At 71.0% G+C, this 47,275-nt stretch carries 45 protein-coding genes, 1 tRNA gene and 1 pseudogene; 24 read left to right on the forward strand and 23 right to left on the reverse strand.

Going from position 1 to position 47,275, the window contains the following annotated elements; genetic code table 11:
• Positions 1–144: 144 nt before the first annotated feature.
• Both MR1_RS08445 and MR1_RS08450 read left to right on the forward strand, forming a co-directional pair.
• On the forward strand, positions 145–1,407 hold the full coding sequence (locus MR1_RS08445; RefSeq protein ID WP_255218117.1) for a hypothetical protein: 1,263 nt from the start codon (positions 145–147) through the stop codon (positions 1,405–1,407).
• A 34-nt stretch (positions 1,408–1,441) separates the two neighbouring features.
• Positions 1,442–1,768: a thiamine-binding protein gene (locus MR1_RS08450; protein ID WP_067245003.1), complete on the forward strand. Its 327-nt coding sequence runs from the start codon at positions 1,442–1,444 to the stop codon at positions 1,766–1,768.
• Positions 1,769–1,794: 26 nt separating this feature from the next.
• On the opposite strand, the gene MR1_RS08455 is transcribed toward MR1_RS08450, so the two are convergent.
• On the reverse strand, positions 1,795–3,360 hold the full coding sequence (locus MR1_RS08455) for a nucleobase:cation symporter-2 family protein (protein WP_067245005.1): 1,566 nt from the start codon (positions 3,358–3,360) through the stop codon (positions 1,795–1,797).
• 188 nt (positions 3,361–3,548) lie between these two features.
• Here MR1_RS08455 and MR1_RS08460 point away from each other — a divergent pair, with 188 nt between their 5' ends.
• Together MR1_RS08460 and MR1_RS08465 are read left to right on the forward strand one after the other, a co-directional pair.
• On the forward strand, positions 3,549–4,190 hold the full coding sequence (locus MR1_RS08460; protein WP_067245007.1) for an NUDIX domain-containing protein: 642 nt from the start codon (positions 3,549–3,551) through the stop codon (positions 4,188–4,190).
• Between the two features lie 40 nt (positions 4,191–4,230).
• Positions 4,231–5,448 (forward strand): MFS transporter, encoded by a 1,218-nt coding sequence (locus MR1_RS08465; RefSeq protein ID WP_067245009.1) that lies wholly within the window; start codon positions 4,231–4,233, stop codon positions 5,446–5,448.
• A 37-nt stretch (positions 5,449–5,485) separates the two neighbouring features.
• On the opposite strand, the gene metX is transcribed toward MR1_RS08465, so the two are convergent.
• The 3 genes from metX to MR1_RS08480 all read right to left on the reverse strand — a co-directional run bounded on the left by metX (position 5,486) and on the right by MR1_RS08480 (position 9,540).
• Positions 5,486–6,694 (reverse strand): homoserine O-acetyltransferase MetX, encoded by a 1,209-nt coding sequence (gene metX / locus MR1_RS08470; RefSeq protein WP_067245011.1) that lies wholly within the window; start codon positions 6,692–6,694, stop codon positions 5,486–5,488.
• A gap of 244 nt (positions 6,695–6,938) precedes the next feature.
• A complete protein-coding gene (locus MR1_RS08475) occupies positions 6,939–7,916 on the reverse strand; it encodes a hypothetical protein (protein WP_067245013.1) in 978 nt (325 codons plus the stop codon).
• 301 nt (positions 7,917–8,217) lie between these two features.
• Complete coding sequence (locus MR1_RS08480) at positions 8,218–9,540, reverse strand: bifunctional o-acetylhomoserine/o-acetylserine sulfhydrylase (RefSeq protein ID WP_067245015.1); 1,323 nt, start codon at positions 9,538–9,540, stop codon at positions 8,218–8,220.
• Between the two features lie 216 nt (positions 9,541–9,756).
• Here MR1_RS08480 and MR1_RS08485 point away from each other — a divergent pair, with 216 nt between their 5' ends.
• From MR1_RS08485 to MR1_RS08495, 3 genes are read left to right on the forward strand one after another with little or no spacing between them, the layout of a single operon-like run.
• Complete coding sequence (locus MR1_RS08485) at positions 9,757–10,539, forward strand: SDR family oxidoreductase (RefSeq protein WP_067245017.1); 783 nt, start codon at positions 9,757–9,759, stop codon at positions 10,537–10,539.
• A gap of 4 nt (positions 10,540–10,543) precedes the next feature.
• Positions 10,544–11,233: a uracil-DNA glycosylase gene (locus tag MR1_RS08490; RefSeq protein WP_067245019.1), complete on the forward strand. Its 690-nt coding sequence runs from the start codon at positions 10,544–10,546 to the stop codon at positions 11,231–11,233.
• Positions 11,230–11,775: a GNAT family N-acetyltransferase gene (locus tag MR1_RS08495; protein ID WP_157517974.1), complete on the forward strand. Its 546-nt coding sequence runs from the start codon at positions 11,230–11,232 to the stop codon at positions 11,773–11,775. Before MR1_RS08490 ends, MR1_RS08495 begins: the two co-directional genes overlap by 4 nt.
• 31 nt (positions 11,776–11,806) lie before the next feature.
• Here MR1_RS08495 and MR1_RS08500 read toward each other — a convergent pair whose 3' ends face one another.
• The 6 genes from MR1_RS08500 to MR1_RS08525 all read right to left on the reverse strand — a co-directional run bounded on the left by MR1_RS08500 (position 11,807) and on the right by MR1_RS08525 (position 17,819).
• Positions 11,807–12,625 carry an ATP-binding cassette domain-containing protein gene (locus tag MR1_RS08500; protein WP_067245021.1) on the reverse strand — a complete coding sequence of 273 codons (819 nt, stop codon included), beginning with the start codon at positions 12,623–12,625 and terminating at the stop codon, positions 11,807–11,809.
• The gene (locus tag MR1_RS08505) at positions 12,622–13,431 is read right to left on the reverse strand and encodes an ATP-binding cassette domain-containing protein (RefSeq protein WP_067245023.1); all 810 of its coding nucleotides are present in this window, start codon (positions 13,429–13,431) and stop codon (positions 12,622–12,624) included. Before MR1_RS08505 ends, MR1_RS08500 begins: the two co-directional genes overlap by 4 nt.
• Entirely contained in the window at positions 13,428–14,333 is a 906-nt protein-coding gene (locus MR1_RS08510) for an ABC transporter permease (protein ID WP_067245025.1), read from the reverse strand. The genes MR1_RS08505 and MR1_RS08510 overlap by 4 nt, the downstream gene beginning before the upstream one ends.
• Entirely contained in the window at positions 14,330–15,280 is a 951-nt protein-coding gene (locus MR1_RS08515) for an ABC transporter permease (protein ID WP_067245029.1), read from the reverse strand. Before MR1_RS08515 ends, MR1_RS08510 begins: the two co-directional genes overlap by 4 nt.
• 18 nt (positions 15,281–15,298) lie before the next feature.
• A complete protein-coding gene (locus MR1_RS08520) occupies positions 15,299–16,801 on the reverse strand; it encodes an ABC transporter substrate-binding protein (RefSeq protein ID WP_067245031.1) in 1,503 nt (500 codons plus the stop codon).
• 88 nt (positions 16,802–16,889) lie between these two features.
• On the reverse strand, positions 16,890–17,819 hold the full coding sequence (locus MR1_RS08525) for an alpha/beta fold hydrolase (protein WP_067245034.1): 930 nt from the start codon (positions 17,817–17,819) through the stop codon (positions 16,890–16,892).
• Positions 17,820–18,005: 186 nt separating this feature from the next.
• On the opposite strand from MR1_RS08525, the gene MR1_RS08530 reads away from it, so the two are divergent.
• The 3 genes from MR1_RS08530 (at position 18,006) to MR1_RS08540 (ending at position 19,721) form a co-directional block, all read left to right on the forward strand.
• On the forward strand, positions 18,006–18,473 hold the full coding sequence (locus MR1_RS08530) for a carboxymuconolactone decarboxylase family protein (RefSeq protein WP_067245092.1): 468 nt from the start codon (positions 18,006–18,008) through the stop codon (positions 18,471–18,473).
• Positions 18,470–19,174, forward strand: coding sequence for a tyrosine-protein phosphatase (locus MR1_RS08535; RefSeq protein ID WP_067245036.1), 705 nt, complete (start codon positions 18,470–18,472; stop codon positions 19,172–19,174). The genes MR1_RS08530 and MR1_RS08535 overlap by 4 nt, the downstream gene beginning before the upstream one ends.
• A 61-nt stretch (positions 19,175–19,235) precedes the next feature.
• On the forward strand, positions 19,236–19,721 hold the full coding sequence (locus MR1_RS08540) for an SIP domain-containing protein (protein WP_067245038.1): 486 nt from the start codon (positions 19,236–19,238) through the stop codon (positions 19,719–19,721).
• Between the two features lie 11 nt (positions 19,722–19,732).
• Here the strand turns inward: MR1_RS08540 and MR1_RS08545 are convergent, their stop codons facing one another.
• The 4 genes from MR1_RS08545 to MR1_RS08560 form a co-directional block, all read right to left on the reverse strand.
• Positions 19,733–20,191 carry a Fe-S oxidoreductase gene (locus MR1_RS08545; RefSeq protein WP_157517976.1) on the reverse strand — a complete coding sequence of 153 codons (459 nt, stop codon included), beginning with the start codon at positions 20,189–20,191 and terminating at the stop codon, positions 19,733–19,735.
• Positions 20,188–21,015, reverse strand: coding sequence for an arginase family protein (locus MR1_RS08550; RefSeq protein WP_067245040.1), 828 nt, complete (start codon positions 21,013–21,015; stop codon positions 20,188–20,190). The genes MR1_RS08545 and MR1_RS08550 overlap by 4 nt, the downstream gene beginning before the upstream one ends.
• Positions 21,016–21,089: 74 nt before the next feature.
• Positions 21,090–21,833, reverse strand: a complete 744-nt coding sequence (locus MR1_RS08555; RefSeq protein ID WP_067245043.1) for a PspA/IM30 family protein — start codon at positions 21,831–21,833, stop codon at positions 21,090–21,092.
• A 54-nt stretch (positions 21,834–21,887) separates the two neighbouring features.
• Positions 21,888–23,915 (reverse strand): TPM domain-containing protein, encoded by a 2,028-nt coding sequence (locus tag MR1_RS08560; RefSeq protein ID WP_067245045.1) that lies wholly within the window; start codon positions 23,913–23,915, stop codon positions 21,888–21,890.
• Positions 23,916–24,091: 176 nt separating this feature from the next.
• On the opposite strand from MR1_RS08560, the gene MR1_RS08565 reads away from it, so the two are divergent.
• The 7 genes from MR1_RS08565 to MR1_RS08595 all read left to right on the forward strand — a co-directional run bounded on the left by MR1_RS08565 (position 24,092) and on the right by MR1_RS08595 (position 28,897).
• Positions 24,092–24,931 (forward strand): DUF3097 domain-containing protein, encoded by an 840-nt coding sequence (locus MR1_RS08565; protein ID WP_067245047.1) that lies wholly within the window; start codon positions 24,092–24,094, stop codon positions 24,929–24,931.
• Positions 24,932–24,962: 31 nt separating this feature from the next.
• The gene (trmB, locus tag MR1_RS08570; RefSeq protein WP_067245049.1) at positions 24,963–25,688 is read left to right on the forward strand and encodes a tRNA (guanosine(46)-N7)-methyltransferase TrmB; all 726 of its coding nucleotides are present in this window, start codon (positions 24,963–24,965) and stop codon (positions 25,686–25,688) included.
• A 44-nt stretch (positions 25,689–25,732) separates the two neighbouring features.
• Positions 25,733–26,554: a CPBP family intramembrane glutamic endopeptidase gene (locus MR1_RS08575; RefSeq protein WP_067245097.1), complete on the forward strand. Its 822-nt coding sequence runs from the start codon at positions 25,733–25,735 to the stop codon at positions 26,552–26,554.
• Between the two features lie 75 nt (positions 26,555–26,629).
• Complete coding sequence (locus MR1_RS08580) at positions 26,630–27,613, forward strand: DUF4436 family protein (RefSeq protein ID WP_067245051.1); 984 nt, start codon at positions 26,630–26,632, stop codon at positions 27,611–27,613.
• A gap of 43 nt (positions 27,614–27,656) precedes the next feature.
• A complete protein-coding gene (locus MR1_RS08585; protein WP_067245054.1) occupies positions 27,657–28,046 on the forward strand; it encodes a DUF1304 domain-containing protein in 390 nt (129 codons plus the stop codon).
• Positions 28,047–28,103: 57 nt separating this feature from the next.
• Entirely contained in the window at positions 28,104–28,808 is a 705-nt protein-coding gene (locus MR1_RS08590; protein WP_067245057.1) for a DUF998 domain-containing protein, read from the forward strand.
• Positions 28,809–28,824: 16 nt separating this feature from the next.
• Positions 28,825–28,897, forward strand: a tRNA-Arg gene (locus tag MR1_RS08595).
• A 447-nt stretch (positions 28,898–29,344) separates the two neighbouring features.
• Here MR1_RS08595 and MR1_RS08600 read toward each other — a convergent pair.
• Complete coding sequence (locus tag MR1_RS08600) at positions 29,345–30,859, reverse strand: DUF4041 domain-containing protein (RefSeq protein ID WP_067245059.1); 1,515 nt, start codon at positions 30,857–30,859, stop codon at positions 29,345–29,347.
• Between the two features lie 35 nt (positions 30,860–30,894).
• Here MR1_RS08600 and MR1_RS08605 point away from each other — a divergent pair.
• Positions 30,895–31,354: pseudogene (locus MR1_RS08605) on the forward strand (ABC transporter ATP-binding protein); the annotation flags it as partial.
• A 13-nt stretch (positions 31,355–31,367) separates the two neighbouring features.
• Here the strand turns inward: MR1_RS08605 and MR1_RS08610 are convergent.
• The 7 genes from MR1_RS08610 to MR1_RS08640 all read right to left on the reverse strand — a co-directional run bounded on the left by MR1_RS08610 (position 31,368) and on the right by MR1_RS08640 (position 38,271).
• Entirely contained in the window at positions 31,368–32,150 is a 783-nt protein-coding gene (locus tag MR1_RS08610; protein ID WP_067245061.1) for a glucose 1-dehydrogenase, read from the reverse strand.
• Between the two features lie 128 nt (positions 32,151–32,278).
• A complete protein-coding gene (locus MR1_RS08615) occupies positions 32,279–33,070 on the reverse strand; it encodes an SGNH/GDSL hydrolase family protein (protein WP_084344472.1) in 792 nt (263 codons plus the stop codon).
• 117 nt (positions 33,071–33,187) lie between these two features.
• Entirely contained in the window at positions 33,188–34,093 is a 906-nt protein-coding gene (locus MR1_RS08620) for a carbohydrate ABC transporter permease (protein WP_067245063.1), read from the reverse strand.
• Positions 34,090–35,115, reverse strand: a complete 1,026-nt coding sequence (locus tag MR1_RS08625) for a carbohydrate ABC transporter permease (protein ID WP_067245065.1) — start codon at positions 35,113–35,115, stop codon at positions 34,090–34,092. The genes MR1_RS08620 and MR1_RS08625 overlap by 4 nt, the downstream gene beginning before the upstream one ends.
• Complete coding sequence (gene ngcE / locus MR1_RS08630; RefSeq protein ID WP_067245068.1) at positions 35,112–36,524, reverse strand: N-acetylglucosamine/diacetylchitobiose ABC transporter substrate-binding protein; 1,413 nt, start codon at positions 36,522–36,524, stop codon at positions 35,112–35,114. The genes MR1_RS08625 and ngcE overlap by 4 nt, the downstream gene beginning before the upstream one ends.
• A 53-nt stretch (positions 36,525–36,577) precedes the next feature.
• On the reverse strand, positions 36,578–37,330 hold the full coding sequence (locus MR1_RS08635) for a sugar isomerase domain-containing protein (protein ID WP_067245070.1): 753 nt from the start codon (positions 37,328–37,330) through the stop codon (positions 36,578–36,580).
• Positions 37,327–38,271 (reverse strand): MurR/RpiR family transcriptional regulator, encoded by a 945-nt coding sequence (locus MR1_RS08640; protein WP_067245072.1) that lies wholly within the window; start codon positions 38,269–38,271, stop codon positions 37,327–37,329. Before MR1_RS08640 ends, MR1_RS08635 begins: the two co-directional genes overlap by 4 nt.
• A gap of 87 nt (positions 38,272–38,358) precedes the next feature.
• On the opposite strand from MR1_RS08640, the gene MR1_RS08645 reads away from it, so the two are divergent.
• The 3 genes from MR1_RS08645 to MR1_RS08655 are packed head-to-tail and all read left to right on the forward strand — an operon-like array spanning position 38,359 to position 41,911.
• Entirely contained in the window at positions 38,359–39,345 is a 987-nt protein-coding gene (locus tag MR1_RS08645) for an N-acetylglucosamine kinase (protein ID WP_084344470.1), read from the forward strand.
• A gap of 52 nt (positions 39,346–39,397) precedes the next feature.
• A complete protein-coding gene (gene argS / locus MR1_RS08650; protein WP_067245076.1) occupies positions 39,398–41,065 on the forward strand; it encodes an arginine--tRNA ligase in 1,668 nt (555 codons plus the stop codon).
• Between the two features lie 9 nt (positions 41,066–41,074).
• Positions 41,075–41,911: an LmeA family phospholipid-binding protein gene (locus MR1_RS08655; protein ID WP_067245078.1), complete on the forward strand. Its 837-nt coding sequence runs from the start codon at positions 41,075–41,077 to the stop codon at positions 41,909–41,911.
• On the opposite strand, the gene MR1_RS08660 is transcribed toward MR1_RS08655, so the two are convergent.
• Positions 41,862–42,947 carry a YihY/virulence factor BrkB family protein gene (locus tag MR1_RS08660; RefSeq protein WP_067245080.1) on the reverse strand — a complete coding sequence of 362 codons (1,086 nt, stop codon included), beginning with the start codon at positions 42,945–42,947 and terminating at the stop codon, positions 41,862–41,864. The two genes, MR1_RS08655 and MR1_RS08660, sit on opposite strands and share 50 nt — an antisense overlap.
• Positions 42,948–43,260: 313 nt before the next feature.
• On the opposite strand from MR1_RS08660, the gene lysA reads away from it, so the two are divergent.
• From lysA to thrB, 3 genes are read left to right on the forward strand one after another with little or no spacing between them, the layout of a single operon-like run.
• Entirely contained in the window at positions 43,261–44,736 is a 1,476-nt protein-coding gene (gene lysA / locus MR1_RS08665; protein ID WP_067245082.1) for a diaminopimelate decarboxylase, read from the forward strand.
• Positions 44,733–46,034, forward strand: a complete 1,302-nt coding sequence (locus MR1_RS08670) for a homoserine dehydrogenase (protein WP_067245086.1) — start codon at positions 44,733–44,735, stop codon at positions 46,032–46,034. The genes lysA and MR1_RS08670 overlap by 4 nt, the downstream gene beginning before the upstream one ends.
• Positions 46,034–47,008, forward strand: coding sequence for a homoserine kinase (gene thrB / locus MR1_RS08675; RefSeq protein WP_067245087.1), 975 nt, complete (start codon positions 46,034–46,036; stop codon positions 47,006–47,008). Before MR1_RS08670 ends, thrB begins: the two co-directional genes overlap by 1 nt.
• The last annotated feature ends 267 nt before the right edge of the window (positions 47,009–47,275 follow it).

Below are 47,275 nucleotides of genomic sequence, written 5' to 3' on the forward strand. Positions count from 1 at the left end.
GGCCGACGTCGCCGCGGCGGGCGCCTGGATCCACGGCCGCGCCGGGCGATCCGCCTCGGGGACCGGTCCCGGCGCCGTCGGCCACCCGATCGTCGCGCTGGACGTGGCGGAGGCGATCCCCGCCGTGGTCGAGGACCTGCTCACATGACCGGCGGGACGGGGCGGACGATGGCGGGCCGGCGACCGCGGACGGTGCTGTGGAGCGCCTTCCTCGCCGCGCACGCGCTTGTCGCGGTGCTGGGATGGATCCTGCCCAGCATGCCGATGGGCGACGTGGTGCTCGTCTACGAGCCCTGGTCCCGCAGCGCGCTGACCGGCGGATCCATCGTCGGGGTGACCGAGCCCTGGGTCTATCCGCAACTCGCCCTCCTGCCGATGCTCGCCGCCCAGGGGATCGCGACGCTGCTGGCCCCGGTGGCGGGCGCGGCGAGCTACCTCGTCGCATGGGCGGTGCTCGTCACGATCCTGGACGCCGTCGCGTTCGGCGTGCTGCTGGGCACCGGGAGGTCGAGTGCGCGGCGTCGTGCGGCCTGGTTCTGGATCCTCGCGATGACGCTGCTCGGCCCCATCGCCGTGTACCGGATCGACGCGATCACGGTGCCGGTGACCGTGCTGGCGGTGTTGCTCCTGAGCGCCCGCCCTGCCGTGGCCTCGGCCCTGCTCACGATCGGCGCGTGGATCAAGATCTGGCCCGGAGCGGTGCTCGTGGCCGCCGTCGCGCTCCTGCGCTCGCGAGCACGGATGATCGCTTCCGCCGCCGGTGTCACCGCCCTCGTCGTCGGGACGCTCGTGCTGCTGGGCGGATCGCCGTACCTCTTCGGCTTCCTCACCGAGCAGACGGGGCGCGGGCTCCAGATCGAGGCCGTCGCAGCGACGCCGTTCCTGTGGCTCGCCGTGACGGGTGCCGCCCGGATCGAGTACAGCCGAGAGATCCTCACCTTCCAGATCGTCGCGCCCGGCGCGGACGCGGTCTCCTCGGTGCTCACCCCGCTCATGGCCGTCGTCGCCCTGGCCGTCGCCGGGCTGGTCGTCCTGAGGCTGCGTGCGGGCGCCGGCGTCCGCCGACTCCTCGGTCCGGCCGCCCTGGCTCTCACGGTCGTGCTGATCGTCTGCAACAAAGTCGGATCGCCGCAGTTCCAGACCTGGCTGATCGCCCCGGTCGTCCTCTGGCTGCTGCTCGACCGGCGGCGGGCTCTGCTGCCGGCGCTGCTGGTGCTGGCGGCGAGCCTCCTGACCCAGGCCGTCTACCCGATCACCTACGACGGCCTCCTGAGGGCTCAGGCCCTTCCGGTCCTTCTCCTCACCGTGCGGAACCTCGTGGTCGTGGTCGCCGGCGTCGTCTCCGTCCGCCGCCTGCTGGCGGTTCCCGTTCCCGCGGCGAAGCCCGTCCCCGCCCGCTCCGCCTGAGTCCTCGCCCACCCATCGATCCCTGGAGGTCACCATGCTCATCGCCTTCTCCGTCGCCCCGTCCGGCTCGCCTGCGAGCGGGGTCGACCGCCCCGACGGGTCGGTGCACGACGCCGTCGCGGCGGCCGTGTCCGTCGTCCGCGCCTCCGGGCTGCCGCACCGGACGACCTCGATGTTCACGGAGGTCGAGGGGGAGTGGGACGAGGTGATGGACGTCGTCAAGCGCGCCACCGACGCGGTCATGCCGTTCGGGTCCCGCGTCTCCCTCGTCCTCAAAGCGGACATCCGCCCCGGCTACACGGGCGAGCTGGACGCGAAGATCGAGCGCCTGGAGCAGGCGATCGACGAGATCGAGGGCTAAGGGCTCGACCGTCGTCTCCATGACGGTCAGCGGGCGTTCTTGGCCGCCGCCTCTGCGCCCCCGACGACGGGCACCGAGCCGGTCGGGATGATCCGGACCTCGGCGCCGCCCGCGTCGATCAGCTTCCCGCCGACGTAGTAGTCGCCGTCCTCCAACGCGGCCAGCTCCTCCTCCCTGACCATCCGCACCGGAGCGGCGTTGAACACCGACCCGTTCTTGGAATTGCCCCACGTCAGGTGGTTGAACAGGAGGTTGAGGAGGATCGCGGTGACCGCCGCCGAGCTGATCCCGGAGTGGAAGATCGTGCTGAACCAGGTCGGGAACTGGTCGTAGAAGGTCGGCGCCGCGATCGGCAGCACCCCCATGCCGAGCGAGGCGGCCACGATCACGAGGTTCATGTTGCCGCGGTAGTCCACCTTCGAGAGCGTCCGGATGCCGCTTGCCGCGACGGTTCCGAACAGCACGATGCCCGCGCCGCCCAGCACCGCGGTCGGGACGGCGGCCACGACACGGCCCAGCACCGGAAGCAGCCCCAGGACGATCAGGATCACCCCGCCCGCCGTCACGACGAAGCGGCTCTTGATCCCGGTGATCGCCACGAGTCCGACGTTCTGCGCGAACGCGCTCTGCGGGAACGAGTTGAGGACCGGGGAGACGATGGTCGAGAGCATGTCGGCGCGCAGGCCGTTGCCGATGCGCTTGGCGTCGACCTTGGTGCCGACGATCTCGCCCACGGCGAGGATGTCCGCGGTCGTCTCGGTGAGGATGACCAGGATCACGATCAGCATGGACACGATCGCGGCGATGTCGAAGGTCGGCATCCCGAAGGCGAAGAAGGTCGGGAAGGCGAAGATCGGTCCCTCGCCCACCCGGGAGAAGTCGGCCATCCCGAGCGGGACCGACACGAGCGTGCCGATGACGATCGCGAGCAGCACCGACAGGCGGGAGATCGCGGCGTTGCCGAGCTTGGACAGCAGCAGCACGATCGCCAGCGTCAGGCCGGCGAGCCCGATGTGGCCGAGGCTGCCGTAGTCGGGCGCGGCACGGTTTCCTCCCATCGCCCAGTTCGCTGCGACGGGGAGCAGCGAGATGCCGATCGCGGTGATCACGACGCCCGTGACCACCGGCGGGAAGAACCGGATGACCTTCGAGAAGACCGGGGTGATGAGGAAGCCGATGGCGCCCGCCACGATGACGGCTCCGAAGACCGCCTGGATCCCGCCGCCGTTGACGATCGCGGTCATGGTCGCCACGCTCGCGAACGAGACGCCCTGCACGAGGGGCAGCTGCGCGCCGAAGAAGGGGACGCCGACGGTCTGCAGAACGGTGGCGAGGCCGCCGACGAACAGGCAGCACGCGACGAGCAGACCGATGTCGGCAGGGGAGAGGCCGGCGGCGGATCCGACGATCAGGGGCGGGGCGATGATCCCGCCGTACATCGTCAGCACGTGCTGGAAGCCATAGGCGAAGGAGGTGGCGAGCGGCAGGCGCTCGTCCTCCGGCCGAGGGGCGTGGACGGCGCCCTGCGCGTCGCGTCTGCTCGTCCTCTTCCGGGCGCGAGCCTTGCCGGTGGCACGGTCCTGGGCGCTCATGCCGTTCGTCCCTGGCATCGGGCGGTGTCGATCTCAAGCGTCATTGCTTGCTCCTCGTCTCATTACTTCCATAGAATGGAAAAGAACTTCCGCTGAGTGAACTCCAGTGAAGCGCGTGGTATACCGTTTGTCAACCCCGGCATCCCGTCTTGCCGCTGTCCGAGGCGGGACAGGCCTAGAGTGAGGCCATGCGCGCCGATGCCCCGTCGGAGATCCTGCCCATCGCGGGCACGGCGGTGATCCTCCGGAAGACGGATCGCGGACCCGCCGTACTGCTGCTTCGTCGTCCCGATCGCGGATCCTTCGCGGGCGGATGGGTGTTCCCGGGCGGACGCGTCGAGGAGTCGGATCGGCGCGGCGGCGGAACCGAGCGCGACCATGCGGCGCGGGCGGCGGTGCGCGAGACCGCCGAGGAGGTCGGCCTGCGACTGGGCGCGGTGTCGCCGATCTCCTGCTGGACGCCGCCGATCCAGGCGCAGCCCCGAATCCGCACCTGGTTCTTCCAGGCGGAGGATCCCGGCGGAGCGATCGTCGCCTCTCCGGACGAGGTCGCCGAGACGGCCTGGCTCACGCCGCACGACGCCCTCGCCGCGCATGCGGACGGATCCCTCCGGCTCTTCCCGCCGACGTGGGTCACCCTGCACCGGTTGCGCGGCGCGGAAACGGTCGACGGGCGTGACTCGGCGCCGCCCCTCCGCTTCTCGACGCGCGTGCTCGACGGATCCGTGTTGGTGTGGGAGGGCGACGACGCCCACGACCTGGCGCCGGCGCCCGGCGGCCGGCACCGGCTGGAGATGGCGACGCTGCCCTGGCGCTACACCGGCCCCTGAGCCGGCCGATCCTCCGTCCGGGCGCCGGTACACTGAACCGGTGAAACCCTCGACTCTCTCGAGGGGTGCGGCGACGAGGGCGCTCCTCTCCCTCGCCGTCGGCAGCTTCGGCATCGGCATGACCGAGTTCGTCGCGATGGGCCTCCTGCCCGACATCGCGCAGGACCTCCTTCCCTCCCTCTGGGCGCAGAGCCCCGAGGAGGCGATCGGTCGCGCCGGGATCCTCGTATCCCTCTACGCCCTCGGCGTCGTGCTCGGCGCGCCCACGATCGCCGGCGTCGTCGCCCGGTATCCGAGACACCGGGTGATGATCGGGCTCGCCGTCGCGCTGATGATCGGCAACGGCCTCGCCGTGGTTCTGCCGACCTTCGAGACCGTCGGGATCGCCCGCTTCCTCGCGGGACTGCCGCACGGCGCCTACTTCGGCATCGGCGCGCTCGTCGCCGCCGACGTGCTCGGCCCCGGGAAACGCGCGCAGGGCGTCGCGTTCATCCTCACCGGTCTCACCGTGGCGAACGTCGTCGGGGTCCCTGCCGGGACGTTCCTGGGGCAGCACCTGGGGTGGCGCAGCGCGTTCCTGGTCGTCACGGTCGTCTTCGCGCTCGCGGTCCTCTGCATCGCGCTCTTCGTCCCGGACCATGCCGGCGACCCCGGCCGCACCTTCCGTTCGGAGCTGCGGGTCTTCGGCCGCCCGCAGGTGTGGTTCGCTCTCGCCACCGGGGCCATCGGCTTCGGCGGCTTCTTCGCCGTGTACAGCTACATCGCGCCGCTGGTGACGGAGCACGCCGGCGCGCCGCCCTGGATGGTGCCCGTCACCCTGGTGGTGTTCGGCGTGGGGATGACCGTCGGCAACCTGCTGGGCGGGCATCTCGCGGACCGGGCGCTCGCCCGGACCCTGCTCGGCGGACTCGTGCTGATGGGCGGTGCGCTGGTGCTCCTGGCGCTGCTGTCCTTCACGATCTGGCTCCTCGTGCCGCTCGCGTTCGCGGTGGGTCTCCTGTCGTCCGTTCTCGGACCCGCCATCCAGACCCGTCTGATGGACGTGGCGGGGGACAACCAGTCGATCGCCGCAGCCCTGAACCACTCCGCCCTGAACATCGGCAACAGCCTCGGCGCCTTCCTCGGCGGCCTCGTGATCGCGGCCGGCTGGGGCTACGCCGCTCCGGCCTGGGTGGGCGCCGCGCTCGCAGCGGGCGGGCTGCTCGTCGCGCTCGCCGCGTACCGGGCGGAACGGCGGGAACTCGTAGCCGTCGCCTGATCGATCGCCCCGATCCGGGCCCGACCGTGAGGCGCCGTCAGGCGTCCAGGAGCCGTCGGAGGTGGATCCCGACCTCGTCGGTCTCGATGAGGAAGCCGTCGTGACCGAAGTCGCTCGCGAGCACCACCGCCTGGTTCCCGTCGAGGGTGTTCCGGATCCCGCGCGCGATCCGATGCTGTCCGTCGACGGGGAAGAGCCGGTCCGTGTCGATGCCGAGGACGAGCGTCGTCGCCGTGACGCGGGCGAGCGCGTCCTCCACGCCGCCGCGGCCGCGGCCGACGTCGTGCGAGTTCATCGCCTCGACCAGGGTCAGGTAGCTGTTCGCGTCGAAGCGCCGGGTGAACTTGTTTCCGTGGAAGTCGAGGTAGCTCTCCACCGCGAAGCGCCCGCCCCGTCCGAGCGGTGAGACGTCCGACTGCCAGGAGCGCTGGAAACGCTGGTTCAGCTCGACCGGGCTCCGGTAGTTCAGCAGTGCCATCCGGCGGGCCAGCGCGAGACCGCGGTGCGGGCCCTCGCCGACCGGTGCGTCGTAGTACTCGCCCCCGGCGAAGCGCGGATCCATCCGCACCGTCTCCAACTGGACGAAGTTCGAGGCGAGCTGGTCGGCCGTCGTCACCGGGGGAGAGGAGAGGATCGCGAGACGCTCGACGCGATCGGGGAAGCCCGCGGCCCACTCGAGCGCGTGCATCCCGCCCATCGACCCGCCGATCACGGCGCCCCATCGCTCGATCCCGAGGGCATCGGCGAGGCGGACCTGCGCGGCGACCTGGTCGCGGATCGTGAGGTACGGGAACCGCGACGCCCACTCGTACCCGTCGGGCGCGATGCTCGCGGGGCCGGTGGACCCCTGGCACCCGCCGAGCATGTTCGGCGCGACGACGAACCAGCGATCGGTGTCGATCGGTGCGCCCGGACCGACGACGTCTCCCCACCAGCCGCTCGTGGGGTGCCCCGGGCCCGCGTCGCCGACGACGTGGCTGTCTCCGGTGAGGGCATGCAGGACCAGGACGGCGTTGTCGCGTGCGGCGTTCAGCTCGCCCCAGGTCTCGTACGCGAGGCGGATCGCCGGCAGCTCCTCGCCGCCCTCGGTGCGGAAGGCGCCGAACGCCGCGAACCGCCGGTCGCCGGGGGTGTCTCCGTCCCGCCAGGCTCCGGTCGCCGGGGGGCGTGCCCGCAGCAGACGCGCGTCCGCATCCGACACCCGCGCCGAGGGCACGGTGTCTTCCGAGGTGGTCTGCCAGTCCATGCCCTCCATTCTCCCGTGCCCCGCCCCGCTCCGCCCGCACGTTACGCCCTCCCTCCCTCCCTCCCTCCTCCCTGTCCTTTTTCGTGCCGAGACCCCCTCGGAGCGCCGAGACCCCCTCGCAGATACGCGTTTTCAAGGGGGTCTGGACGACGCGAGGGGGTCTCGACGACCTGACGGGGAGGAAGGAGAGGAAGGAAGGGGAGGAGGGGAGAGGGAAGCGGGGAGAGGAAAGAGGGGAGAGGGGTCAGGCGGGCGGGCGGACGCCGAAGGCGCGGAGACGCGCGCCGAGCAGCTCCGGCGTGCGGATGTGCTCGAACCCCCACCGGACGACGCGCCACCCGGTCACCCCGCGGACGTCATCCTCCCGCTGCTTCTCGGCGAGAAGGGCTTGGGCCGTGGTCCGCTCGCCCCGAAGGGCCGGGTCGTGGTACTTGCCGAGCCCATCGAACTCTCCGAAGGCGGCGGATCTGGGAAAGCCGAAGTCCATCCAGTAGTCCTTCCCCGTCTCCCCGCGAACGTGCACCTGGAGAGGGACGGCGCCGTATCCCAGGTCGTGGAGCAGGAGTCGGCTCACGCTCTCCCCGGGCAGCTGCGCGCGTCCGTCGGCGAAGGCGAGGACCCAGCGGGCGCGACGGATCCCGCGACCGTGCTCGGCGGCGGCCCGGGCCAGCAGGCGGCCGCGCCAGGCGTCTGCGCGCTCCTGGTCCTGGACGTGGTGATCGACCGCCTCACGGCGAAGGGCCGCGTCTGCGGCCGCGACCGCGGCGTCGGGGCGGAGCGAGCGGGCGAGGTCGAGCACCGTGCGGTCGAGGGAGGTGCAGCGGATCCCGTCGACACGCACGATCTCCGCCGGAGCGATGGCGACGTCGTGCATCATCACGCCGGCTCGGGACCGCGAGTGCCGGGCGTCGGCGATGACGGTGTGCACGTGGCCGGGCGCCGTGCGATACAGCGGGAGGCCGTGCAGCACCGCGGCGGACGGCCCCCAGAACACCGGATCCTCGGCGTTGCGGTGGGCGGCCAGGACTTCGAGCAGATGGCGCCCCTCGTTCCACAGGCCGTCCCACGTGGACGCCGCCACGTACTGGCCTCGTCGGACGCGGAGGAGCTCCCCGGACTCGACGAGCGCACCGAGTTCGCGCTCGGTGCGGCCCGCATCCAGGAGGCGGACGCGGGGGATGAGCAGGCTCTTGGCATGGGCGAGGTCGATCTCCGACGGCATGCGAGCACACTCCACCGCGCGGCGGCCCCGGCGGTGCCGGTCCCCAGGATCGGTGGAGAACCTCCGGCCGCCGGCCGCCGAAGAGGACGAGGCGGATCCTTCTCCCGAAACCCCCTCGTGCCGTCGAAACCCCCTCGTGCACACCGATGTGAGAGGGGGTTTCGGCGACGAGAGGGGGTCTCGGCGCAAAGGGAAGGGGAGGGAAGGGGGAGACGGAAGGGGAAGGGAGAGGCGGAGGGGGGGAGACGGAAGGGCCCCGGATCGTGGATCCGGGGCCCTTCCGTCTCTGAGGAGGAGCGTGTCAGGCGCGGGCGGCCTCGGAGACCGTGCGTGCGGCGGCGAGGGCCTGCTCGAGGTCCGCCTTCAGGTCCTCGATGTTCTCCAGACCGACCGACAGGCGCACCAGGCCCGGCGTGACCCCGGCGGAGAGCTGCTGCTCCGGCGTGAGCTGCGCGTGGGTGGTCGAGGCGGGGTGGATGACGAGCGAGCGCACGTCCCCGATGTTGGCGAGGTGGCTGAAGAGCGACAGGCTGTTCACGAACTCGCGACCGGCCTCCACGCCGCCCTTGAGCTCGAACGACAGCACCGCGCCGACGCCCTTGGGCGCGTACCGGTTCGCCGTGGCGTACCAGGGCGAGGTCGGCAGGCCGGAGTAGTTCACGGCCGCGACGTCGTCGCGCGCGTCCAGCCACTCGGCGATCTCCTGCGCGTTCTGCACGTGGCGCTCCACGCGCAGCGACAGCGTCTCGATGCCCTGGATCAGGTTCCAGGCGCTCTGCGGCGCGATCGCCGATCCCAGGTCGCGCAGCAGCTGCACGCGCGCCTTGATGATGTAGGCGAGGCCGTCGCCGACCGCCGTGGTGTAGGACGCCCCGTGGTAGGACGGGTCCGGCTCGGTGAGCCCGGGGAACTTCTCCACGTTCTGCGACCACGCGAAGGAGCCGCCGTCGATGACGGCGCCGCCGATCGTGGTGCCGTGCCCGCCGAGGAACTTGGTCACGGAGTGGACGATGATGTCCGCGCCGTGCTCGAACGGGCGGATCAGGTACGGCGTCGCGATCGTGTTGTCGACGATGAGCGGCACGCCGTTGTCGTGCGCGATGTCGGCGACGGTTCGGATGTCGAGGACGTTGATCTTCGGGTTGCCGATGGTCTCCGCGAAGAACAGCTTGGTGTTCGGGCGGACAGCGCGGCGCCACTCCTCCGGGTCGTCCTGGTTCTCGACGAAGGTGACCTCGATCCCGAGCTTGGCGAGGGTGTACTTGAAGAGGTTGTAGGTGCCGCCGTAGATGGAGCTGGACGAGACGAAGTGGTCGCCGGCCTGCGCGATGTTCAGGATGGCGAAGGTCGACGCCGCCTGGCCGCTGGAGAGCACGAGGGCGCCGGTGCCGCCTTCCAGCGCCGCCAGGCGCTGCTCGAGGACGTCCTGCGTCGGGTTCTGGATGCGGGTGTAGATGTTGCCGAACTCCGCGAGGGCGAAAAGGTTCGCGGCGTGGTCGGCGTTGTCGAACACGTACGAGGTGGTCTGGTAGATCGGCGTGGCGCGCGCCTTGGTGACCGGGTCCGGAGCGGCGCCGGCGTGGATCTGCTTGGTCTCGAAACGCCAGTTGTCGATGTCGGACATGGTCTCCCCTTGCTCGTGGCCGCCGTGACGACGGTCGGATGCGGATGCGGATGCGGATGCGGATGCGGATGCGGATCGGGCGAGCCGCGATGTTGACCCCGACACTACGGATCCCGCGCGTTGTCAACAACGCGCGGGAAATGTGACGTAACAGGAAAAGCGACGACGCTGGCCCGGTGACGGGCGCGGCCGAGGATTCGTCGTACGGTGGGAGCCATGGTGAACAGGCGAGCGGTGGTGACCGGAGCGAGCACGGGAATCGGCGATGCAGCCGTCCGCGCTCTGCGGGCGAGCGGGTGGGACGTCGTCGGGGTGGCCCGGCGCGAGGAGCGTCTGCAGGCGCTCGCGGAGGAGACCGGGGCCGCCGCGTTCGCGGCGGACCTGACGGACGCGGACGACGTGTCGGCGCTCGCCGCCCACCTCGCCGACACGGGACCGGTGCACGCCCTCGTACACGTCGCCGGCGGGGCCCGCGGGACCGATCGCGTCGAGGACGGATCCCCCGAGGACTGGCTCTGGATGTACGAGGCCAACGTGCTGTCCGGGCAGCGTCTCGTCGCCGCGCTGCTGCCTCAGCTCCGTTCCGCAGCCGCAGAGGACGGGCACGCCGACGTGCTGTTCGTCACCTCGACGGCGGCGCAGGCGGCCTACCCCGGCGGAGCCGGCTACAACGCGGCCAAGGCCGGCGAGTCGATGCTCGTGCACGCCCTCCGCCTGGAGCTGCACGGGGAGCCCATCCGGGTCGTCGAGATCGCCCCGGGCCTCGTGCACACCCCCGAGTTCACCCTCAACCGCCTGGGCGGGGACGTCGCCGCCGCCGAGGCGGTCTACGCCGGGATCGACGCCCCGCTGGTCGCGGACGACGTGGCCGACGTCATCGCGTACGCGCTGAACGCCCCCGGCCACGTGAACCTCGACCTCGTGACGATGCGCCCGGTGGCGCAGGCCGCCCACTACCTCCTCGCGCGCGGCCCGTTGCGGCCCCGCCGGGAGGACTGAACCCATGCCGCAGACCCTTGCCGAGCTCGCGGAGAGCGGGCAGCTGGATCCGGGGTGGGCGGAGGCGCTCGCCCCCGCGGGAGGCCTCATCGCCGAGCTGGGCGACCGGCTGCGCGCGGAGAACGCGGCCGGGCGCGGCTATCTCCCTGCGGGACCCCACGTCCTCCGCGCGTTCTCCCGTCCGCTCCAGGACGTCCGCGTGCTCATCGTCGGCCAGGACCCGTACCCGACCCCCGGGCACCCCATCGGGCTGTCCTTCGCGGTCGAGCGATCCGTGCGGCCGCTGCCCCGGAGCCTCACGAACATCTATCGCGAGCTGGAGAGCGATCTCGGGATCCCCTCGGCCGCGCACGGAGACCTCTCGGCGTGGAGCGATCAGGGTGTGATGCTGCTGAACCGCGTCCTGACGGTACGGCCCGGCACGCCCGCCTCCCATCGTGGGTGGGGATGGGAGAAGGTCACCGAGCTCGCGATCCGCACGCTGGTCGCGAGGGAGGCGCCCCTGGTCGCGATCCTGTGGGGTCGCGACGCGGAGGGGCTTCGTCCGATGCTGGGGGACACCCCGGTGATCGCTTCGCCGCACCCGTCCCCGCTGTCCGCCAGCCGCGGGTTCTTCGGCTCCCGCCCGTTCTCCCGGGCCAACGCGCTGCTCGCCGAGCTCGGCGCGGGTCCCGTGGACTGGCGGATCCCGTGAGCGACCGCACCGCCCCGGCCGCGGGCGTCGAGATCCGGCCCGCCGTCGCCGGCGACCTCCCTGCGGTCCGCGACATCTACAACCACTACGTGCGAGAGAGCACCGTCACGTTCGACGAGACCGAGACGACGCTCGCGGACTGGGAGACGAAGGCGGCCGTGCTCGCCGCGGCCGGCCTGCCGTTCCTCGTGGCCGAGGACACAGGGCCCGAGGCGGAGGACCGGGCGGACCGCGTGATCGGGTACGCCCTGCTCCAGCACTGGCGTCCCAAGTCGGCGTATCGCTTCTCCGTCGAGGACTCGATCTACCTCCGGCCCGGCGCCGGAGGGCGCGGGCTCGGGCGCGTCCTGCTGTCGGCCCTGTTGGACGCCGGGACGGCCGCCGGGCTCCGTGAAGTGATCGCCGTCATCGAGCCGACCGCCGCGGCGGGATCCATCGCCCTGCATCGACGGTTCGGGTTCGAGGAGGCGGGCCGGCTGGAGCGGGTCGGGGTGAAGTTCGGTCGGTCGCTGGACGTGCTGTTCCTGCAGAAGTCCCTCTGACGCGGCCTCGCGCGGACGGCAGGCCGGGGAGTCAGGCGCCCGCCGCAGCTGCCCCGGGATCGTCGGACGAGGGGATCACCGGGATCGCCGCGAGCAGCTGTCGCGTGTAGTCCGCAGCGGGTCTGCGCAGGACGTCGTCGGTCGGTCCCTGCTCCACGATCCGGCCGTCCTTCATCACGGCGACGGCGTCGCAGAGGTTCTGCACCACGCCGATGTCGTGCGAGACGAGGATGAGGGTCAGTCCCTCGGCGCGCAGCTCGGACAGCAGCGCCAGGATCTGCGCGCGCACCGTGACGTCGAGCGCCGAGAGCGGCTCGTCACCCACCAGGATGCGGGGCCGGTGGGCGATCGCGCGGGCCAGGGCGATCCGCTGGCGCTGCCCGCCGGAGAACTCGTGCGGATACCGCTCCGCCGCATCCGGGTCGAGTCCGACCTGCGTCAGGACCTCGGCGACGCGCGCCGCGTGATCTCCGTCGATGTCCAGGGCGCGCAGCGGCTCGGACACGATCCGCGCGATGCTCTGTCGCGGATCGAGCGAGGCGTAGGGATCCTGGAACACCAGGCCCGTCAGGCGCCGCAGCCAGTGCAGATCCCGGGCGGAGGAGCGGGCGTCCACGGGACGACCGGCGATCTGCACGGAGCCGGTCGTCGGGCGATCGAGGGCCAGCAGCAGCCGGACGAGGGTCGACTTCCCCGATCCGGACTCGCCGATGAGGCCGAGCGCGGACCCCTCGGCGACGTCGAGGTCGACGCCGTCCAGGGCCGTGGTCGTGCGTCGGGGCTCGCCGAGGGAGCGGCGGGGGACCGGGAAGGAGCGGCCGAGGCCGCGTGCGCGGATCAGGGCGGTCATGGCTGCTCCCCTTCGCCCTGCGCGCCTGTCTCCGGACGCCAGAGCGTGGCGGTCGCGTCACGCAGCAGCCCCTGGGTGACCGCGGACGCCGGGGCGCTCAGCAGGGTGTCGACGGGCCCTTCCTCGACCACCCGGCCGTCCTCCAGGACCACGCCATGGGTCGCGACCTGGGCGAGCACCGCCAGGTCATGGGTGATGAACACGAGCGACATCCCTTCCGAGGCGACAAGGGAGAGCAGCAGCGTCAGGATCTCCGCCTGGATCGTCACGTCCAGCGCGGTCGTCGGCTCGTCGGCGATCAGCAGGCGCGGACGGGCGGCCAGCGCCATGGCGATCGCGACCCGCTGCCGCTGCCCCCCGGAGAGCTGATGGGGATAGCGGTCGACGATCGACGCGGGGTCGGGAAGGCGGACGCGCTCCGCCTCGGCGATCGCCCTCGACCGCGCCGCGCGGCGTCCGATCCGCTCGTGGATCCGGACGCTCTCGGCGATCTGGCGCCCGACGGTGCGGATCGGGTTCAGCGCCGTGCGGGGCTCCTGGAACACGATCCCGATCTCGTCGCCGCGCACCGCGGCGAGCTCGCGGTCGGGCAGGCCGAGGATCTCCCGCCCCCGCCAGCGCACGGAACCGGTGGCGATCGCGCCCTCGGGGAGCAGGCCGAGCACGGCGAGCGCGGTCAGGGACTTGCCGGACCCGGACTCGCCGATGAGACCGACCCGCGCGCCGTCGGGGACGCTGAAGCTGACGCCGTCCACGACGCGGCGGCCGTCGATGTCGATGCGCAGATCCGAGACCTCGAGGCTCACGCGACCACCTCCGGGACGTGCGAGCGCGCGGCGGCGGCACGCGGATTCTGTCGCAGGGTCGGATCCGTCGCGTCACGCAGGCCGTCGCCGAGGAGGTTGAGCGCGAGCACGGTCAGCGTGATCGCGAGCCCTGGCCAGACCACCGACAGCGGATGGACGGCGATGTACCGCTGCAGGTCCGCCAGGAGGACCCCCCAGGACGGATCCACGACCGAGGCGCCGAAGCCCAGGTAGGACAGTCCGGCCTCGGCGAGCACGGCGACGGCCATCGACCACGACAACTGCACGATGAAGACCGGGGCCACGTTGGGAAGCAGGTGCTGCACCAGGCTCTGCAGTGGAGTGAGGCCCGAGGCGCGACCGGCGAGCACGAAGTCGCTCTGCTGCACCCGACGCAGTTCCGGGCGGGTGACGCGGGCGATGTTCACACCGAAGCCGAGGCCGACGGCCCATACGACCACCCACAGCGAACCGCCCCACACCGCCGAGATCATCATCGCGATGATGAGCACCGGGAACGCGATCAGGATGTCGACGAGGACTGCGACGGTCTCCCGGATCGCGCGGGTCGTGAGTGCTCCGAGTGCCCCGAGGAGGACGCCGACCACGGTGGCCACGAGGCCCGCTCCCACCGCGACGAGCACCGTGGTTCGGCTTCCCGCCATGATCAGGCTGAGGATGTCGCGCCCGGTGCCGTCGGTGCCGAGGAGGTGGGGCCATCCGGGCCCCTGCCACCGGGCCGCGACGTCGGTGGCGCGGGGGTCGAACGGCGTCCACAGGAGCGAGGTGAGCGCGAGGACGGCGATGATCGCGACGACCACGAGACCGAACCGGCCTCCCGCCGTGGTCCAGATCCGGCGCACTCCGCGCCTCCGGGTGACCGGTCGAGCCGTGTCGGTCATGCGGCCTCCCTCTGCCGGGGATCCACGAGGTGGTGGACGAGATCGACCAGGAAGCCGATGACGAGGACGAACCCGGTGAGCACGAGCAGTTCGCTCTGCACCTTCACCAGGTCCCGGGTGCCGACGTCGGCGACGAGCATCCGGCCGATCCCCGGCAGCGTGAAGAGCTGTTCGATCACGACCGATCCCACGACGATCCCGGCCACCTGGAGCCCGAGGACGGTGACGATGGAGAGGCCGACCGCCGGGATCCCGTGGCGCACGAGCGCGCGGGAGCGGGTGAGCCCCTTGGCCGCGGCGGTGCGGACGAAGTCCTGGGACGCGGCCTGGAGCGTCGCGCTGCGGACGAAGCGCAGCAGCATGGCGCCCTCCACGACGCCGATCGTCAGCGCGGGCAGGATCAGCGCGCGGAGCGCAGCGTCCGGCCGCGCCCATCCGTCCCGCGGGAAGCCCTGCGCGGGCAGCCAGCCCAGCCACACGGCGAAGACGACGACGAGCATCATCCCGGCCCACACCACCGGCACCGCGGCGACCGCCTGAGCCGCCACGTTGACGGCAGCGCCTGCACGGCGGCCGCGGAGCAGCGCGGCCAGGATCCCGAGCGGGATCGCGATCAGCAGGGCGATGAGCAGCGCCAGGATGCCCAGCGGGACCGTGACCTGCGCCTTGGCCGCGATCTCCGCCGCCACCGAGGCACCGCTCAGCTGCGAGGTCCCGAGGTCGCCGCGCAGGACCCCGCCGATCCACTCGCCGTACTGGACGAACAGCGGCCGATCGAGGCCCAGGGCCTCACGGAGCGCCGCCACCTGCGCGGGGGTGGCCTTGTCCCCGGCGATGAGCTGGGCGACGTCCCCGGGGAAGACCCGCAGAGCGAGGAAGATGACGATGCTCGCCACGAGGAGCCCTGCGATCAGCAGGGCCCCTCGGATGAGCGCGTAGCGGAGCACGGCGGGAGATCGGGCGGATCAGTCCGCGAGGGTGACGCCGCGCAGGTCCAGGCGCGAGTTGATGGAGTCCTCCGGGAACCCGCTCACACCGGGAACGAATGCGGTGATCGTCGCACCGTTGTACAGCCAGTCCGCGGCATGGTCCTCGGAGACCAGGCGCGCGGCCTGGGCCAGCAGCTCGTTCGAGGTCTTCTCGTCCAGGGCGGCGAGCGCGTCGGCGTACAGCTTCTGGACCTCGGGGTTGTCGTAACCGAAGTAGTACTCGGGGTTGGCGAAGTTGCCGAAGTCGCGGGGCTCCACGTGCAGCACGAAGCTCAGGTCGTAGTCGTGGTTCTTGTACACGTCCTCGAGCCACGCGGGGAACTCGACCGAGTTCACGGTGAGGTCGACCCCCACCTTCTTGAAGTCGGAGACGAGCACCTGGGGAACCGTCGTGCCGTAGAAGTTCGGGATCGTGAGCGTCAGATCCAGCTTCTCGTGGCCGGCCTCGGCGAGGAGCTGCTTGGCCTTCTCGGGATCGTGCGGGGCGACGGAGGAAAGGTCCTCGTAGCCCGGGTCGAGCTCGGGGATCGGACCGTAGAGGGTCTGCCCCGCACCCACGGCCTCCACGAGCGCGTCGTGATCGATCGCCAGCCGCAGCGCCTCGCGGACGCGGACGTCGTCCAGCGGCGGCTTCGCGTTGTTGAACGCGAGGGTGGCCTTGTCCGTGGTGCGACCGGTGGTCAGGGTGAACTGGCCGCTCTTCTCCAGCTGCGGCGCGAGGTTCGGATCCACCGCCGTGAGCACGTCGAGCGATCCGTCGAGCGCCGCGTTCACGCCGGCGGTGAAGTCCGGGATGTAGTCGAACACGACCTCGGCGACGCCGGCCTTCTCGCCCCAGTAGTCCTCGTACCGGGTGAAGGTGATGGAGCTGCCCTTGCGCCAGGTGTCGAGGGTGAACGGCCCTGTGCCGTTCTCGGCGTCCTTGAGGTCGGTGGTGTCCCCGTTCTGGAACACCAGCCCGGCGACACCGGTCAGCGAAAAGAGGAAGTTCTGGTTCGGGGCCGAGAGCGTGATGACCACCGTATCGAGGTCGGGTCCTGCGATCTGCGCGACACCGGCGAGCTCGGCGTGGCCCTGGAGGGACTCGTCGTCCTTGACGGCCTGCAGCGACGACACCACGTCCACCGAGGTGAGCGGGTCGCCGTTGTGGAAGGTGATGCCCTCGTTGAGGGTGAAGGTGTACGTGAGGCCGTCCTCGGAGACCGAGTACTCGGAGGCGAGACGCTCGGTGATCTGGTTGTCGGGCGTCCGGGTCACCAGGCCCTCGTAGATGTTGTCGACGAGGATCTGCTCGAGCGCGGCGCCGCTCGTGCGCCGGATGTCGAGGTTGGTCGGCTCCAGCACCAGGCCGACGTTCAGCGTGGCGCCGGCATCCGGTTCACCGGTGCCGGAGCCGGACGGCGCCGCGCACGCGCTGAGCGCGAGCGCGGCGGCGGCGAGGCCGGTGATCAGGACGAGACCCGTGGAACGGCGGCTCATGGGAGTTCCTCTCGGAGGGCGGCGGTAGCCGGTGTCGGGGTGCAGGGGAGGGACGGGACGAAGCGGGGTGTGTGCGGGGGACGCCGGGTCACGGACGGGCGGCGGTGCGGTCGACGGCGGTGCGGACCAGCGCGGCCAGCGCGGCCGGGGCGGTCTCCTGGACGTTGTGGGACGCGTCCTGCTCGACGACGCGTGCTCCGGGGATCCGCGCGGCGAACGCGGCGGCGTCGGACTCCGTGACGAATCCCTGCGACGCGCGCACGAGGGTGAGCGGAGCCGTGACGGCGGCGAGGTCTTCCCAGCCGTCCTCCCCGAGGGCGGGGGCTGCTGCCGAGGCGTCCGTCCCTGTGGCCGGCGCGGCGAGGAGCTGAGCGGCGAGACGGGCGAAGTGGTGCTTCCACTCGACACGGCCGTCGGCGCGGACGCGGGTGTTGAGGTACACGCCGCGTTCGGTGTCCTCCCGGCTTCCGCCCAGGCCGAACGCCATCGCCCGGTCCACGAGCTCGTCGCGGGACGCGGCGTCCGTCTGCTCGTAGAACGTCCTCAGCACCGCCGGTCCGGCGTTCGTGTCGACGTCGGGGGTGATGTCGACGACGATCACCTCCCGTACGAGATCGGGGTGCGAGGCCGCGAGGGCGGCGGCGGTGAGGCCGCCGAGCGACTGTCCGACGACGACCTGCGGCGTCCGCGTCCACGCATCGAGCGCGACGGCGACGTCGGCGGCGAGCGTGCGGGCGGAGTAGTCGAGGTCGTCGCGCCAGGAGGAATCGCCGTGGCCGGCGAGATCGATCGCGATCGCCGGTTTCCCGAGTGCCAGGATGGTCGCGTCCCACGTGTGCGCGTTGAGCCCGGCACCGTGGAGGAAGGTGACTTCGGGGGCGTCGTCCCCGAAGCGGAGCGCGCTGAGGATGCGCCCGTCCGGGAGGGGGAGCGACGGCCGCGCCACCGACGGGACGCTCGCCCCGAGCGTGCGGGCCTGGGCGTCGAGGAAGGAGAACTCGGTGGTCTCGGTGGGCACGCCCTCATTGTGCTCCCCCCGGAGCCCGCGAGCGAAATGTGAGAGCAAAGTGCGAAGAGAATACCTGTTCCCACCTTCACTATGAGCGTTAGGATGTGAACATGGTTGTCGATCTGATTTTCGATGTGACGAACAATGTCGTTCCGCATCGGTCCCGGTGCGGGCGCGGGCGGGTACGCTGAGGCCATGAGCGAGAAGCGTGTGCACCTGTCCCGGACCGAGCCGACGGCCTATCAGGCACTGGACGCCTTCTCGAACACGGTCGGGGACATCTGCCGGGCCAACGGCATCGACGACCGGCTGAAGGAGCTGGTCCTCATCCACTGCTCCCAGCTCAACGGCTGTGCGTACTGTGCACGGATCCACGTCGACCGGGCTCTGGCCGCCGGCGTCGACGTCGACACGCTCACGCAGCTGCCGACCTGGCGCGAGTCGGGCGTCTTCTCCGACCGCGAGCGCGCGGCTCTCGAGCTCGCCGAGGCGTTCACCTTCATCCACGACGAGGGGATCCCCGACGACGTGTATGACCGCGTGGGAAGCGTCTTCACGGAGAAGGAGTACGCGGCCCTCAGCTGGGCCTGCGTCTCGATCAACGCGTTCAACCGGATCGTCATCGCCGGGCGGTACCCGGTTCCTCCGCGCGAGGCGCGGTGACCGTCCTCGACGTCCCCGGCGCCGCGAACGTCCGCGACGTCGGCGGGATCCCTGCCGGAGCCTCCCGGATCCGGCAGGGAATGCTCCTGCGCTCCGGGCACCTCTCCGGTCTGACGGCGCACGGGCGGGCGATCCTGCGCGATCGTGTGCGCCGCGTCGTCGACCTCCGCGACGACGACGAGGTCCGCTACCAGCCGTCCGCGCTCGTCGAGGTGCCGGTCACGCGCGTTCCGCTCTTCCATGGATCGGTCGCCTCCCTATTCGTGGAGGACGTGAGCCTGCCGACGATGTACCGCCGCCTCGTCGACGACGCCGCGGCGCGGATGGTCGAGGTGGCTCGTCTGCTCGCCGACGGGGAGCCGACGCTCGTGCACTGCACGGCGGGGAAGGACCGTACCGGCGTGAGCGTGGCGCTCGCCCTGTCCGCGGTGGGAGCGGACCGCGAGGCGGTGATCGCCGACTACGCGCTGACGGAGACGCTCATGCCGCCGGAGCACGTGCGGATGGTCGCCGAGCGGCTCCGTGCGCATCACCCGGACGCCCGCCACGCTCTCGCCCTGGCCACGGCGTCGCCGGCGCCGGTGATGCGCGACCTGCTCGTCCACGTGGACGAGCGCTACGGATCCGCTGCGGACTACCTGCTGGCCGCGGGGCTGACCCGCCGCGAGCTCGAGGCCCTGGGCGCCGCGCTGGTCGAGTGACCGAGGGACGAGGTCGAGCAAGGTAAGGCAACCCTTCTTCGGGTGCTAAGCTGAAGGCACGATGACTCCCCGCACTGCCCTCGCCACGAAGCCCCGCGCCCAGCGCCGGGCGTCTCGTCGCCCTCAGGTCCAGCACCTGATCACGGCCGACGAGCACTCCCTCGTGGAGCTGGAGGCGCTGCTGGCCACTCTGCCGCTGTGCACGACGGGGCGGATCTTCGTCGAGGTGCCGGACGCGGACTCCATCGTGCTTCTGTCCGCACCGCCGCGGATGACGATCTCCTGGCTGCCCCGTGCATCCCGCTCGGGCGCTCCGGGAACCGGACGCCGTTGCGCTCCGGGAGCCGCCGTCTCCCGTGCGGCGATCGCCTGGGCGGATGAGATGCTCTGCGTCGGCGACACGGATGCCGCCGCCTCGCTTCCCACGCGCATCACCCTGCTCGGCGGGTTCGTCGGCACGGCCGACATCGTGGATCACCTCACCGGGCGCCTCGGCGTCGAGCGGGCGGCCATCGACGCGCCGGAGCGCTTCTCCCGGCTGGTCTGAGCTCGGACGACTCAGTCGTTGCGAGCGCGCCGCGGCAGGTAGTTCCCGTCCTCCAGGCCGGCTTCGATCTCGAAGCGGTTGCGCAGCGGGTCTCTCCCGGCGAAGAGGTACAGCACCGGCATGAGGAACCCGTAGCGGAGCCACTGGGTGCGGTGCACGGCCTCGTGGCGCAGCAAACGCTCGTCCGGCTCGGCGTCGCCGGTCAGGAAGCAGCCGCCGACGCACACGCCGCCGCGGGCGAAGGTCCACGAGGGCATGCCGCGGAAGACCCACAGGCCCCCGCGCCGTTCCACGGGGCCGGTGCTCCACAGGCCGCCCCACACCCACCCGACGGCCGTGCCCCAGAGGTAGCCGAGCCGGCTGAGCGGGGAGCGCAGCAGGACCGAGGGGATCCTCGCGTCGAATCGGCGCCCGCGCGCGAGGACGTCCGCCGCCTCTCGGCGCACCGAGTCCGGATCGGTCCGCGTCACGCGAGTGCGCCGATCAGTCGGAGGATCGCGCCCATGTCGTCGACCGCGGCCAGCGGCGACCGCGGAGCGAATCCGGCGATCGTCGCCCCGGCGAGGGGGAGCTGCGCGCGCAGGCCGCGCAGGGCCGCGACGAGGTCGGCGACCGCGAGGCCGAAGGGGGCGGGATGGGAGATCCCGGCGAGCTCGGCGGGGTCGATCACGTCCACGTCCACGTGGACGTAGACGCGGGATGCTCCGGTGTCGGCGACCGCCTGGGCGAGGGCACTGGCGTCCTCCAGCGTCGAGAGCTCGGTGATCCCGGAATCGTCGAGGAACCGGCGTTCCGGTTCGTCGATCGCCCGCGCTCCGACGAGCACGATGCGCTCGGGAGCGATGCCCGAACGCGCGGGAAGCGGGGAAGTCGCGTCGCCGAGGATCGCGCGGAGGGACATGCCGGAGAACGCCCCGGACGGGGAGGACGACGGCGTGTGGAGGTCGGGGTGCGCATCGCACCAGACGATCGCGACGTCGTCCAGGCCGCCGGGCAGGGCGTCGACGGCGGCGACCGAGACGCTGCAGTCGCCGCCGATGACGATCGTCGGCTCGTCGGCGGTCCCGGATCCCGGCTGGGTCAGGACGTCCCGCATGAGCTCCTGGGTCCGGCGCAGGCTGCTCAGCCGGTGCACGGCCGTGCCCTGAGCGTCACCGGCCTCCAGAGGGACGTCGAGGAGGGTGGTGGCCGCCCGAGGGAGGTCCCCGGCGATGGCGGCGGCTCCGTCCGTGAGGAGCATGGCGCGGGGAGCGGGGGAGCCCTGCCACTGCGGGACGACGAGGAAACGGGACATGATCCTTCTCCCTGGATCGAAGCGGGGAGGGCCCCTGTCGGGAGCCCTCCCCGTCGTGGGTGCGGCGGAGGACCTCAGTCCTCGATCGCGGCCTGCGGCTTGGGCGCGCCGCCGGCCTTCAGCTCGGCCAGGCGCGCCTCCACCTCGGTGAGCTCGCCGAGGTCCTCGAGGCTCTCGAACTGCGCGTCGATCGACGAGGCGGCGATCTCGGCCTTGCCCTGGGCGATCGCCTCCTGACGACGGATCTTGTCCTCGAAACGGCCCAGCTCGCTGGTCGGGTCCAGGACGTTGATGGAGCCCACGGCCTCCTGCACCTTGGTCTGCGCCTCGGCGACCTTGGCGCGGGCGAGCAGCTCGCTGCGCTTGTTCTTCAGCTCCTCGAGCTTCTGCTTCATGCCGTTGAGGCCGCTCTTGAGCTTGTCGACGATCTCCGTCTGCGACGCGATCTGCGGCTCGGCGGCCTTCGCCTCGCGCTCCGAGCTGATCTGGCGCTGCAGGGCCACCTTGGCGAGGTTGTCGAACTTGTCCGCGTCTGCGGCGCTGCCCGAGGAGCGCAGCTCGTCGGCCTTGCGGCTGGCGGCGAGGGCCTTGTTGCCCCACTCCGCCGCGGCCTGGACGTCCTCTTCGTGGTCCCGCTCCAGCAGGCGCAGGTTGCCGATCGTCTCGGCGATGGCCGACTCGGCGTCGGCGATGTTGTTGGTGTAGTCGCGCACGAGCTGGTCGAGCATCTTCTGCGGGTCCTCGGCCGAGTCGAGGAGCGCGTTGATGTTCGCCTTCACCAGGGTCGAGATGCGACCGAAGATCGACTGCTTGGTCATGGGCGTTTCCTTTCGCATTGCGGTTCGTGCTTGTGGGTCAGGGACAGGACAGGGTCAGAATCGGCCTCCGCTGGATCCGGAGTGGCTGCCGCCGCCTCCTCCGCCGAAGCCGCCGACGGAGAAGCCTCCGCCGCCTCCGCCGCCTCCGCCGAAGAAGCCGCCGCTGCTTCCGCTGCTGCCGCCCCCGCCGAAGAGTCCGCCGCCGCCACCGCCGCCCCAGCCTCCGCCGCCGCGGTTTCCCGAGGCGCGGCCGATGAGAATGCCGCCGAGAAGAGCGCCGAGGGTGTCGTCGTTTCCGCGCCCGCCGCCACCGCCCCACGGGCCGTCGTCCCAGGCGTTGACGTCCTGCTGCGCCTGTCGGAGCGCCTCGGTGGCGAGGCTGTCGGCGCGCTGAGCCAGCGCCAAGGCCGCGACCGGGTCCCCGTCGGCGGCGCTGCGGGCCTGGTCGCGGACGGTCTGGGCCTCGGCGAGCCGGGTGCGGGCCGCCGAGCTGATCGCGCCGCGGCGGCTGCGGATGAAACCGTCGGCGGACGCGATCTGCGCGTCGGCACGCTGGATCGTGCTGCCGAGCACACTGCGCGCGTGCGCGATCTTCGCCTGCTCGTCGCGGACATGCTGGATGACGGCGTCGAGTGCGTCGTTCGCGGCGTCGAGCACGCGCAGAGCCGTGAGCGGGTCGCGCCCGGAGGAGCCGAGCAGCGCCTGGGCCTGTGCGACCTGGCCTCGGGCCACGTCCATCGCACGGGCCACGGACCCGTCCGCGTCCGGCAGGCTCTGTGCCGTCTGCAGATCCTGCTGGATCTCGGCGAGGAGGCCGGTGGTGCCGTCGTCGGCGGTCTTGAGGTCCGTCGCGAGGCGCTCGACCGCGTCCTCCAATTGCGTCGCCTGCTGCACCGCGCCCTCGGCGGCACGGATCGACACGGCGGCGTCGCCCGTCTCGCCGGCCGTGATCTGCTGCTCCGCGGCCTGGATCTGCTGGTCCGTGAAGGACAGACGCGAGCGTGCCTGTGCGGGGTTGTCGGTGACAGCGGAGACGGCCGTCGCGGCATAGGTGGCCGTCAGGGTCGCGAGGATCTGCTCCGCACGGTCGATCTCCGCCCCCGCGGCGGCGCGGAGGCGGCGGACGTTCTCCAGCGCCTCGGGCGCGTTCTGCTCGAGCTTCCGCAGCGCGTCGAAGTCGGCCTTGCGCTCCTCCAGGACCTGGGTCGACTCCGAGCAGAGCTGGATGATCCGCTGGTTCCACTCCAGCCGCTGGGCGTCCGTGTCGGGGATCTCGTCGTCGAGCTTCTGCTTCAGGGAGAACGCCTCGTCCAGGTTCTTTCGCGAGGTCTGCAGAGCCGTCAAGAACTCGCCGATGACCTCGTCGCCGAACTGTGCCCTGGCGTACTCCATCTCCTGCTCGCTCATGCGGACCACGTCGTCGGTCCGGACGAGCGCGACGCCGGCCTGCTGGGCGAGGTCGGCGATTTCCTGCTCCTTGCGGGCGCGCTCCGCAGCCCGTCGGCGAGCGCGGCGGACGAGGACCACGATCACGATGATGACGACAGCGACGAGGGCGACGATGCCGATGATCGCCCAGGTCGTCGCCGCGCGGGCCGGAGCATCGACCAGCATGTCCTGCACCTTGTCGGCGCCGGCGGTGACGGCGCCGGCCCAGTCGCTTTCCCGAAGCGCCGGGAGCATCGCGTCGGTGATCTTCTCGCGGTCGGCGACCGAGATCGGGCCGTCCCGCGTCGGGCCGGCGATGGCGAACGTCCGCCCCTCGGTCGCGATCCCGACGAGGTACTGGCGGGAGTTGAAGCCGTTGCCGTTCGCCGTCGCGGCCACCCAGTCGACGTTGTCGGACGGGTTCGTGAACTCCGGGACGAAGACGACGAAGAGCTCGGCGCCGGCCTGGTCAGCCAGTTCGGCCAGCCGCGCCTCCGCGGCGTCCTCCTGCGCGGGCGTGAGCACGCCGCTGACGTCGGTGACGTGCCCCTCGTCCAGGCGCCCGGGATCGGTGGCCGACGCCGCGGACGCGAACGTCCCCGACACGAGGAATGCCAGCACCAGGCCGACCACGATCGTCCAGCGCGCCCGCATGCTCGCTCCCTCCGCGGAGCCGTGCGGCTCCGGTTGCGAGTCTATTCACAGGCCTCCGACAGCGGGTAGCGGACTCGAGCGCTCTCAGCGAACGCATCGTCGCCGCCGACGCCCCCGGGGCCCGTCTCCGCGTGGGCGGCCAGGGAAAGCCCCGGTGCGAACCTAGGCTGGTCGGGATGGACGACAGGTACGGATCGGACGTCCTTGCCGCTGGCTGGCGGGACAAGGGCGCGAAGAAGGCGACGGACGTCGCGGCGGAGAAGGACCTCGTCGTCGAGGTCGCGGTCGACGGGTTCTGCGGGGCGATCACCCGGGTCGAGGGCGGCCTGGTCGAGCTCGAGGACTGGAAGGGGCGCCGGCGGGCGTTCCCCCTCGGCGGCGGCTTCCTGATCGACGGCGAGCCCGTCCGGCTCGTGATGCCGGCGGCGAAGGCATCGGGACCGAAGCGCACGGCGTCGGGCTCGTTCGCCGTCGCCGACCAGCGCGCCCGCGCCGCGCTGCCCAGCCGCATCCTCGTCGAAGGGCGCCACGACGCCGAACTGGTCGAGAAGGTGTGGGGGGACGACCTCCGGGTGGAGGGCGTCGTCGTCGAGTACCTGCAGGGAATCGATCTGCTCGACGACCTCCTCGCCGCCGAGCCGCCGAGTCGATCCCGCCGCTACGGCGTGCTGGTGGACCACCTGGTGGCCGGGTCGAAGGAGTCGCGCATCGTCGACCGCATCCTGCAGGGCCCGCACGGCGCGCACCTGCGGATCGTCGGGCATCCCTACATCGACGTCTGGCAGTGCGTGACGCCCGCGGCGATGGGCATCCGCGCCTGGCCGCAGATCCCTCGGGGCACGGACTGGAAGACCGGGATCTGCCATGCGTTCGGCTGGCCCGCCGAGACGCAGGCCGACATCGCGCACGCGTGGAAGCGGATCCTGTCGAGAGTTTCCAGCTACCGTGACCTGGAGCCCTCCCTGCTCGGCCGGGTGGAGGAGCTCATCGACTTCGTCACCGAGCCGACCGGCTGAGCCCGCGTCTGCGCCCGGATACCCTGGAGGGATGCCAGAGCCCCGCACCTTCCGCGATGAACCGGTCTCCTTCGTGCGCCGGAGCGGGCGGATGTCCGAGGCGCAGGAGCGTGCGTTCGCGGAGCTGTCCGCGCAATACCTCATCGACGTGCCGCGCGACGTCGCCTGGACGTCGGTGCACCCGGATGCCCGACTGGACCCCGCCGAGCGCTACGGGCGAGCGGCCGCGCTGATCGTCGAGGTCGGGTCGGGGCAGGGGCATGCGATCGTCGCCGCGGCGTCGGCGCGGCCGGACACCGACTTCCTCGCCGTCGAGGTGTTCCGGGCGGGGCTCGCCCGCACCATGCTCGACGCCGACCGCGCCGGGGTGCGCAACCTCCGTCTCGTCGAGGCCAACGCGCCCGAGGTGCTGTCCTCCTTCCTCCCCGAGGCGGCGGCGGACGAGGCGTGGGTCTTCTTCCCCGATCCGTGGCACAAGAAGCGCCACACGAAGCGTCGTCTCGTGCGACCGGGGTTCGGCCGGATCGCCGGGCACGCGCTGCGCGACGGCGGACTGCTGCGTCTGGCCACGGACTGGGAGGACTACGCCCTGCAGATGCGCGAGGTCCTCGACGCGGAGCCCGAGTTCGTGCGCGCCTTCGACGGTGAATGGGCCGAGCGTTTCGACGGCCGGGTGATGACGGCGTTCGAGCGCAAGGGCATCGCCAAGGGGCGAGACATCCGCGATCTCGTCTACCGGCGCGTCGACCGGGGGTGACCATGGGCGAAGCGGAGGTGCACGCGACCGGCGGGACGCGGGTCATGTCGGGGCCGCGCTCCGCACAGGTCGTCGCCGCCCTCGCCGTGTGCCTCGCGGCGCCGGCCTTCTTTGTCCTCCTGCTGCCCTGGCTCGGCATGACGCTGCTCGCCGTGGGGATCGGCATCGCCGCGGTCTCCGAGCGAGGACGGATCCTGAGCCGGGGGGAGAAGAGCCTCACCCGGGACCTGACCCTCATCGCCCTCGGCCTACTGATCGTCAGCGCCATCCCGCTGGCGGCCGAGCTGGACAACGCGGCGATGCTCCGCTTCACCCTGGCGCTCGGCGGTGCAGTGGTCGTCCCTTACGTGGTGTCCCGCTTCGTCTTCCGCGATCGCGCGATCCGCTTCCCGTGGCGGACGGGGCGCCGCTGGACGACCTGGCAGTGGGGATGGCTCGTCCTGGTGCTCGTCCTCGGCTGGGCGATCCTGCCGTACTACTTCATCACCAGCGGCGTCTATCTCAACTGGCCGGTGGTCGACACCCCTGACCTCATCGCCCGGCTCTTCGTCGGGGTCGGGGCCGTGGGCATCTGGGACGAGCTGTTCTTCATCTGCACCGTCTTCGCCCTGTTGCGCCGCCATTTCCCGGACACGGCGGCCAATCTCCTGCAGGCGATCGTGTTCGTGTCGTTCCTCTGGGAGCTGGGGTATCGGGCCTGGGGGCCGGTGCTCACGATCCCGTTCGCGCTGTTGCAGGGGTTCATCTTCCTGCGCACCCACTCGCTGGCCTATGTCGTGACCGTGCACCTGCTCTTCGACGCGGTCGTCTTCCTCGTGCTGGTGCATGCGCACAACCCGGGGCTGCTCCCGATCTTCCTCGTCTGAGCCGAAGCGGCGTCCGGCCCGCTGCTAGCGTCGGAGAAGCCGTGCCCGGAGCGGGACGGCGGAGAGGGGCGGAGCGTGAGCGGGCTGGCGAAGGCGTCGAGGAGACGACCGTTCCCGACCTTCATCGTGGTGTGCGCGCTGGTGTTCGTCGCTCTGTACGCCGCTGTCGTCCTCCTCTATGCACGGGGCACGGCGCCGGTGACCTCTCCCTCGCCGGCCGACGAGGACCCGGCCGCCGTCCACGTGCGTCTCACTCCGACCGACGTCGATGCGGGAACGGACCGGCTCTCCTTCGACGTGTCGCTCACGACGAAGAGCCGCGAGCAGTTGAGCGAGGCGTCGGACGGCGGCGACGTGGTGGTGCTGTTCACGTCCGCGGGCGGAAGCAGCACCGTGACCTTCGCGGGCGGGTACCTTGATGTGCCGCAGACCGTCCGGCTTCCGACGAGCGGACAGATCGAGCAGTGGCCGTTCGACCGGCACCCCGCCCGAACGCTGGTCACGGTGGGATACACCGCGGGTGACGGTGCCTCGCAGACGCTGCCCGGCGGGCTGGTGCTCGACGCCCACCACGTCCCGGGGTGGGTGATCTCGCTCGCGCCGACGGACCAGAGGTACGTCCTGGGGCAGAGCTCCGTCGTGCAGTACGAGATCGAGGTGCGGCGGGCGACCGCGGCGATCGCGTTCGGACTCGTCCTGCTGGCTCTCATGGTCATCATGCCCGTGCTCGGGCTCACCGTCGCGATCATGGTGTTCCGTGGGCGCCGGAGGGTCGAGGTCGGCTTCTTCACCTGGAACGCGGGCATGCTGTTCGCGACGCCGACGCTGCGCAACTTCCTGCCCGGTCAGCCGCCGGTCGGGTCCTGGGTGGACTATCTCGTGGTGCTCTGGGTGATCGCCGGGCTCATCCTGGCGCTGATGATCAGCGTCGTGGGCTGGTACCGCTGGGGGAGCCCGCAGCCGGAGGTCACGGCATCCCTGCGGGCGAGAGCGTCCGCGCGGCGCCGAGAAGCGCTGCGGGGACACGCCGAGCGCCCTGACGGAGCCGCGCCCCGGTGACCACACGCTGGCGGTCGTGCGTCCCGGACGGCAGAATCGTCGGATGCTCCTTCTCGGATCGATCTTCGCCGGTCTCGCCGCGCTCGTGCACGTCTTCATCTTCGTCCTGGAGTCCGTGCGCTGGACCGCGCCCGCGACGCGTAAGGTGTTCGGAGTGGCGAGCGAGCAGGATGCGCTCGTCATGCGCCAGCTCGCCTTCAACCAGGGCTTCTACAACCTGTTCCTGGCGGTGATGGCCGCGGCGGGGATCGTGCTGGCCGCGGTCGGCATCGTCGGCGCGGGCGTCACGCTGATGCTCGCGGGCACCGGGACCATGCTCGCCGCCGCCCTCGTGCTCGTCCTCGCGGACGGCAGCAAGCTCCGTGCCGCCGCCATGCAGGGCACGTTCCCGCTCCTCGCCGTCATCGTTCTGGTGCTCCACCTCCTGTCCTGACAGGCGGGGCGGCGGCCCCGAGGTGCTCGAAGCTCTTCGACGGAGTTCGATGGAGCCATGGATCGGACTCGGCTGACGACCGCGGGCGTGCTGCTGCTCGCCGGGGTGCAGTACTTCCTCGCGGAGGCGATCACGGCAGCCGCCTGGACGAGGGCGCCGTACAGCTACGGCGAGAACTACATCAGCGACCTCGGGGTTCCCGAATGCGTGGAGCTCGGGCGGACCGTCTGCTCGCCCGCCTATCTCCTCATGGATGTCTCCTTCGTGCTCCAAGGCCTCCTCGTCCTGACGGCGGTGATCGTCCTCGGCGACGCCCTTCGCGCCGGACGCCCGCACCGTATCGCGCGCATGGTCGTCGCCGTCCTGGCCGTCGTCCACGCGATCGGTCTGATCACGGTCGGACTGTTCCCCGGCTCGTTCGCGGAGGCGATCGGAGGCGATCCCGTCCGGCTGTTCCTGCACAGCCTGGGCGCGTTGTTCGCGATCCTGGGCGGCAACCTGCTGATGGTCGCCGTCGCCGTCCTCGCCCCGCGCGAAGGGCGACCGGTGCTCGCGCTCGCGATCGCCGTGCTGGCCGTGATCGGACTGGGCGCGATCGCCGCGGGCCTGCTCGGATCCGACCTCGGGCTCGGGCTCGGCGGGATCGAGCGCCTCGCCGCATATCCGGTCTTCGCCGGGCTGTTCCTCGTCGGCGGAGCCCTGATCATCTCCGGGCGACGGTCCCGCGGGACGCCGGTGTCCGAGAAGCCCCTCCGGCGCTGATAGGATCGTTCGGTACGCCTCCGTAGCTCAGCGGATAGAGCGCCGGTTTCCGGTACCGTAGGTCGCAGGTTCGATTCCTGTCGGGGGCACACCGGGTTGTACGCGGATGATTTGTGAACACATACGCGTCACCCCGAGCACGAGAGAAAGCCGCCTGGTCTCAGGCGGCTTTCTCGTTGAAGCACGTTCTCGATAACAGTTCGTGTCCGCGGTGACCGATATCGGCGCAGAAACGGCTCGAAGACCGGCACGGATCGCCGCTTCTCGGCTTGGCGCCGACCTTCGAGCCGGTGATATGTGAAGCGCTTAGCTGTGAAGCCATGTGCGGACGGGGTTTGGACGCGTCCGACCGCGCGGATGGGTGCCTCGCTGAAGTACTGAGCTGCGACCTGGCTTGCGCTGCGTGGCGCGCGGCGCCTCGATGCCGGCCTCATCGTCGTCGCCATCCGCCGTGACCTGAGCACCCCGGACCCGAGGTCATACACGCGCCGTGAGATATGTCCTCTGCATGTATGAATGAGTGACCGGCGGGCTGGCTAACTTCCCAAGAGAGCTCGTGTCGCCATGTACTCCTCCGCGGCCGGTTCCAGTGTGAAGTCGAGCAACTCGACGGAATGCGCCTTCAGGACCTCGCGCACCTCGGTCGGTGTGGTGCGGAAGTACTCGCGGCGCAGGTTGATCTGGTTGATACGGCGGTCGGCGAAGTGCTGGTGGAGCATCGCTTCGATGCTGACGGCGTCGTCGGCGAAGAACAAGGCGTGGACATCGAACCGGAACGGTACGGATGCGTCTCCGAGCTCGTTGATGCGGTCCATCGGTTCAAGTCGCCGGGTGAGGCCGATCTTCACCACGTCGGGGCCGAAGGATCCGACGTTGCTGATGACGTACACGTAGCCGGCGCGAATATTCGCGGCACGGTAGTCAACGTTCTCGATGGCGTGCTCGACGTCGGCGAGGCGCGCTCGCATCCGTTCCGCACCTTCGAGATCGCCGTTGGCCTCGAGGGCGGCGATCGTGTTGGCGTAATGCCCGCGCTCCTTCTCGAGACGTGCCTTCTCAGCGGCGAGTTCCTTCTCGGCTTTGCGCTGCTCCCGGAGCTCTTCGCGGTGTGCGCGATCCGCTTCTTTCTCCTCCTGCACGGCGCGGAGGTGCCGGTTGGCGAGTTCGAGCTCGCGCAGTCGGAGCTGGTGGAAGTACGACGTAATGCTCAGGTCGATCATGGTGCCGAGGCGAGCGATCTGCTCCATCGCGGTCGTGAGGCGTTTCTGAGCGGTGGCCAGGTTCCCGGCACGGACCGCCTTGACGCAGTTCTCGGCCTCGGCGTTGTAGGAGCGGAGCATGAGCTTCGACATGTCGCGAACGAACTTCGCGCCTTTAGCCGTGCTGTTGTTGAAGGTGAAGTTGCTCGTCGCCTGGGTCGCGCGACCGGCGCGGACGGCCTTCTTGATGTCCGCACGTAGCGCTTCGAGCTGCGTGGCCAGAGCGACAGAGTCCTCAGCCGGATGTTCGTAGTCGTAGAGGCCCAGTTCCTGGACCTCTACGGCGCGGCGCAGGTCGAGAAGCGAGGCCTCCGTCGCCGCGACGTCCGCCTGACGGGACGTCAGCTCCGCCGTAGCGTCGGCGACCTGCCCGCGCATCCCCGCGATCTCTTGGTTCAGATGACGCTTCAGGTCATCGAGGGCTGACACTTCCCGCAGTCCGTACTGGTCGATGAGACCTTGGAGTCGAGCGACCTCCGAGCGCAGTCTCTCGGCATGCTTGCGCGCGCCGAGCAGCGGTATGTTCTCGAGAACCAGCGCGTTCTGCGTGCTTCCAGACGAGGATGCCGGTTCAGTCGAAGCCACAGGCGCGGCACTCTGTTCAGGACGCTGGGCGACTGCAGTCTGTGCCGCGAGTGCGCGGGCCTCCGCACGGCTTCGTGCCATAGGCGACACGGACTGCGCGCCTGCGGCGAACACATGATCTGTCCACGCGACGCCATCCCAGTACCGTTGCTCGAACTGCCCAGACGGGTCTGGATGCCAACCGGGCTGCGGTGTCTGATGGGTCACCTGCTCAAGCTAGCGCACAGCCCGGGTACTCGAACGAGTCCCCGGGGACGACCGAGCTGTCCGGCCGGTTGGTGGAGGAGCTCTCCCGGGGGCCAGCGGCAGCGCGTCTGGGTCGCCATGACGCTGGCGCAGGAGACGCCGGTGCTGCTGCTGGACGAGCCGACGACCTTCCTCGACGTCTCGCACCAGTACGGTCTCCTGGAGCTGTTCGAACGGCTCCGTTCGCGACTGCACCGGACGATCGTGGTGGTGCTCCACGATCTCAACCAGGCGGCGCGTTACGCGGATCATCTCGTGGTCATGAAGGACGGCGCGGTGGTCGCCGCCGGGCATCCGTCCCGCATCCTGACGCCCGAGCTCGTCGAACAGGTCTACGATCTGCCCTGCCGCATCATGCCTGATCCGGAGACGGGGACGCCGCTGGTGATCCCGTGTCGCCCGCTCGGCGCGGGTGACGCACCGGCGGTGCGCCACCGCTCCGCGCGGGAACGATGACGCACCGCGAGGGTCATCGGTCGATGGTCTCCGCGTATGCGGCGGCGAGCGTCGCCAACGACGAGCCCGCGGTCCACCCGCCGTCGACCGTCAGCTCTGCTCCCGTGGTGTAGCTGGCCGCGTCGCTGAGGAGATAGACGACCGCGCCGAGCAGCTCCTCGGCCCGGCCGACGCGTCCCATCGCCGCGACGGAGAAGGCGCCGTCGCCCTCGGACACGTCGCCCGCGGTCATCGGAGTGTAGATCGTGCCTGGCTGGACGGAGTTCACCCGGATGCCCTCCGGTGCGAGCTCGACGGCGGCCATCTTCGTCATGCCTCGCACCGCCCACTTGGAGGCGCCGTAGGAACCGGAGAAGGCCATGCCGACGAGCCCGGCCACGGAGGAGATGTTGACGATCGAGCCGCCCCCGGCACGGCGCATCGCCGGGACGACCGCCTGCAGCCCGAGCTGGACGCTGAAGAGGTTGACGTCGATCACTCGGCGGAAATGGTCCATCGGCTCGTCGACGAGCATCTTGCTCGGGGCCGGGATCCCCGCATTGTTGACCAGGCCGTCGATCCGCCCGAACGCCTCCTCGGTTGCGGCCACCGCGCGCGCCCAGGAGTCCGCGTCGGATGCGTCGTGCCCCACGGACATGGCGTGGTCGCCGAGCTCCGCCGCCAGCTCGGCGGCTCCCTGCTCGTTGAGGTCCGTGATCGCGACGCGACCTCCGGCGGCGACGATCCCTCGTGCGTACTCGGCGCCGAGCCCGCGTGCTCCGCCGGTCACGATGACGACTTTCGAGGTGAGCTGCATGAATGCCTCCTGCTGTTCCGTATTGCATGCCAGATGACTCTATGTCGTCACGGCGGCAACCGTCGTCACGGCGCGGGGCGGTCGAAGTGTCCTGTCCGGCGACCTACCCGGAAGCGAGCGCCCTGTCGTCAGTCCCCGGAGACGATGCGGCCCGCGGCCGGCTCTTCCGGGGCGAGGGCCCGCAGCGACTCGGCCACGCGCTCGGCCAGGTATCGATGCCCTGCCGTCGTCGGATGCAGGCGCCCGGCCCCCGTGTCGATGACCTGCGCGTAGTTCGCCTCGGTGATCCAGTCCTCGGCGACGGGGGAGAGGTAATGCCAGCCGCGCTCCGCGGCGAGGCGGTCGAGCGCGTGATCGATCTTGATCGTGCCCTTGGCGATCGGAAGCTCGTGCGGCGCCGGCCCCAGGACGACGATGCGCGCCCGGGGGAACAGCGCCTGCAGCCGGTCCCATGCGGCGTCGACGGCGTGCGGATAGTCCTCGTCGATCAGGAGTCGGTCGTTGATCGAGCCCTGGACGATCACGAGGTCGGGGTCGATCGCCGGGTCCAGCGCCGCGATGCGCGTGCCGAAGTCCGGCCCGTCCCAACCCGGCTTGAGGTACCCGCTGCCGCGGACGCCGTCCACGATCGTCTCTGCGCCGAGGAGCTCCGACAGCACGTAGGCGTACCCGAGCGTGGGCGAGGCGGCGGCCGAGCCGTAGGTCCACGAGTCTCCGAAGACGAGCACGCGCGGGTGCTCGGGCAGCGCGAGCGGAGCGGGCTCGACGGCGACGACAGGCTCTCCCGGTCCCGCCGCGATCGGCGTCGCGGGCGTCCACGGGCGCCACAGCCCGAGCACGGCGGCGCACAGGGCGATCACGGAGAGGGCGGCGACCAGGGCGAGACGGCGCCGGGGGAGGCGCCGGACGGATCGGGGCATGCGTCGAGGATAAGCGAGCGCGCGCCGTCTCCCGTCCACGGACGAGTCCGCGGTCCGGAAGACGGCGCGCCCCGTCGCGGCCCCGGCGGAGCGGGGCGTCATCGCGTCATCCCGCGGTCACTTGGAGGTGCCCTGCGACACCGAGCCCTGGAGCTGGCGCTGGAAGACGATGTAGACGATCAGCACCGGGACGATCGTAATGATGACCGCGGCGAACATGGCGCCGAAGTCGACCTGGTAGCCGGCGGCGGAGGCGAAGCTCGCCATGCCCTGGGACAGGACGTACTTGGTCTGATCGGTGTTCAGCGAGATCGGCAGCAGGAACTGGTTCCACAGGCCCAGGAAGTTCATGATCGCCACGGCCGCGAGACCGGGGCGGGCCATCGGCAGCATCACCTGGAAGAACGTCCGCCACTCGCTCGCGCCGTCGACGTACGCGGCCTCCTGGATCTCGTAGGGCAGGGATTTGAAGAACGAGAAGAGGAAGAACACCGTGAACGGGAGGGCGAAGGCGACATAGGTGAGGATGAGCCCCGGGAGCGTGTTCAGCAGCCCCATCCCCTGGAGGATGAAGAACAGCGGGACGATGGCGAGGAAGACCGGAAAGGTGAGGCCCGCCAGCATGAGGTAGTAGATGACCCGGCTGCCCGGCAGCGCGAAGCGCGCGAGCACGTAGGCGCACATCGCCCCGAGCACCATCACGAGGACCAGCGAGACGCCGACGACGATCACGGTGTTCAGGAACATGAGCCCGAAGTTGTACTTCGTCCATGCGGAGAAGAAGTTGTCGAGGTTCCAGCTCGCCGGGAGGCTGAACGGTGAGGCGAAGATCTCGCGGGTCGTCTTGAAGGAGCTGAGCAGCGTCCACAGCATCGGCAGGATCACGGCGATCGACCAGATCACGAGGACCACATGGGAGATCCCGCCGACGACCTTGTCGCTCGTCGTGCTCTGGACCGTACGGGCGGAGCTCCGCGCGGCTCTCTTGTCGATGGTGACGCTCGTGCGGGTGTCGAGGCTCATGCGCGTCCTCCTTCGTCCTTGCCGCCGACGAGTCGGAACAGCCCGATGACGAGTCCGGCGAAGACCAGGGTGATCACGGCCAGCACGACGCCCATGGCGCTCGCCAGGCCGAACTGCCCCTTCTCGAACGCGGTGCGGAACAGGTACTGGCTCATCACCAGGGTGGTGTTGCCGGGTCCTCCGGTCGGGTTCAGGGCGGCCATGTAGACGAAGGCGTCCAGCGCCATGATGCCCAGGTAGATGTACGCGGTCTGCACGTTGTCGCGGATCTGCGGCAGCACGATCGAGACGATGGTGCGCGTGCGTCCGGCGCCGTCCAGGCGCGCGGCCTCGAAGGTCTCGGCGGGGATCCCCTTGATCGCCGCGATGAACAGCACCATGTAGAAGCCGACCATGCCCCACACGATCACGAAGATCGTGACGGGCATCGCCGTGCGCTCGTCGCCGAGCCAGGCGAAGTCGTTCGTGTCGATCCCGACCAGGCCCAGCAGTCCGTTGAGCAGCCCGTTGGGGAGGTAGATCATGCTCCACAGGATGCCGATGACGATGGCGGGGATGACGTAGGGGAAGAACGACACCACGCGGTAGAAGCTCGAGCCCTTGAGCCCGCGGACCTGGCCGTGGCTCGGCCCGCCGACGGTGATCATGCTCGCGAAGATCAGGGCGATGGTGAGCGTGATGAGCGGGACGACGATGGCGAGCAGAGCGTTGTTGCCCATGGCCTGCAGGAACGTCTCGTTCTGGAACAGCCGGACGAAGTTGCTGACGCCGACGAAGTCCATCTCGGTCGAGAAGCCGGTCCAGTTCGTCATGGAGTAGTAGACGGCCTGGATGAACGGCGAGATGACGAAGATCAGGAAGATCGCGACGGGCAGGCCCAGGAAGACCAGCAGGAACGAGACGTAGTCGAACGTGAGCTTGCGGCGCAGGCCCGCACGGGGCGCCTTGCGGCGCGCCGTGCGGGCGGTGACGACCGCGCTGGTGTCCAGCGCCGCGTCGAGACCGGGAGCGCTGAGGCTCATTTGATCTCGATCTTCGTGACGGAGTCGTCGTTTCGGACCTTGTCCGTCAGATCCTGCAGCTGCTTGGTGATCTCCTCGACGGACATCTTCCCGTCCAGGAACGAGTTCCAGATGGGGAGCTGGTCGGAGTTCATGCCGTACAGGTTGAAGGACTTGATCGTGAACACGTTTCCGGCGGCGGCCTCCAGCAGCTTCGTCTGCGACACCAGGGCGGTCGAGCCGAAGCCGTCCTCGGGCACCGTGCCCTTGACGATGGTGGGCGCGAGCTTCTCCTTGGCGAAGTAGGTCGCGTTCTCCTTCGAGAGCATCGTGCGCAGCAGCTCCTTGCCGCCGGCCGGGTTCTTGGCCTTGGACGGCACGATGAACGGCTCGCCGGCCTCCGCGCGCATGGTGCCCTTCGGCGTGGTCTGGTTCCCGTCCAGCGGCAGCTCCGCGATCCCCGTCATCTGGAAGTCGTCGGCGGTCTGCTTCTTCATCTCGTTCTCGATCCAGGAACCCGACGGGTACAGCAGCGCCTCCTGGTCGAGGCTCCACTGGGACTGGGCCTGGGTGAACTGCGTGCCGCCACCGCCGGGCTTGACGTACCCGGACTGGATCAGGTCGTGCAGGATCGTGAGGATGCCCTGGATCGTCGGGTGCGACCAGCAGCCCTCCTCCAGGTTCTCCAGCGGCAGGCGCACGTCGTCGCCGGACTGGATGACGGCCGAGTCGACGACCATGGTCTGGTAGTACGTGGCCGCTTCCTTGCCCCAGAGGAACAGGTACTTCCCCTTGGCCTTGGCCGCCTCGCCGAGGGCCTTCAGGTCCTGCCAGCTCGTCGGCACCGTGAATCCGTTCTGCTGGAACAGGCTCGCCGAGTACCAGATGCCGTAGACCGTCATCACGTAGTTCAGCGCGACGAACCGGCCGTCGAACGTCCCGGGCGCCTTGACGCCGTCGTAGAGGGTGTCGCTGATCTTCTCGCCTTCGAGGTTGTTCGCCTCCAGCACCTCGTCGAGCTCTTCGAGCTGGTCGAGGATGGTGTTCCAGCCGATCGAGTTGGCGCCGGAGTTGTCCACGAGGTCGGGCGGGTTGCCGCCGACGAACCGGGGCTGGAGCTCCTGCGCGATCTTCGTGGACGGGGAGACCTTGGCCTCGACGCCGTCGTGGTTGCCCTGCATGATCTTGGCCGCGTTCTCGACGTAGTCCACGCCGTAGCCGCCGTCGAAGATGACGGCGTCGACCTTGGTGTTGGCCGCGACGCCGAACGGGTTGTCCGCGGTGACCTCGCCCTTCGGCGCCGTCCCGCCTCCGCCGCCACCGGGCGCGGCGCACGAGGCCAGGCTCACGCCGAAGGGGACGAGCACGGCCGCGAGCGCGGCTCCGCGCAGCAGGGTGCGGCGGCTGATGGACGCTTCGTTGAGTTCCATGTGTGTTCTGCCTTCCATTGATGTGTGCGGGTGGGATGAGAGAGCAGGGACGGTCAGGCGCCGCGGCGCAGTCGGTTGCGGTAGCGGTCCTCCAGAGCGGAGTTGTGCTCGTCGCCGCCGGGGATGTTCGCGGAGATGTACAGCGGCGGGGTGTCGCCGGCGTCTCCGATCGCCCGCGCGACGCCGAGGGTGAGCAGCTGCGCGATGAAGGCGGCGGTGATCGAGGAGATCGCACCGATCCCGAACCCGCCGGGCAGCTCCAGCGTGCTGTCCCCGTAGGGGGCGAGGTTGTCGATCACGACGTCGGCGATCTCGCTGAGACGCTTGCCGCTGGGGTGCTTCGGCTCGACCCGGGCGGTGTGCTCCAGGCTCGTCACCGCGATGACCGGGTGACCGTGCTCCTTGGCCCACAGGGCGACCCCGACGATCGATCCGTTGACGCCGGAGTTGGAGGCGATCACGAACGCGTCGTGCGCACCGACGGGCGAGACGGCCATGAGCTCGTCCACCACCCACGGTTCGCGTTCCAGCGCTCCGGTCAGGACGTCCACCGTGCGCTCGCCGTGCAGGACGATGTCGCGCAGCGCGATCCGGTTCGTCGGGATGAGCCCGCCCGCCCGTCCCGCGATCTCCATGGCGAACGCCTCCGAGTGCCCCGTCCCGAACGCCTGGATCACCCCGCCGTCCTCGAGGCTGCGCACCAGCAGGGCGATCGCCGGGTCGAGGGCGCCCTCCTCGGCGTCGCGGGCCAGTCGCTCGAGCCGGCTGGTCGCCTCGTGCAGCAGTGCGGCGGGGGTGGCGGTCATCGGGTCTCCTCCGTGGGGGTGCGATCCGTGCGGCGACGGCTGGGACGGTCGGGGCGGCGGTGGGCGGAGACCGCCATGGCGCTCGCGGCGAGGCGGGTGGCGGCGTCCGAGAACATGTGCTGGGCGATCAGCAGATAGAGCAGGTCGATGACGAGAAGCTGCGAGTGCTTGACCGAGAGGTCGTCCGGTCGCAGGTAGGGCATCGGCGCGGCCGTGCACAGCGCGTCGTCGGCGACGGAGGCGATCCACGAGGCGCTGTCGTGCGTGATCGCGACCGTGCGGGCGCCGACGGCACCGGCCTGGGACAGCATCTGCACGGTCTCCTCGGTGCGCCCGGTGCTGGAGATCCCGATCGCCACCGAGGAGGCGTCCTGCAGCACCGCGCTCGTCAGCCCGTCGTGCACGTCCCGCCAGGCGTGCGCGTTCACTCCGATCCGGTACAGCCGCCCCTGGAACTCCTCGGCGATCACGCCGCTGCCGCCGACGCCGTAGATGTCGACGTGACGGCTCGTCGCGATCGCGCGCGCCACGTCCTCGACCGCGTCGAGATCGAGCCAGGCGCTGGTGGTCTCCAGGCTCCGGATGTGGAGGGCGAGCAGGGTCTGCAGCACCTTCTCCGGGGCGTCGTCCGGCGCGAACTCGCGTCCGATGTCCGCACGCCAGGACTCGTCGGCGTCGCCGCGGCCGATCTCGCTGGCCACGCCCACGCGGAACTGCGTGTAGCCGTCGAAGCCGAGGGCACGGCTGAATCGCGTGACGGTGGCGGCGGACGTCCCCGCGAGCGCGGCGAGCTCGGTGATCGTGAGCTCGACCGGGGCGGTGGGCTGATCGGCGATGACGTCGGCGATCTTGGACATGGCCGTGGGCATCGAGCCGCGGCGGGCCGCGATGCGTCGCGAGATCGACTGATCGTTGCCGATGTCCAATGTCCGTGGCACCATTGCCTCCATTGAAAACGGGCCACCGTTGGCGCCGTCGGATGAAAACTATTCTTATTTCGCCCCTGCGTCAACGAGGACGGGTCACGAATGAGTCACGACGCTTTGGTGCTCGGAGTGGACGCCGGGGGCACCTCGACCAGGGCCGTCCTCGCCACCCCTCGGGGGGAATGCCTGGGCTACGGCGTCGGCGGGGGAGGGAACCCGATCTCGGTCGGGGCCGAGGCCTCCGCGCGGGCCGTGCTCGACGCCGTGCACGGGGCGCTCGCGGTCGCCGGCCGCCGGGCGGAGGACGTCTCGGTGATCGTCGCGGCGATGGCCGGCTACACGTCCGGCGGCGGCGGCGAGCGGCTGCGCGGACTGCTGGCCGAGCACGGCTTCGCCGGGCGGCTCGAGTTTCGATCCGACCTGCTCGCGCTGTACTTCAGCGGGACGGCGGCACCGGCCGGCTACGCGCTGGTGTCGGGGACCGGCGCCTGTGTGATCCGCGTCGAGGACGGGGACGTCGCCGCGGCCGCCGACGGACTGGGGTGGCTGCTCGGTGATCGCGGCAGCGGCTTCTGGATCGGTCACCGGGTCGCGCGTGCGGCCGCCGCCGATCTCGACGGCGGGGGACCGCCGACGGCGCTGACCGACGCCGTGCTGACCGCGTGCGGCATCGAGCGCGGCGGGACGACCGTGGAGGGACGGCCCGGCGAGCTGTCCCGGCTGGTCGAGACCCTCTACGCGCAGCGCCCCGTCGAGCTGTCGCGGTTCGCCCCGCTCGCCTTCGACCACGAGGACGACGAGACCGCGCGCGGCATCCTGCGCGAGGCCGGAGCCGCGCTCGCCGCGACCCTCGAGGTCGTCCGGACGGGACCGGGCCCGATCGTGGTCGGCGGGAGCGTGCTGTCCAGGCCCGGTGTCCTGCGGGACGAGTTCATCCGTCGTGCGTCGCGCAGCGGGGAGGCGCTCGAGATCCTGCGGGTCGGGGACGGCGCCGCCGGCGCGGCCTACCTGGCTCTGCGCGAGGCGGGGGACGAGCCCGACGCCTCCGCGCTGGCCGCGCTCACCGCGACCCTGGCGCGCTTCCGCTGACCTCGGTGGCCGCGCGGTGCGGATGCGCCCGCGGTCCTAGGATGGGTGGTCTATGAACCCTGCAGCCCTCGCCGAAGCCGTCCTCGCCGTCCTGACCCCGATCTCGGACGAGCGACGACCCGGTGAGCCGCTGGGGATCACGGCCTCCGACATCGTGCTGGAGCGCCCGCGCAACCGCGATCACGGCGACTGGGCGACCAACGTCGCGATGCGGCTGGCGAAGCCGTTCGGGACGAACCCCCGCGAGCTGGCACAGCGGATCGCGGACGGACTGGGCGCCGTCGACGGGATCGCCGAGGTCTCCGTCGCCGGTCCCGGCTTCATCAACATCCGCCTCGAGGCCGGCGCGGCCGGAGCCCTGGCCCGGACGATCGTCGAGGCCGGAACCGCATACGGGCACAACGACTCGCAGGCCGGTCGCTCGATCAACGTCGAGTTCGTCTCGGCCAACCCGACGGGGCCGCTCCACATCGGACACACCCGATGGGCCGCCCTGGGCGACGCGATCGCGCGCCTGCTCGCCGCGTCCGGAGCCCGGGTCGCGCGCGAGTTCTACATCAACGACGCCGGTGCGCAGATGGAGCGGTTCGCCGGATCCATCGTCGCCGCTGTCAAGGGAGAGCCGACCCCGGAGGGCGGCTACGCGGGCAGCTACATCGCGGACCTCGCGGCGCGCGTGGTGGCGGAGCGCCCGGACTTCCTCGAGCTCGAGGACGCGGAGCAGCGGCTCGTGGCGCGCGAGCTCGGGTACCGCTTCCAGCTCGCCGAGCAGCAGCAGTCGCTGGCGGCGTTCAACGTCGACTTCGACGTGTGGTTCTCCGAGCGGATCCTGCACGCCCCCGGCGACGACGGCGGGCCGAGCCTGATCGATCAGGCGGTCGACCGGCTGCGCGCCCAGGGGCACGTCTTCGACCAGGAGGACGCGGTGTGGGTCCGCACCACCGATTTCGGCGACGACAAGGACCGCGTGATCCGCCGCTCGAACGGCGAGTACACGTACTTCGCCGCCGACGCCGCGTACTACCTGAACAAGGGCGACCGCGGCTTCGAGCACAAGATCTACCTGCTGGGCGCGGACCACCATGGCTACGTGCACCGCCTCAAGGCTCTCGCGGGCGCGGCCGGCGACGACCCGGAGAAGGACGTCGAGGTGCTGATCGGCCAGCTCGTGTCCGTGGGGGGCGCGCGGCTCAGCAAGCGCGCGGGCAACATCATCGAGATGGACGACCTGCGGCAGTGGCTGGGCACGGACGCCCTCCGGTACTCGCTCGAGCGCTCTCCCGCCGACTCGCCGCTGTCGCTGGACCCCGAGCTGCTGCAGAAGCGGACGAACGACAACCCCGTCTTCTACGTGCAGTACGCTCACGCCCGCACGCACAACGTCGCCCGCAACGCCGCCGACTCCGGCGTGGACCGCTCCGAGTTCGCGCCCGAGCTGTTGACTCACGAGACCGAGTCGGCGCTGCTCGGCGCCCTCCAGGAGTTCCCGCGGATCGTCGCGTTCGCCGCGGAGGTCCGCGAGCCCCATCGCGTCGCCCGCTATCTGGAGGAGCTCGCCGGTCTGTATCACCGCTGGTACGACAACTGCCGCGTCATCCCGCTCAGCGACGACCCCGTCGAGGCGGTGCACCGGACCCGTCTGTGGCTCAACGACGCGACGGGCCAGGTGCTGCGCAACGGACTGGAGCTGCTCGGCGTCTCGGCGCCCGAGCGGATGTGAGCACCGCGCATGGGCGACACGGAGCCGTACCCGCGAGATCTCGGCACGCAGCACGCCACGGTGCCGCTGCCGCGTGACGGCTCGGCACCGGAGACGCGCACGCGACGGCGATGGCCGTGGATCGTCGCCGCAGCGGTTGTCGTGCTGGCCGCGCTCGTCGTCGTGGCGGAGTTCGTCGCGCGGGCGGTGGTCGCCGACGTGGCGCGCACGCAGGTCATCACGGCTCTGCACCTGCCGGAGGACCAGCAGATCGACGTCGCGACCGACGGCATCGTCCTCGCGCAGCTGCTCGCCGGCAGGCTCGATGCCCTGCACCTGTCCTCCGACGACGTCGCCGTGGGGCCGTTCGCCGGAGCCGTCACGGCGGAGGCCCGGGGGTTCCCCCTGCACGGCGGGCCGATGACGGGAGCGACGGGAACGATCCGGGTCACCGCGGAACAGCTCGGCGACCTCGTCGGATCCGCCACCGATCTCCCCGTCGACGAGATCGCCCTGGAAGGGGCGAACGTGACGGCGAAGGGCGCCCTGAGCCTGTTCGGACAGAGCCTGCCGATCGCCCTCACCCTGAAGCCCGACGCGGTGGAGGGCGACATCGCGTTGACGCCCGTCTCGGCGTCGGTCGCGGGCGTCACGCTGGACGCGGCTCAGCTGGCGGGCCGCTTCGGCGGCCTCGCGGACGGGCTGACGGCGCCGCAGCGCATCTGCATCGCCGACCAGATCCCCGCCGGGCTGCACCTGATCTCGTTGGGGGTGACCGACGGGCAGCTCGTCGCCGGGCTCCGCGCCGACGGCGCGATCACGTCGGACGCGTCCCTGCAGCGGAACGGGACCTGCCCTTCGCGGTGACCGCCGCGTCTGCGGACGGCTCGGCCTTCTGCACTGCCGCGCTCGCGGCGTCGCGCTCCTCCTGCGCGGCCCGGAGCATCCGTTCCGCGCGCTCCAGTCGACGCTCCTCGAAGGTGCGCGGTCGCCCGGCGGTCGCGTCGTCCTGGTCCTCGACGGCGGTGATGATGAACGCGCCCGCGTAGAGCACGACCTGCGCCGAGAGGTTCAGCCAGATCAGGAGAGCGATGAGGGCGGCGAAGGAGGCCAACAGCGGGTTGGCCCGCGCGCCGCCGATGAAGAGGCCGGACAGCTGCTGGAGGACGAGGAGCCCGAGGCCGCCGAGGAGGGCGCCCGACCACAGCGCGCGCGCCGAGGCCCGCACGCCGGACAGCACGACGAACAGCGCGGCGACGAGCAGCGTGTCCATGACGAGGATGATCAGGATGTCCAGAGCCCGCTCCGCCCACACGGCCGCGGGAGAGTCCTCCGCACCGAGCGCTCCCGTGAGCGCCCGGATGCCGGAGCCGCCCGTGACGGTCAGGAACGCCGTCACCGCGACGGCGAGGGCGATGCCGATCGCCAGGGCGAGGTTGCGCAGGATCACCCAGAGCCAGAACACGTCGTCGCCCACGGTGCCGGCGAGGGAGCGCAAGGCGGTCCGCAGGGCTCCGATCGCCCCGAGCGCGGCGCCGACGAGCGCGACAAGTGAGGCGATGCCGGTGAGGGTGAGGCCGGTGGGCGCGGTGATGGCCTCGGCGTCCACGATGCCGTCCGGTCCCACCAGCCCGGGGATCGCGGAGTCCACCGCCGCGACGAGGGCGCGGAACGCCTCCGGATTCCCCGCGAGCCACAGACCCGCGATGGAGAAGCCGAGGAGCACCGCCGCGAACACGCTGAACAGGGCGCGGTAGGTGATGCTGTCCGCCAGCACCGGTCCGCGGCGTTCGATGTAGAGGAGCGCGGCCCGGACCGCTCGGCGTCTCAGCGCGAAGGCGATCACGGTCTGAATCGCCCGCGCGAACGGGTTCTGTCGCTCGGCTTCCGGCGTCGCGTCCATGCGTCGAGCGTATCCGGCGCGCCCGGGGGACTGGAGGACCGAGACGAAACGGTGCCGGCCGAGGGGCGTGGCGTTTCGTCTCGCGGAGACCCGCACTGAGCGAGCGAAGCGAGTCGAAGTGTCGCTCGACGACCGAACGCGCCTGCCCGACGAGGCGCGTCATGACATGTCGCACCGCGACGGGGCGCCCTCCTCGCGTGTCCTAGACTGCTGGGGAACTCGGCCGGACGCCCCGCCGAGCACCGCTTCCGCGGCGGTCCGTCCTCGACGCGACCCGGGAAGCGGCGACACCCCTCCCGACGATTGGTGCTCCGTGGTCTCCGCCCTGCCCGACGAACCCCTCGCTCCGGAATGGCTCGCCGTGCCCGCCGACCCGAACGACCTGGTCCCCGCCGTCTGGCCGGCCTCTGCCCGTCGCGACGACGACGGGGAGCTGCGTCTCGGCGGCGTCCGCGTGTCCGAGCTCCGCGCGCGCTTCGGCACGCCCCTGTACATCCTCGACGAGGACGAGGTGCGCGCCCACGCCCGCCGGATCCGCGAGGCGTTCGACGCGGCCGCCGCGGCGCACGGCACCCGATCCCGTGTGTACTACGCCGGGAAGGCGTTCCTCAGCGCCGACGTGGTGCGCTGGGTGAGCGAGGAGGGCCTGCGCCTGGACGTGTGCAGCCGCGGCGAGCTCGAGACGGCGCTCGCCGCCGGGGCGGACCCCGCCCGGCTCGGCTTCCACGGCAACAACAAGTCGGTCGCCGTCCTCGAACGCGCGGTGGAGGTCGGCGTCGGGACCATCGTCGTCGACAGCCTGATCGAGATCGAGCGCCTGGGCGCGATCGCCGCCCGCCTGGGGGCGGATCGCGCCGGGATCGTGCAGGACGTCCTGATCCGCGTGAACAGCGGCGTGCACGCCGAGACGCACGACTTCCTGGCGACGGCCCACGAGGATCAGAAGTTCGGCTTCGCGCTGGACGAGGCGCACGCGGCGGCGGCGCGGATTCGCGAGATGCCGAGCCTGAACCTGCTCGGACTGCACTGCCACATCGGCTCCCAGATCTTCGGCGCGGCGGGTTTCGCGGAGTCCGCGGCCCGCGTGGTCGACCTGCACGCCGAGCTCCTCGCCGGAGGGGACCTCCCGCTGCTGAACCTCGGCGGGGGCTTCGGCATCGCCTACACCGCAGCCGACGATCCCACGCCCATCGAGGTCCTCTCGTCCGCGATCGTCGAGGCGGTGGCGCGTGAGTGCGAGGTGCGCGGGATCACGGTGCCGACGCTGGCCTTCGAGCCCGGGCGATCGGTCGTGGGCCAGGCCGGGGTGACGCTGTACGAGGTCGGCACGACCAAGCCGGTGTCGCTGGGGGAGCGCGGCGAGCGGCTCTACGTCAGCGTCGACGGCGGGATGAGCGACAACGCGCGACCCGCGCTGTACGGCGCGCCGTACTCGGCGAGGATCGCCTCCCGTGCGGGCACGGGAGACCCGGTGCTCGTCCGGGTGGTGGGGCTGCACTGCGAGTCCGGCGACATCGTCGTCGAGCACGAGTACCTGCCCGCCGACGTGACCCCCGGAGACCTGCTCGCGGTGCCGGCGACCGGGGCGTACTGCCACGCGCTGGCGAGCAACTATAACCACACCCCCCGCCCGCCGGTCGTGGCGGTGCGGGACGGACACGCACGCCTGATCGTGCGCGGCGAGACCCTCGCGGACCTCCTCGGCCGCGACGCGGGCCTCGACGCCGTACCCGAACCGGCGGAGTCGTCCGCCGCCCAGCCCGGCTCCGCCGGAGAAGGAGAAGCATGACGCCGCAGCGCACCCTCCGCATCGCCCTGCTCGGTGCGGGATCCGTGGGATCCCAGGTCGCCCGTCTTCTGCTCGAGCACGGCGAGGAGCTGTCCGAGCGCAGCGGCGCCCGGCTGGAGCTCGCCGGGATCCTCGTGCGCGACCCGGACGCGCCGCGCGACACGGAGCTGCCCCGGGAGCTGCTCACCACCGATGCCGAGGCGCTGATCCTCGGCGCCGACATCGTCATCGAGCTGATGGGGGGCATCGAGCCGGCGCGGTCGCACGTGCTGGCGGCCATCCGCTCGGGGGCGGACGTGGTCACCGGCAACAAGGCGCTGCTCGCCACGCACGGGGCCGAGATCTTCGAGGCCGCCGACCAGGTGGGCGCGTCCGTGTCCTACGAGGCCGCGGTGGCCGCCGCCATCCCGATCATCCGACCGTTGCGGGACTCGCTCGCCGGCGACCGGATCGTGCGGATCTTCGGAATCGTGAACGGCAGCACGAACTTCATCCTCGACAGCATGGACCGGGACGGCCTGAGTGCGCAGGAGGCGCAGCGCATCGCCACCGAGCTCGGATACCTCGAGGCGGACCCGACGCTGGACCTCGAGGGCTACGACGCCGCGCAGAAGGCCGCGATCCTCGCCAGCCTCGCCTTCCACACCCAGGTGTCCTTCGAGGACGTGCACCGCGAGGGCATCGAGTCGGTGACCGCGGACATGATCGCCGACGCCCGTCGTGCGGGCTACGTGATCAAGCTCCTCGCCATCTGCGAGCGGCTGTCCGACCCCGAGGGCGGCGTCTCGGTGCGCGTCTACCCGGCGCTCATCGATCGCGAGCATCCGCTGGCGACGGTGCACGGCGGCAACAACGCCGTGTTCGTGGAGGCCGAGGCCGCGGGGCCGCTGATGTTCTACGGGGCAGGAGCCGGCGGCGTGCAGACGGCGTCGGCCGTGCTTGGCGATGTCGTCTCGGCCGCTCGCCGCCACCTCGCCGGTGGCGTGGGGGTCGGCGAGTCGGCGAGGCAGAGCCTGTCCGTCGCGCCGATCGGCCGTATCACCACCCGGTACCAGATCACGCTCGAGGTCGAGGACCTCCCGGGGGTCCTGGCGACCGTGGCCGGGATCCTCAGCGAGGAGGGTGTGTCCGTCGCGACGGCGCTGCAGACGGTGGAGGGCGAGGACAGCGCCACGGCACGGATCGTGATCGGCACGCATCGCGCGTCCGAGCAGGCGCTCAGCGACACGGTCGCCCGGCTCGCGGAGAGCAGTGTCGTGCAGCGCGTGGTCTCCGTGCTGCGCGTGGAGGGGGAGTGATGGAGGACGGCGCCGTCGTCCCGGAGGGCCGCAGCGTCGAGGTCACGGTCCCGGCGACGAGTGCCAACCTCGGACCGGGATTCGACACCCTCGGGCTCGCGGTGAGCATGTACGACGAGCTCGAGGTGACGGCGCTCGCGACCCCCGCAGCCGGCGAACAGCAGCGCATCGAGGTGGAGGTGAGCGGATCGGGCGCGGAGGAGATCGCCCGGGACGCGACGAACCTCGTGATCCGCTCGATCGCGCACGTGTTCTCGGACGTCGGGAGGCCGATGCCGGGAATCCGCCTCGTGGCGCGCAACGGCGTCCCGCACGGCCGCGGGCTCGGATCCTCGGGCGCCGCCGTCGTGGCCGGCGTGCTCGCCGCCAAGGGACTGCTGGACGGGATCGCGGACCTCGACGACGATGCGCTGCTGCGGCTCGCCACGGAGCTCGAAGGGCATCCCGACAACGTCGCTCCGGCGCTCTTCGGCGGGCTGACGATCGCCTGGACGGGGGAGCAGGGCCCGCGGCACAAGAAGCTCCTCGTCCATCGGGGGGTCTCGCCGCTGGTGCTCGTCCCGGGGTACACGATGTCCACCAAGGCCGCCCGCAGCCTGCAGCCGGAACAGGTCCCCAGCGCGGACGCCGTGTTCAACGTGTCGCGCTCGGCGCTGCTGATCGCGGCGCTCACGCAGAGCCCGGACGTGCTGCTGGACGCCACGGACGACCGCCTGCACCAGGACTATCGCGCCCCCGCGATGCCGGAGACCAGCCGGCTCGTGCGAGCGCTGCGCGCCGAGGGGTTCGCCGCCGTGGTGTCCGGCGCCGGGCCGAGCGTGCTCGTGCTGTGCGACGGCCCCGGAAGCCGGATGGACGCCGCGCGGGTCGCCGAGGAGGCCACGGACACTCCGTGGGAGCACCGCGCCGTCGCAGTGGATGTCCGAGGTGGTACAGTGAGGAACCGAGCGGAGGGCTCTTCGTCACGATCGTGATTCCGGCCCGAGGCGCAATCTGCGCCGCACTCGCACCACCCGAACGACTCGCTGAGTCCTTTCGCGTGCGCTGAGCATCGGGCCCAGCGCATCGCCGGTGCAGCCGCATGCCGAGGCTGCGGCACCCATCCGCTCATACCCACAGACGTGAAGAGGAGTACTCGTGGAGACCATCTCCGAGACCCAGTCCGACGCGCCGGTTCCGGCGTCCGACGCCCCGGCGACCGCCGAGGCCGCACCCGCGGAGGCGGCGAAGGCGCCGGCCCG

Source organism: Microbacterium resistens NBRC 103078, assembly GCF_001552355.1.
In the GTDB taxonomy this organism is placed as follows: domain Bacteria; phylum Actinomycetota; class Actinomycetes; order Actinomycetales; family Microbacteriaceae; genus Microbacterium; species Microbacterium resistens.

What these genes read in the sequence shown, in the direction of transcription:
- MR1_RS08445 (WP_255218117.1), top strand. Translation starts at nt 145, where the DNA reads ATGACCGGCGGGACGGGGCGGACGATGGCGGGCCGGCGACCGCGGACG.
- MR1_RS08450 (WP_067245003.1), top strand. Translation starts at nt 1,442, where the DNA reads ATGCTCATCGCCTTCTCCGTCGCCCCGTCCGGCTCGCCTGCGAGCGGG.
- MR1_RS08455 (WP_067245005.1), bottom strand. Translation starts at nt 3,360, where the DNA reads ATGAGCGCCCAGGACCGTGCCACCGGCAAGGCTCGCGCCCGGAAGAGG.
- MR1_RS08460 (WP_067245007.1), top strand. Translation starts at nt 3,549, where the DNA reads ATGCGCGCCGATGCCCCGTCGGAGATCCTGCCCATCGCGGGCACGGCG.
- metX (WP_067245011.1), bottom strand. Translation starts at nt 6,694, where the DNA reads ATGGACTGGCAGACCACCTCGGAAGACACCGTGCCCTCGGCGCGGGTG.
- MR1_RS08475 (WP_067245013.1), bottom strand. Translation starts at nt 7,916, where the DNA reads ATGCCGTCGGAGATCGACCTCGCCCATGCCAAGAGCCTGCTCATCCCC.
- MR1_RS08480 (WP_067245015.1), bottom strand. Translation starts at nt 9,540, where the DNA reads ATGTCCGACATCGACAACTGGCGTTTCGAGACCAAGCAGATCCACGCC.
- MR1_RS08485 (WP_067245017.1), top strand. Translation starts at nt 9,757, where the DNA reads ATGGTGAACAGGCGAGCGGTGGTGACCGGAGCGAGCACGGGAATCGGC.
- MR1_RS08490 (WP_067245019.1), top strand. Translation starts at nt 10,544, where the DNA reads ATGCCGCAGACCCTTGCCGAGCTCGCGGAGAGCGGGCAGCTGGATCCG.
- MR1_RS08500 (WP_067245021.1), bottom strand. Translation starts at nt 12,625, where the DNA reads ATGACCGCCCTGATCCGCGCACGCGGCCTCGGCCGCTCCTTCCCGGTC.
- MR1_RS08510 (WP_067245025.1), bottom strand. Translation starts at nt 14,333, where the DNA reads ATGACCGACACGGCTCGACCGGTCACCCGGAGGCGCGGAGTGCGCCGG.
- MR1_RS08520 (WP_067245031.1), bottom strand. Translation starts at nt 16,801, where the DNA reads ATGAGCCGCCGTTCCACGGGTCTCGTCCTGATCACCGGCCTCGCCGCC.
- MR1_RS08530 (WP_067245092.1), top strand. Translation starts at nt 18,006, where the DNA reads ATGAGCGAGAAGCGTGTGCACCTGTCCCGGACCGAGCCGACGGCCTAT.
- MR1_RS08540 (WP_067245038.1), top strand. Translation starts at nt 19,236, where the DNA reads ATGACTCCCCGCACTGCCCTCGCCACGAAGCCCCGCGCCCAGCGCCGG.
- MR1_RS08550 (WP_067245040.1), bottom strand. Translation starts at nt 21,015, where the DNA reads ATGTCCCGTTTCCTCGTCGTCCCGCAGTGGCAGGGCTCCCCCGCTCCC.
- MR1_RS08555 (WP_067245043.1), bottom strand. Translation starts at nt 21,833, where the DNA reads ATGACCAAGCAGTCGATCTTCGGTCGCATCTCGACCCTGGTGAAGGCG.
- MR1_RS08560 (WP_067245045.1), bottom strand. Translation starts at nt 23,915, where the DNA reads ATGCGGGCGCGCTGGACGATCGTGGTCGGCCTGGTGCTGGCATTCCTC.
- MR1_RS08565 (WP_067245047.1), top strand. Translation starts at nt 24,092, where the DNA reads ATGGACGACAGGTACGGATCGGACGTCCTTGCCGCTGGCTGGCGGGAC.
- trmB (WP_067245049.1), top strand. Translation starts at nt 24,963, where the DNA reads ATGCCAGAGCCCCGCACCTTCCGCGATGAACCGGTCTCCTTCGTGCGC.
- MR1_RS08575 (WP_067245097.1), top strand. Translation starts at nt 25,733, where the DNA reads ATGTCGGGGCCGCGCTCCGCACAGGTCGTCGCCGCCCTCGCCGTGTGC.
- MR1_RS08585 (WP_067245054.1), top strand. Translation starts at nt 27,657, where the DNA reads ATGCTCCTTCTCGGATCGATCTTCGCCGGTCTCGCCGCGCTCGTGCAC.
- MR1_RS08590 (WP_067245057.1), top strand. Translation starts at nt 28,104, where the DNA reads ATGGATCGGACTCGGCTGACGACCGCGGGCGTGCTGCTGCTCGCCGGG.
- MR1_RS08610 (WP_067245061.1), bottom strand. Translation starts at nt 32,150, where the DNA reads ATGCAGCTCACCTCGAAAGTCGTCATCGTGACCGGCGGAGCACGCGGG.
- MR1_RS08615 (WP_084344472.1), bottom strand. Translation starts at nt 33,070, where the DNA reads ATGCCCCGATCCGTCCGGCGCCTCCCCCGGCGCCGTCTCGCCCTGGTC.
- MR1_RS08620 (WP_067245063.1), bottom strand. Translation starts at nt 34,093, where the DNA reads ATGAGCCTCGACACCCGCACGAGCGTCACCATCGACAAGAGAGCCGCG.
- MR1_RS08625 (WP_067245065.1), bottom strand. Translation starts at nt 35,115, where the DNA reads ATGAGCCTCAGCGCTCCCGGTCTCGACGCGGCGCTGGACACCAGCGCG.
- ngcE (WP_067245068.1), bottom strand. Translation starts at nt 36,524, where the DNA reads ATGGAACTCAACGAAGCGTCCATCAGCCGCCGCACCCTGCTGCGCGGA.
- MR1_RS08635 (WP_067245070.1), bottom strand. Translation starts at nt 37,330, where the DNA reads ATGACCGCCACCCCCGCCGCACTGCTGCACGAGGCGACCAGCCGGCTC.
- MR1_RS08640 (WP_067245072.1), bottom strand. Translation starts at nt 38,271, where the DNA reads ATGGTGCCACGGACATTGGACATCGGCAACGATCAGTCGATCTCGCGA.
- MR1_RS08645 (WP_084344470.1), top strand. Translation starts at nt 38,359, where the DNA reads ATGAGTCACGACGCTTTGGTGCTCGGAGTGGACGCCGGGGGCACCTCG.
- argS (WP_067245076.1), top strand. Translation starts at nt 39,398, where the DNA reads ATGAACCCTGCAGCCCTCGCCGAAGCCGTCCTCGCCGTCCTGACCCCG.
- MR1_RS08655 (WP_067245078.1), top strand. Translation starts at nt 41,075, where the DNA reads ATGGGCGACACGGAGCCGTACCCGCGAGATCTCGGCACGCAGCACGCC.
- MR1_RS08660 (WP_067245080.1), bottom strand. Translation starts at nt 42,947, where the DNA reads ATGGACGCGACGCCGGAAGCCGAGCGACAGAACCCGTTCGCGCGGGCG.
- MR1_RS08670 (WP_067245086.1), top strand. Translation starts at nt 44,733, where the DNA reads ATGACGCCGCAGCGCACCCTCCGCATCGCCCTGCTCGGTGCGGGATCC.
- thrB (WP_067245087.1), top strand. Translation starts at nt 46,034, where the DNA reads ATGGAGGACGGCGCCGTCGTCCCGGAGGGCCGCAGCGTCGAGGTCACG.